This window comes from Formivibrio sp. oc-25 (genome assembly GCF_055810895.1).
Window position 1 is genome coordinate 1 of the sequence record NZ_JBVVOL010000005.1, and the last position, 57,671, is coordinate 57,671.

55 protein-coding genes and 1 pseudogene (1 of these 56 running past the window's edge) are annotated in these 57,671 nt (G+C 56.9%); 16 read left to right on the forward strand and 40 right to left on the reverse strand.

Annotation, left to right across the window (positions count from 1 at the left end):
- Positions 1–383: TRAP transporter small permease (locus tag AC0KVQ_RS04530; protein WP_473419941.1), on the reverse strand; the 383-nt coding region annotated here is incomplete at its 3' end.
- A 180-nt stretch (positions 384–563) separates the two neighbouring features.
- A complete protein-coding gene (locus AC0KVQ_RS04535) occupies positions 564–1,538 on the reverse strand; it encodes a TRAP transporter substrate-binding protein (protein WP_473419942.1) in 975 nt (324 codons plus the stop codon).
- Positions 1,539–1,892: 354 nt separating this feature from the next.
- Between AC0KVQ_RS04535 and AC0KVQ_RS04540 the strand changes: the two genes are divergently transcribed.
- The 4 genes from AC0KVQ_RS04540 (at position 1,893) to gspN (ending at position 4,978) form a co-directional block, all read left to right on the forward strand.
- A complete protein-coding gene (locus tag AC0KVQ_RS04540; protein ID WP_473419943.1) occupies positions 1,893–2,318 on the forward strand; it encodes a hypothetical protein in 426 nt (141 codons plus the stop codon).
- Positions 2,319–2,696: 378 nt separating this feature from the next.
- On the forward strand, positions 2,697–3,767 hold the full coding sequence (gene gspL / locus AC0KVQ_RS04545) for a type II secretion system protein GspL (protein ID WP_473419944.1): 1,071 nt from the start codon (positions 2,697–2,699) through the stop codon (positions 3,765–3,767).
- Between the two features lie 12 nt (positions 3,768–3,779).
- The gene (gene gspM / locus AC0KVQ_RS04550) at positions 3,780–4,256 is read left to right on the forward strand and encodes a type II secretion system protein GspM (protein ID WP_473419945.1); all 477 of its coding nucleotides are present in this window, start codon (positions 3,780–3,782) and stop codon (positions 4,254–4,256) included.
- The gene (gene gspN, locus AC0KVQ_RS04555; protein WP_473419946.1) at positions 4,253–4,978 is read left to right on the forward strand and encodes a type II secretion system protein N; all 726 of its coding nucleotides are present in this window, start codon (positions 4,253–4,255) and stop codon (positions 4,976–4,978) included. The genes gspM and gspN overlap by 4 nt, the downstream gene beginning before the upstream one ends.
- Positions 4,979–5,788: 810 nt before the next feature.
- On the opposite strand, the gene gspE is transcribed toward gspN, so the two are convergent.
- From gspE to AC0KVQ_RS04605, 10 genes are all read right to left on the reverse strand, one after another.
- Positions 5,789–7,258 (reverse strand): type II secretion system ATPase GspE, encoded by a 1,470-nt coding sequence (gene gspE / locus AC0KVQ_RS04560; RefSeq protein ID WP_473419947.1) that lies wholly within the window; start codon positions 7,256–7,258, stop codon positions 5,789–5,791.
- Entirely contained in the window at positions 7,255–9,384 is a 2,130-nt protein-coding gene (gene gspD, locus AC0KVQ_RS04565; protein WP_473419948.1) for a type II secretion system secretin GspD, read from the reverse strand. Before gspD ends, gspE begins: the two co-directional genes overlap by 4 nt.
- A complete protein-coding gene (locus tag AC0KVQ_RS04570; RefSeq protein WP_473419949.1) occupies positions 9,381–10,187 on the reverse strand; it encodes a PDZ domain-containing protein in 807 nt (268 codons plus the stop codon). The genes gspD and AC0KVQ_RS04570 overlap by 4 nt, the downstream gene beginning before the upstream one ends.
- A gap of 352 nt (positions 10,188–10,539) precedes the next feature.
- Positions 10,540–11,451 carry a type II secretion system minor pseudopilin GspK gene (gene gspK, locus AC0KVQ_RS04575; RefSeq protein WP_473419950.1) on the reverse strand — a complete coding sequence of 304 codons (912 nt, stop codon included), beginning with the start codon at positions 11,449–11,451 and terminating at the stop codon, positions 10,540–10,542.
- Positions 11,448–12,002 carry a type II secretion system minor pseudopilin GspJ gene (gspJ, locus tag AC0KVQ_RS04580; protein WP_473419951.1) on the reverse strand — a complete coding sequence of 185 codons (555 nt, stop codon included), beginning with the start codon at positions 12,000–12,002 and terminating at the stop codon, positions 11,448–11,450. The genes gspK and gspJ overlap by 4 nt, the downstream gene beginning before the upstream one ends.
- Positions 11,986–12,357: a type II secretion system minor pseudopilin GspI gene (gene gspI / locus AC0KVQ_RS04585; RefSeq protein WP_473419952.1), complete on the reverse strand. Its 372-nt coding sequence runs from the start codon at positions 12,355–12,357 to the stop codon at positions 11,986–11,988. The genes gspJ and gspI overlap by 17 nt, the downstream gene beginning before the upstream one ends.
- Positions 12,341–12,844, reverse strand: a complete 504-nt coding sequence (gspH, locus tag AC0KVQ_RS04590; protein ID WP_473419953.1) for a type II secretion system minor pseudopilin GspH — start codon at positions 12,842–12,844, stop codon at positions 12,341–12,343. Before gspH ends, gspI begins: the two co-directional genes overlap by 17 nt.
- 16 nt (positions 12,845–12,860) lie before the next feature.
- Positions 12,861–13,283 (reverse strand): type II secretion system major pseudopilin GspG, encoded by a 423-nt coding sequence (gene gspG, locus AC0KVQ_RS04595; RefSeq protein WP_473419954.1) that lies wholly within the window; start codon positions 13,281–13,283, stop codon positions 12,861–12,863.
- Between the two features lie 25 nt (positions 13,284–13,308).
- The gene (gene gspF / locus AC0KVQ_RS04600; protein ID WP_473419955.1) at positions 13,309–14,517 is read right to left on the reverse strand and encodes a type II secretion system inner membrane protein GspF; all 1,209 of its coding nucleotides are present in this window, start codon (positions 14,515–14,517) and stop codon (positions 13,309–13,311) included.
- Positions 14,518–14,559: 42 nt separating this feature from the next.
- Positions 14,560–15,549: a LysR family transcriptional regulator gene (locus AC0KVQ_RS04605; RefSeq protein ID WP_473419956.1), complete on the reverse strand. Its 990-nt coding sequence runs from the start codon at positions 15,547–15,549 to the stop codon at positions 14,560–14,562.
- 530 nt (positions 15,550–16,079) lie between these two features.
- Between AC0KVQ_RS04605 and AC0KVQ_RS04610 the strand changes: the two genes are divergently transcribed.
- Positions 16,080–16,973: a LysR family transcriptional regulator gene (locus AC0KVQ_RS04610; RefSeq protein WP_473419957.1), complete on the forward strand. Its 894-nt coding sequence runs from the start codon at positions 16,080–16,082 to the stop codon at positions 16,971–16,973.
- 14 nt (positions 16,974–16,987) lie between these two features.
- Here AC0KVQ_RS04610 and AC0KVQ_RS04615 read toward each other — a convergent pair whose 3' ends face one another.
- The 17 genes from AC0KVQ_RS04615 to rpoE form a co-directional block, all read right to left on the reverse strand.
- Positions 16,988–17,731: a tetratricopeptide repeat protein gene (locus AC0KVQ_RS04615; RefSeq protein WP_473419958.1), complete on the reverse strand. Its 744-nt coding sequence runs from the start codon at positions 17,729–17,731 to the stop codon at positions 16,988–16,990.
- Positions 17,732–17,864: 133 nt separating this feature from the next.
- The gene (locus AC0KVQ_RS04620; RefSeq protein WP_473419959.1) at positions 17,865–20,237 is read right to left on the reverse strand and encodes a glycoside hydrolase family 3 protein; all 2,373 of its coding nucleotides are present in this window, start codon (positions 20,235–20,237) and stop codon (positions 17,865–17,867) included.
- A gap of 389 nt (positions 20,238–20,626) precedes the next feature.
- A complete protein-coding gene (locus AC0KVQ_RS04625; RefSeq protein ID WP_473419960.1) occupies positions 20,627–22,342 on the reverse strand; it encodes a hypothetical protein in 1,716 nt (571 codons plus the stop codon).
- Positions 22,343–22,435: 93 nt separating this feature from the next.
- Positions 22,436–22,801 carry a SpoIIAA family protein gene (locus tag AC0KVQ_RS04630; protein WP_473419961.1) on the reverse strand — a complete coding sequence of 122 codons (366 nt, stop codon included), beginning with the start codon at positions 22,799–22,801 and terminating at the stop codon, positions 22,436–22,438.
- Positions 22,802–22,907: 106 nt separating this feature from the next.
- Positions 22,908–23,630 (reverse strand): pyridoxine 5'-phosphate synthase, encoded by a 723-nt coding sequence (gene pdxJ / locus AC0KVQ_RS04635; RefSeq protein ID WP_473419962.1) that lies wholly within the window; start codon positions 23,628–23,630, stop codon positions 22,908–22,910.
- Positions 23,631–23,676: 46 nt separating this feature from the next.
- On the reverse strand, positions 23,677–24,405 hold the full coding sequence (recO, locus tag AC0KVQ_RS04640) for a DNA repair protein RecO (RefSeq protein ID WP_473419963.1): 729 nt from the start codon (positions 24,403–24,405) through the stop codon (positions 23,677–23,679).
- 18 nt (positions 24,406–24,423) lie between these two features.
- Positions 24,424–25,347: a GTPase Era gene (gene era / locus AC0KVQ_RS04645; protein WP_473419964.1), complete on the reverse strand. Its 924-nt coding sequence runs from the start codon at positions 25,345–25,347 to the stop codon at positions 24,424–24,426.
- Positions 25,344–26,051: a ribonuclease III gene (gene rnc, locus AC0KVQ_RS04650; RefSeq protein WP_473419965.1), complete on the reverse strand. Its 708-nt coding sequence runs from the start codon at positions 26,049–26,051 to the stop codon at positions 25,344–25,346. The genes era and rnc overlap by 4 nt, the downstream gene beginning before the upstream one ends.
- A 1-nt stretch (position 26,052) precedes the next feature.
- Positions 26,053–26,421, reverse strand: a complete 369-nt coding sequence (locus tag AC0KVQ_RS04655) for a DUF4845 domain-containing protein (protein WP_473419966.1) — start codon at positions 26,419–26,421, stop codon at positions 26,053–26,055.
- Positions 26,422–26,431: 10 nt separating this feature from the next.
- Positions 26,432–27,394 carry a signal peptidase I gene (gene lepB, locus AC0KVQ_RS04660; RefSeq protein WP_473419967.1) on the reverse strand — a complete coding sequence of 321 codons (963 nt, stop codon included), beginning with the start codon at positions 27,392–27,394 and terminating at the stop codon, positions 26,432–26,434.
- Between the two features lie 9 nt (positions 27,395–27,403).
- Positions 27,404–29,197: a translation elongation factor 4 gene (gene lepA, locus AC0KVQ_RS04665; RefSeq protein ID WP_473419968.1), complete on the reverse strand. Its 1,794-nt coding sequence runs from the start codon at positions 29,195–29,197 to the stop codon at positions 27,404–27,406.
- A 129-nt stretch (positions 29,198–29,326) separates the two neighbouring features.
- On the reverse strand, positions 29,327–29,554 hold the full coding sequence (locus AC0KVQ_RS04670; RefSeq protein WP_473419969.1) for a glutaredoxin family protein: 228 nt from the start codon (positions 29,552–29,554) through the stop codon (positions 29,327–29,329).
- A 7-nt stretch (positions 29,555–29,561) separates the two neighbouring features.
- Complete coding sequence (locus tag AC0KVQ_RS04675) at positions 29,562–30,965, reverse strand: DegQ family serine endoprotease (RefSeq protein ID WP_473419970.1); 1,404 nt, start codon at positions 30,963–30,965, stop codon at positions 29,562–29,564.
- Between the two features lie 11 nt (positions 30,966–30,976).
- Positions 30,977–31,453 (reverse strand): SoxR reducing system RseC family protein, encoded by a 477-nt coding sequence (locus tag AC0KVQ_RS04680; protein WP_473419971.1) that lies wholly within the window; start codon positions 31,451–31,453, stop codon positions 30,977–30,979.
- Entirely contained in the window at positions 31,450–32,430 is a 981-nt protein-coding gene (locus AC0KVQ_RS04685; protein WP_473419972.1) for a MucB/RseB C-terminal domain-containing protein, read from the reverse strand. Before AC0KVQ_RS04685 ends, AC0KVQ_RS04680 begins: the two co-directional genes overlap by 4 nt.
- Positions 32,431–32,901, reverse strand: coding sequence for a sigma-E factor negative regulatory protein (locus tag AC0KVQ_RS04690; RefSeq protein WP_473419973.1), 471 nt, complete (start codon positions 32,899–32,901; stop codon positions 32,431–32,433).
- A gap of 17 nt (positions 32,902–32,918) precedes the next feature.
- Positions 32,919–33,542, reverse strand: a complete 624-nt coding sequence (gene rpoE / locus AC0KVQ_RS04695) for an RNA polymerase sigma factor RpoE (protein ID WP_473419974.1) — start codon at positions 33,540–33,542, stop codon at positions 32,919–32,921.
- Between the two features lie 167 nt (positions 33,543–33,709).
- On the opposite strand from rpoE, the gene nadB reads away from it, so the two are divergent.
- Entirely contained in the window at positions 33,710–35,299 is a 1,590-nt protein-coding gene (nadB, locus tag AC0KVQ_RS04700) for an L-aspartate oxidase (RefSeq protein ID WP_473419975.1), read from the forward strand.
- A 41-nt stretch (positions 35,300–35,340) separates the two neighbouring features.
- Here nadB and AC0KVQ_RS04705 read toward each other — a convergent pair whose 3' ends face one another.
- Complete coding sequence (locus AC0KVQ_RS04705) at positions 35,341–39,180, reverse strand: translocation/assembly module TamB domain-containing protein (protein WP_473419976.1); 3,840 nt, start codon at positions 39,178–39,180, stop codon at positions 35,341–35,343.
- A 5-nt stretch (positions 39,181–39,185) separates the two neighbouring features.
- On the reverse strand, positions 39,186–40,934 hold the full coding sequence (locus AC0KVQ_RS04710) for an autotransporter assembly complex protein TamA (RefSeq protein ID WP_473419977.1): 1,749 nt from the start codon (positions 40,932–40,934) through the stop codon (positions 39,186–39,188).
- A 180-nt stretch (positions 40,935–41,114) separates the two neighbouring features.
- Here AC0KVQ_RS04710 and AC0KVQ_RS04715 point away from each other — a divergent pair, with 180 nt between their 5' ends.
- From AC0KVQ_RS04715 to modC, 5 genes are all read left to right on the forward strand, one after another.
- Positions 41,115–41,480, forward strand: coding sequence for a hypothetical protein (locus tag AC0KVQ_RS04715; RefSeq protein ID WP_473419978.1), 366 nt, complete (start codon positions 41,115–41,117; stop codon positions 41,478–41,480).
- Between the two features lie 227 nt (positions 41,481–41,707).
- Positions 41,708–42,535, forward strand: coding sequence for a TOBE domain-containing protein (locus tag AC0KVQ_RS04720; protein ID WP_473419979.1), 828 nt, complete (start codon positions 41,708–41,710; stop codon positions 42,533–42,535).
- A gap of 36 nt (positions 42,536–42,571) precedes the next feature.
- Positions 42,572–43,318, forward strand: coding sequence for a molybdate ABC transporter substrate-binding protein (gene modA, locus AC0KVQ_RS04725; protein WP_473419980.1), 747 nt, complete (start codon positions 42,572–42,574; stop codon positions 43,316–43,318).
- Positions 43,319–43,379: 61 nt separating this feature from the next.
- The gene (gene modB / locus AC0KVQ_RS04730; RefSeq protein WP_473419981.1) at positions 43,380–44,057 is read left to right on the forward strand and encodes a molybdate ABC transporter permease subunit; all 678 of its coding nucleotides are present in this window, start codon (positions 43,380–43,382) and stop codon (positions 44,055–44,057) included.
- A gap of 3 nt (positions 44,058–44,060) precedes the next feature.
- Positions 44,061–45,131 carry a molybdenum ABC transporter ATP-binding protein gene (gene modC / locus AC0KVQ_RS04735; RefSeq protein ID WP_473419982.1) on the forward strand — a complete coding sequence of 357 codons (1,071 nt, stop codon included), beginning with the start codon at positions 44,061–44,063 and terminating at the stop codon, positions 45,129–45,131.
- 69 nt (positions 45,132–45,200) lie between these two features.
- Here modC and AC0KVQ_RS04740 read toward each other — a convergent pair whose 3' ends face one another.
- Positions 45,201–46,547, reverse strand: a complete 1,347-nt coding sequence (locus tag AC0KVQ_RS04740) for a DNA polymerase Y family protein (RefSeq protein ID WP_473419983.1) — start codon at positions 46,545–46,547, stop codon at positions 45,201–45,203.
- 121 nt (positions 46,548–46,668) lie between these two features.
- Between AC0KVQ_RS04740 and AC0KVQ_RS04745 the strand changes: the two genes are divergently transcribed.
- Both AC0KVQ_RS04745 and AC0KVQ_RS04750 read left to right on the forward strand, forming a co-directional pair.
- Entirely contained in the window at positions 46,669–47,553 is an 885-nt protein-coding gene (locus AC0KVQ_RS04745; protein ID WP_473419984.1) for a ZIP family metal transporter, read from the forward strand.
- Positions 47,554–47,590: 37 nt separating this feature from the next.
- Positions 47,591–48,097 (forward strand): Dps family protein, encoded by a 507-nt coding sequence (locus AC0KVQ_RS04750; protein ID WP_473420116.1) that lies wholly within the window; start codon positions 47,591–47,593, stop codon positions 48,095–48,097.
- Between the two features lie 104 nt (positions 48,098–48,201).
- Here the strand turns inward: AC0KVQ_RS04750 and AC0KVQ_RS04755 are convergent, their stop codons facing one another.
- From AC0KVQ_RS04755 to AC0KVQ_RS04765, 3 genes and pseudogenes are all read right to left on the reverse strand, one after another.
- A complete protein-coding gene (locus tag AC0KVQ_RS04755; RefSeq protein ID WP_473419985.1) occupies positions 48,202–49,125 on the reverse strand; it encodes a LysR family transcriptional regulator in 924 nt (307 codons plus the stop codon).
- A 115-nt stretch (positions 49,126–49,240) separates the two neighbouring features.
- On the reverse strand, positions 49,241–50,026 hold the full coding sequence (locus AC0KVQ_RS04760; RefSeq protein WP_473420117.1) for a LacI family DNA-binding transcriptional regulator: 786 nt from the start codon (positions 50,024–50,026) through the stop codon (positions 49,241–49,243).
- Positions 50,027–50,161: 135 nt separating this feature from the next.
- Positions 50,162–50,287 (reverse strand): annotated as a pseudogene (locus AC0KVQ_RS04765) (LacI family DNA-binding transcriptional regulator); the annotation flags it as partial.
- 357 nt (positions 50,288–50,644) lie between these two features.
- Here AC0KVQ_RS04765 and AC0KVQ_RS04770 point away from each other — a divergent pair.
- From AC0KVQ_RS04770 to AC0KVQ_RS04780, 3 genes are all read left to right on the forward strand, one after another.
- Positions 50,645–52,003: an alpha/beta hydrolase family protein gene (locus AC0KVQ_RS04770; protein ID WP_473419986.1), complete on the forward strand. Its 1,359-nt coding sequence runs from the start codon at positions 50,645–50,647 to the stop codon at positions 52,001–52,003.
- Positions 52,004–52,129: 126 nt separating this feature from the next.
- Positions 52,130–52,528 carry a LysR family transcriptional regulator gene (locus tag AC0KVQ_RS04775; protein WP_473419987.1) on the forward strand — a complete coding sequence of 133 codons (399 nt, stop codon included), beginning with the start codon at positions 52,130–52,132 and terminating at the stop codon, positions 52,526–52,528.
- A 580-nt stretch (positions 52,529–53,108) separates the two neighbouring features.
- Complete coding sequence (locus AC0KVQ_RS04780; RefSeq protein ID WP_473419988.1) at positions 53,109–54,806, forward strand: NAD-dependent malic enzyme; 1,698 nt, start codon at positions 53,109–53,111, stop codon at positions 54,804–54,806.
- Positions 54,807–55,000: 194 nt separating this feature from the next.
- Here AC0KVQ_RS04780 and AC0KVQ_RS04785 read toward each other — a convergent pair whose 3' ends face one another.
- From AC0KVQ_RS04785 to AC0KVQ_RS04805, 5 genes are all read right to left on the reverse strand, one after another.
- Positions 55,001–55,480, reverse strand: coding sequence for an FKBP-type peptidyl-prolyl cis-trans isomerase (locus tag AC0KVQ_RS04785; protein WP_473419989.1), 480 nt, complete (start codon positions 55,478–55,480; stop codon positions 55,001–55,003).
- Between the two features lie 79 nt (positions 55,481–55,559).
- The gene (locus AC0KVQ_RS04790; protein ID WP_473419990.1) at positions 55,560–56,069 is read right to left on the reverse strand and encodes a dihydrofolate reductase; all 510 of its coding nucleotides are present in this window, start codon (positions 56,067–56,069) and stop codon (positions 55,560–55,562) included.
- An 8-nt stretch (positions 56,070–56,077) separates the two neighbouring features.
- Entirely contained in the window at positions 56,078–56,476 is a 399-nt protein-coding gene (locus AC0KVQ_RS04795) for a VOC family protein (protein ID WP_473419991.1), read from the reverse strand.
- A 2-nt stretch (positions 56,477–56,478) separates the two neighbouring features.
- The gene (scpB, locus tag AC0KVQ_RS04800) at positions 56,479–57,036 is read right to left on the reverse strand and encodes an SMC-Scp complex subunit ScpB (RefSeq protein WP_473419992.1); all 558 of its coding nucleotides are present in this window, start codon (positions 57,034–57,036) and stop codon (positions 56,479–56,481) included.
- A protein-coding gene (locus AC0KVQ_RS04805; RefSeq protein ID WP_473419993.1) for a segregation and condensation protein A crosses the window boundary here: on the reverse strand, positions 57,033–57,671 show its 3' portion. The gene runs 177 nt beyond the window's last position; only the last 639 of its 816 coding nucleotides appear in the window; its start codon lies beyond the right edge, outside the window; its stop codon occupies positions 57,033–57,035. Before AC0KVQ_RS04805 ends, scpB begins: the two co-directional genes overlap by 4 nt.

Genomic DNA, 57,671 nt, shown 5'->3' on the forward strand with positions numbered 1-57,671 from the left:
CTCAGTGCCGGCAGCGAATCCACCGACTGGTTCCACGTCACCGCGCACAGACCAAAGCCGTAATAGATCATGAACAGACTGATCAGAATCATCAGCGCATTCACGGCATGCGCCAGTACCCGTTGTGTCCCCCCGGACAAACGCTCTACCAGCATCATCACCGCAATATGGCCGCCGGCACGATAGCTCGCCGCCGCACCAAAGAAGGTAAAGATCACCATGCACAGAATCGCTACCGGTTCCGGCCAGGCCGAACCCGTCCCCAGCACCTTGCGTGCATACACCCCCCACGGAATCACTGTCGACATGATGATGATCGACAACCCGGAGATCCAGATACAGAGCCGATAGACCACGTCCATCGCCTTCAGATAACTTTGCATTACTTGTTTTCCTCTCCACCAAACGAACCAGCCCGCCTGCATTGCTTCTGTAATGACTGGCAATGCCTACATCCAGACCAGATGGATAGCCCCCGCTCCCATCTGATTGGCCGGTTCGGCTGGATCAATTCCAAAAGACAGGGGCGAGCTGTGCCCGCCCCTGCAGGTGCTACAGCCGACTTACTTGACGGCTTCGATACGCTTCATCAGATCGGCGTACTGGGCACCATGCTTGGCACGTACCGGTGCGGTCAGGTCATAGAAGGCCTTCTTGTCAGTTTCAATAACCGTGACACCATCCTTCTTCATCTGGGCGCGCATTTCAGCAACCTTGGCATCCCACAGCTTGCGTTGCTCCAGCTGGGTTTCCTTCGACAGCTTCTTGATCAGTTCCTGATCTTCCTTGGACAGCTTGCTCCAGGAGGTCTTGGAGAAAGCAAAGATTTCCGGAATACTCAGGTGTCCAGTCAGCGTGTAGTACTTGGCGACAGTGTGATGGTTCGAAGTGATATAGCTCGGTTCGTTGTTTTCAGCGCCATCTACCACGCCAGTCTGCAGTGCGCTGTACAGTTCACCGTATGGGATCGAGATGCCATTGCCACCCATGGCGTTCATGGTATCCACGAACAACGGGTTGCCCATCATGCGGATCTTCTGACCCTTCAGATCAGCCGGGGTCTTCACCGGCTTCTTGGTGTACAGGTTACGCGTACCGCCATCCATCCAGCCCAGACCCACCAGACCAGCCGAGCTGTTGGTGACCTTTTGCAGGATCTCGTCGCCGATCGGGCCGTCGATCACCTTGCGCATGTGTGCTTCATCACGGAATACGAACGGCATGTTGAACACGTTCACATCCGGTACCACCGGGCCTACGGCACCCAGCGAAATACGCACAATCTGCAAAGCGCCAACCTGGGCTTGCTCGATCATTTCCTTTTCGCCGCCCAGAGCACCGGCCGGGAATACCTTGATCGACAAGCGGCCCTTGGTGGCAGCTTCGAGCTTTTTGCCCATGTTCTGCATGGCCACCACGTTCGGATAGCCTTCCGGATGCACGTCGGCAGCCTTGAAGGTTTCTGCCATGACAGTCACGCTGGCACCTGCGAACAGGGCTGCGCTGCATACGCTCAGAATGGTTTTGCGAAATGACATGCGACTTTCTCCTCTTAAAATTAAATTGCAGCTTTCGCCACAACAAAATATCCGGACTAGCCAGATAAAACCGCATCAGTTGATTCGATACAAACCAGAATCAACCTACTATAAAAAGTCAGTGCCTCTTTGAGCCAGTTGAGGGACGTAACTTTTTACATCGTGCAAAGAATCTCTCTCGGCCCCAAAACCGTCCAATACATTTTGGAATGCCTCGCCATACCTTTTTAGCATGCCCAAGCAAAAACAAAACAATATTGTGAGGTCAAGTTTGAATGAAGTGATACGCATACCCTCGCTACCAAACAAGAAAACCACCTCGCGGTAGTCTTCTTCGGGAAATTTGACCGAGAAATGGGCGCCTCGAAAAGTCACCAGAAGCTGCTGAAACGGACTGGAAAGGCTCACGAAAAATCCGTTGCATATCAACAACACCAGCAGAAATCAAGCAAGAAACTGGCTCTGCACTTTAACGACATAGTTGGCGTTTCGAAGCAGTCAAATGCCTCATCGCCATCAATGCAAATTGGTCAGCAACTTTTCGATCTGCTCGACATCACCGGTTCGTTCAAGGTAGGCATGCGGCGACTCCCCACCCAACTCCTCGCAATCCTTATCCATCCAGCTGTCGATGGCACTTTGATCGTTGCAAAACGCGTTTTGAACCAACTGGATGAAATGTCCAAAACGATGAACCTGCGCGGTAGAAATCGGTTCGGTTACGCGCAGCCACGGGCCAAGCACTTCCTGCAGGCAACGCTCGCACAGATCCAGCCTTAACAACTTGCCGTCCCCGAATATCGAGCTACTCCCACACAACTTGTCAATCGAAATGGACTCCCGGAACTGTGCAGACCCAGCAGGCATGGCACATCCGCAGCGATCACAGGTTGCGCCTGAAACGGCCAGGATATATTCACCCGAGGAATACAAACTTTTCATGATTTACACACAGTAGACGTAGCAGATCAGGCTGTCGCGTTCCAAAGCCTGGACCGAAATTTTCGCAAGTATCCTTGGGTGCCCAATCACGATCCAATACCTTTTTCAGGCAAGGCCAATACTTTTTTGGCATGCCGAATTCTCCTCAAAACACAGCAAATTACATGCTGTCGCATTAGAATTGGCGAAGTTTAAAATCGGTTAATAGACCAGAACATGGACACATTCCAGGCCATCCCCATGCTGCGCGTTGTCTTGCCCCAAGATCTCGCGGCTGAAGAAGTAAAGTGGTATGCGTTCGACGATAAGCAGCAACTGCATGATCAAGGGTGTTGTGCAATTCAGAACCTGCCGGCACACAAGATGGCGCAGTTGATACTGCCAGCCAGCGTGGTAAGCGGGTACATCATTCCGGCACCGAATCAGCGCGGGCGACATCAATCTGCCTTGATTGACCAGATGCTGGAAGACATTCTGCTCGATTCGAGGGAAGACACGCATGTTCTGCCTGCCAAGCCGGAACAAGGCCGGCAATGCGTGTGGCTATGCAACAAGCATTGGCTTGCAGCCTGGCTATCACGCTGGGATAAGTTTTCAAAAGCGCTGATCAAGGCCTATGCGATCCATGATCTTCTCCCGGTTACGGCGCAGCCTGTTTCTGCCCGGACAGTAGAAGGCCACATCTTCCGACTTCCGGATGGGCAAACCGGTCTTCTGGAAGATTTTGCGCTGGTGGAAGCTTTGGCTGGTGCGCCTGTTTTGCAAATCGAGAAACTGTTTGAAAGAGCTGTCGCCAATGACGCCGTAAATTTTCTGGCGGGTCTTGGCACAGCGAACGCCCTCGAATCCCTCACGCCCGCCCGATTGCGGCGTTCCGCCTGGCTCGCAGGCGCAGTGTGCGCCACGCTCATGCTCGCCACGGTCTTGCAGTGGCAGCGCCTGGCCCAGCGCGAACAGCAACTCCGCGACGGCATCCGCCAGACCTTCGCCGCCGCCTTCCCCGGCATCCCCATCGTCGACCCTTACCTGCAATGGCAAAGCCTGACCCAGGCCGGCAAGCCGCAAGCCCAGGCCGATGCCCTGGATCAGTTAGTGCAACTGGCCAGCCAGCTACCCGCAGTGCGCCCACGCAGCGCCGACGTGCGTGATGGCCAGGCACGCCTGCTCCTGACCGAATCCGATCTCGTCACCGCCCGCGCGCAATTGCAACAGCAAGGTCTGCCCTTCACCGTTGCCCCGGCCGAAGCGGGGTTTGTCCGCCTCGACATCCCGCTTGCCCGCCGCTGACAGGAGCTCCTCATGCAACAGCATTTCATCCGATTCTGGCAGCAGCGCTCTTCCAGCGAACGCAAGTTGCTGCTGGGCTGGGCGGTAATCATGGCCGCCACCCTGTTTTATTTTGCCGTGGCCGCCCCCCTCTCCAGCCGCCTGCAGCGGCTGGAGCGCAGCATTCCGCAACTGGAAGCGCAACACCTCGCCATGCGCGCCCTGCCCCCCCGTACGGGTGCCCGCCCGGCAACCGGCATTGCGCCCAGCACTGATCTGCGTTCGGCAGTTTTTGAATTTTTGAGCCAGCAGCAGCTCAGCGCCGATGTGCGATCACTTTCGGCGACTCGCGTCGAGCTGCGCTTGCCCGCCTTGCCCAGCGAACGCGCCCTGACTCTGCTGCAACAGGTGCGCGAGCAGACCAGCGCCCGCGTTGTCGTCATCAGCCTCAAGCCCGGCACAAGCGCTGGCACTGTCCAGGTCGTCGCTGAAATGGAACGCCAGCCATGAGCCGTAAAACCGTTCTGCTCGCCATCGGCGGCGGCCTGCTCTTCGCCGGTTTTGCCTTGATCCGCCTGCCTGCAGCCCTGCTGGCCAAGGGGTTGCCCGCAGACATCCGGCTGGAAGCGTGCGAGGGCACGCTCTGGCAGGGGCGCGCCGCGGCATTGGGTATCCGTGGTCAGGTCGTCCAGCAGGCGCTGCGCTGGCAGTTTTCACCACGCCAGCTCTGGCAAGGCCAGTTGCGCTGGGACGTGCACGGCAGCTTCGGCCAAATCCCCAGCCAACTTACCCTCGTCGCCGGCCCGACCCGCGTCAGCCTGCAGGCGGTCGCACTGACCTTGCCCGCTGGCCCCCTGCTGGGCCTGCACCCCAAGCTCCAGCCGCTCAAACTGGGGGGGATACTGCAGCTCAACAGCCCACGCCTGGCGCTGGATAGCCCGTCCTCGCTTGATGGTCAGTTACGGGACCTGTTCTCGCCGCTGGCACCCACTTCCGGCACACTCGGCAGTTATCGCTTCACCCTTTCCCACCAGCCCGGTCAGGCTGGGACCTGGCAAGTTTCACCGCAGCAAGGCAGCCTTGCCATTCGCGGCAATGGCCAGCTTGATCTAACCCGGGCATCGGTGCGAGGCACCCTTTCCCTCGTACCGCAAGGGAAAGCGCTCGATAGTCTCAAGCCACTGCTGGCCACCCTACCCAGCCAGAACGGGGCCTATACCCTGAGTTTCTAAGTATCTTCCTCGTTCCCCACGGCCGGCCGGCTCATCAGGCTGGCCACTTTGTTTTTCGCCACCCCAACCGCATCCAATCCCGACTATTGAAGTATGGTTTTATCAATCGGCGCGATTGATAAAATATTAAACCCTGTATTTTCAATGCATTACGATTTTTTAGTAGTTAACTACGCCAAAGATACGTGAATGATTACATCAAGAATTGGTAGTTTTACGTATCAATTCATCCCGTAAATTGGTAACTTTGTTTCACGGCAAACGAGCCGGAACCTACCAGGAGAAACATCATGATCGACGCAGCCTTCATCATCAGCATCGCCCCCGTTGCCATCCCCGCCGCCGCAGGCCTCGTCAGCGCCGGTGTCATCGGTATCGCCGAAAAGCTGCTGCCCAGCGACGAGAAGTAAGCCACTCCCGTCACCACACGCACAACATCAACACTGGAATACGGAGAAACACCATGGAAAGCCTCATCATCAGCATCGCCTCTTTCGCTGCCCCGGTTGCCCTGAGCATCGCCAGCATCGGCGCCGCCGCCATCGCTGAAAAAGTCGCCGGTAAAGACGAAGCCTGATTTTTATTGATTGATAGTTAGGAGAACCATCATGTTTGACGATTTTTTTGCTTTTCTGGAATTGAACAACCTGCTATCCAATGAAGTGATCGAAGACATCATCACGACCGAAGAGTAATTCTGACTACCGACCGCCATCCTGCGGATCGGATACAGGTGACCCATGCACCAGACAACGCCACCCTATCCCCCGGGCGCGCACTGATCTCTCAGGCGCGCCTTTTTGTTTCTGGCTAATCCTCGCGCGTAACGCGCAGGATCTCGTCGATCGTCGTCTCCCCCGCCACCACCCGCGCAAAGCCATCCTGGCGCAGGCTCACCATGCCCTGCCCGCTGGCATGATTGCGCAGGTCCTGCTCGTTGCCGCCCTGATGGATCAGCCCGCGCAGCGTTTCATCCACGCTCAATAATTCATAGATGCCGGTCCGGCCACGATAGCCGGTGTGGTTGCACACCGGGCAACCCACCGCCCGATACAGCGTGAGCGGGGCCGGATGATTCAAAAGGGTTTGCTCCTCGGCATCGGCGATATAGGCTTCGCGGCAATCCGGGCACAGTCTGCGGGCCAGGCGTTGCGCCAGCACGCCGATGGTGGACGAGGCCAGCAGAAACGGTTCGATGCCCATGTCGACCAGCCGGGTGATGGCGCTCGGCGCGTCGTTGGTGTGCAGCGTGGCCAATACCAGATGGCCGGTGAGCGAGGCCTGCACGGCAATCTGCGCCGTTTCCAGGTCGCGGATTTCGCCGATCATGATCACGTCCGGGTCCTGGCGCAGGATGGCGCGCAAGGCGCGGGCGAAGCTCATGTCGATGCGCGGGTTGACCTGGGTCTGGCCGACGCCGTCGAGTTCATATTCGATCGGGTCTTCCACCGTCATGATGTTGCAGGCGTGCGCATCCATCTGCGCAAGCGCCGCATACAGCGTGGTGGTCTTGCCCGAGCCCGTCGGGCCGGTCACGAGCAGGATGCCGTGCGGCTGCGCCAGCAGGTGTTGCAGGCGTTGTAATGTCGGGGTGGGCATGCCGAGTTTGGCCAGGTCGAGCCGGCCGGCGGACTTATCCAAGAGGCGCAGCACCACGCGTTCGCCGTGGCCAGTCGGTAGCGTGGAGACACGCACGTCGACCGGGCGCCCGGCGATGCGCAGCGTCATGCGGCCATCTTGCGGCAGGCGTTTCTCGGCAATGTCGAGTCCGGCCATGACTTTTACGCGCGAGACGATCGCGGCATGCAGGCCGCGCTTGGGTTCGACGATATCGCGCAGTTGGCCATCGACGCGGAAGCGCACAGTGGCGCGCGTTTCGAACAGTTCGAAGTGGATGTCGGAGGCATTCTCGCGCAGCGCTTCGGTCAGCAGGGTGTTGATCAGGCGGATGACCGGGGCATCTTCTTCGGCTTCGAGCAGGTCTTCGATATCGGGCATTTCTTCCAGCAGACGCGCCAGATCGGCCGATTCCTCAAGATCGTCGACCATGCTGGCGGCACGCCGTGCCGGGTCGTTGAAGGCTTCGGTCAAGCGGGCCTGGAATACGTCCGCCTCAAGCACTTCCAGCTGCAGCGGGCCTGGCGCCACCCGGCGCAGTTCGGCCAGCGCAGCCAGGTTGCCGCCCCGGCGCAAACACACCTGCAGCACGTCGCCCGAGCGCCCCAGATCGAACACGCCATGATCGCGTGCCCAGGCATAGCTCACCAGACGCTCGCTCACGGCTGGCCTCCGGTGGTGGGGGTGGGCGATGCAGCGGCCGGCGGGGTCGATGGGGTCTGGGCCGGCGGGATCGTGGCCTCGGCCGGGGCTGGCAGCGTCACGGCGGGCAGGTCCGGCAGCAGCAGGCGCTTCTCCGGCCGGAAGCCGGCCTGCTCGGCGCGCAGGTACTGGTAACGCTCATTGCTCAAGGCGGCGGTGGCCTGGCTGTCGCGCAGGATGCGCGGGCGCAGGAACACCATCAGGTTGGTCTTCTCGCTGCTGCGCGATTCATAGCGGAACAGCTGGCCCAGCCACGGGATATCGCCCAGCAGCGGCACCTTGTTCTGGCTCAGGCTGACATTCTCCTGGATCAGGCCGCCCAGCACGATGGTCTGGTTGTCGTCCACCAGCACCTTGGTATCGATGGTGCGTACCTTGGTGGCAATGCCGGCGCCGCCGGTGCTGACCGTACTGTCGATACCCGACACTTCCTGCGAGACGTTCAGCGTGATGGTGCCGCCATCGGATACCTGCGGTTTGACCTTGAGCTTGATGCCGACATCCTTGCGTTCGACCGTGGTAAACGGGTTGGTCGAGCCGCTGCTGGAGGTGGTATACGAGCCGGTGACGATCGGGATGTTCTGCCCGACGGTGATGCTGGCTTCTTCGTTGTCGAGCATCAGCAGGTTCGGCGTGGACAGCACGTTGCCATCGCCCGAGGATTCAATCGCGGCAGCGAGCAGGCCGAGCGAGGCGGTGCCATCGGTGGGGTCGCCGTTGAAGATGCCCAGGTAGCTGCCGGTCGGGATCGACAGGCTGCCGGACTGGAAGCCGGAATACAGCGTGGCCAGATTGGTGCTGGTCGAGGAGATCGCCGACAGGATGCCGCCGCCGAGCTTGTCGTTACCACCGGCCGCGACCCATTGCACACCCAGCTCGCCAGCCTTGGACAGGTTGACTTCGGCAATCACGGCTTCGACGTAGACCTGGGCGCGGCGCACGTCGAGCCGGTCGATCACGCCACGCAGGTTCTGGTAGAGGTGATCGGGGGCGGTAATGATCAGCGAGTTGGTCATGCTGTCGGCCTGGATCAGCACGCTGGCGCCACCGATGGTGACACTGGCGGCGCTGCTGCCGGCGTTGTTGCTGTTACTGCTGCTGGTGTTGCTACCCGTACTTGAGCTGGTGGTACTTGAGCTGGTCGAACTGGTGGCGCTGCTGCTGACCGGGGTCATGCTGCTGCTTGCGGTGTTGCTGCCCTGTCCGGTCAGGATGCCCTTGAGCGTGCCGGCCAGGCGGGTGGCTTCGGCATTGCGCAGGTAGATCACGTGGATATTGCTGTCCGAGGCGCCGGGGCGATCAAGGCTCTCGACCAGGGCGCGGATCTGTTTGCTGTGGGCCTCGGCTTCGCTGCGCACCAGCAGCTGGTTGCTGCGCACATCGGCCATGACGATGGTGCGTTTCACGCCTTCGGGCGGGTTGGACGCCGACTGCACCCCTTGCACATACACTTCCGGCAGCAGGCTGCCCAGGGTCTGGGCAATGGCCTGGGCCGAGCCGTGCTTGAGCGGCAGGGCGAAGAATTCGCTGTCGGCCGGTTGGTCGATGCTGTCGATCACGCGGTTGATGCGGGCGATGTTCTCGGCATAGTCGATTACCACCAGCGTGTTGCCGGCGGCATAGGCATTCAGGATATTGTTGGGCGAGACCAGCGGTTTGAGCACCCCCACCAGCTGGCTGGCCGATTGGAACTTGAGCGGGTAGACCTGGGTCAGGATGCGCTCGCCGCTGGCACGCTCGCCCTTGGCCAGCACCGGTCCGCCCTGGCTCTTGGCTTCGGCCTCGGGCATGACTTTGACCACGCCGTTGCCTTCCACCACGGCGATCCCCTGCTGACGCAGCGCCGAGAGCAGGATCGGGTAGACCAGCTCACGCGCAACCGGCTGGTGCGACACGATATTGACCGTGCCCTTCACCTTCGGGTCGATCACGAAGTTCTTGCCGGTCAGTGCACCGGCGGCCTTGATCGCCGATTCGATATCCGAGTTCACAAAGTTGAGGGTGACCTTCTCCTCGGCTGCCCACACGGCAGAAACGGACAGGGCCAGGCAGGCTGCGGCCAAACGGGTACGTTTAAAAAATGTCATGGCTGGATCTTGTAGGGCAGGGTTTGCAGGGAACCATCGCGCAAGACCGACAGTTCAACGGAGGGTTGCTGGCTCAGCAGGTGGTACAGCAGCGAGATATCCGACAACTGCTGAATGGCTTTGCCGTTGGCGGCGCGGATCACGTCGCCCCGGCGCAGCTTGAGGGCACGCATCAGGGGTTGCTGGCCCAGGTCTTCGATCAGGATGCCGCCCTCGCGGTAGGAGGCCAGTCCGCGGCCCCAGTCCGCCAGATTGCCGCCTTGCATCAGGCCGGACAGCTGGCCGCGCGTGAGCCGGGCAACCGGGGTGGATTTGCTCGGGGCTATCGACGGTTTGGCAGCAGGCGTCACCACCACCGAGGCGGTCGAACTGGCGTTCTGCCCTTCCAGCAGCACGCGTTGGCGCTGGCCATTGCGTTCGATTTCCACTGCACTGGCGGTAATGCTGACCACGCGATTGCCTGGGCGGACTTCTTCGCCCACCCGCACCGCAACCGTGCTGGCCGGCCCGAGATTGAGCAGCGCCACCCCGCGCGCGCCCGACACCACGGCCAGCAGTTTCAGGTCGGTCACCGTTTCGGTGACGGCTTCGGGCGCGGCAAACCAGCCTTGCAGCGCATCGATCGAGGCACCCTGGGCGGTCGGCGCGGCGGCCGGCAAGGTCAGATTGCCCGGCTGCGCCCGCGGCAGCACCGGCCACCAGATCAGCCCGGCCACTTGCCACAGCAGCAGCAACAGCAGCATGCCCTCCAGGCCGCCCGGCAAATAACGCAAGGCCTTCACAACAGCAGTGGGGAGTTTCACGTTCTCATCAAACCTTCAAAGTTGTTCAACCCGGAACCTTCATCACATCCGGCGCCATAAACAGGCATGGCGCCGGGTATCCGTTTTATATTGCTCATGCACACGCAAGTACACCCCATCCCCCTGCAAGGCCGCCGAGTGCGCGGAGGGAGACCCAGGCTCCCGACCAAACGAGGGTAGCGCGGAGCGTCGGCCACCCGGGGTCGCCTTCTTTTGGTTTCTTTTCTTGGCGAAACAAGAAAAGAAACTCACCCGCCGGGGTGAACTCCCGGCCAATCCCGGCAGGCCACATCAACAGCGCCCTCTCCCCACCCCTCTCCCGCAAGCGGGCGAGGGAGTCCATCCACCTCGTTCATCCTGCCATCTGCCCGCGTCGTATCCATACCACCTCGGGCGATTGACTGCCCTCGCGCTTGAGCAGCGCCTGGTAGCGCAGCCGTACCCGGCCATACGCCACATCGACTTCCGCCATAAAAAAACTGCTGCGCACCGTGCCGGCACTGCTGCTGATCTGGCTGCGCGCCCCTTGCGGCACCGCCTGCACAAACGCGTCGGTCGAAGCAAAATGGCTCCCGCTGCGCTGGTTCACCACCTGCGCCGCATCACTGTTGCTCAGGCCCGGAAACACGGCCGACAGCACATCTGCACTGGCGAAGTTGACATTCAACCGCGTCGCCTGCGGCAGAATCACCGCCACGTCCTGCAGCCGCTGCCGGGTCGGGGCATCGAATCCGGGCAAGGCCGCCAGGTCCGCCAGATCGCCGTACGGGAAGGCCACCGTGATGCCGGCGTCCTTGCGTGCGTCAATCTCTGCCCGTAAAGCCTTGTCCAGCACCGTGGCCAGACCGGGGTTCAGGCCGATATTGGCCAGCAGCCGCGCAAACCCTTTGATGCCGGCAGCATCGACCTGCTCGCCCGTTTGCAGATTGGCCAGATTGAACAGGCCCTGCATTTCGATGATGCGTCCGCTCACTTCACCCGCTTCGGCATTGACCGCCGGAATCGGGATCGTCCACGCTTCCTGCAAGTGGTCGACCTGATTCTTGCGGCCGTCATCGCGCAAGGTCAGGCGTGCCAGGTCGATGGCACCCAGGGCCAGCAACTGCGCACTGGCCAGGTCCTGCCGGTTCTGCGCCCGGTTCAGCCACAGGTTGGTGCGCGAGACCAGCGTGATCGCCAGGGCGGCCACCAGCGCCGAGACCAGCAAGGCGCTGATCAGAGCCACGCCGCGCTGCGCCAGTCGAAGGGATCGGTGCGGGCTCATGGCAGTGCAAAGATCCGTTCAAACTCGCCCTGCCCGCGCAGACGCAGGCGCAGACGTACCGCTTGCGGGCGCTGCGGCTGGCCGGACACCGGCCATTGCGCGCGCCAGGCCTGTTGCGCATCCAGCAGGGCGAATTCGCACTGCTCGACCTGATCGAGCAGGCGGTACACCTTGTATTGCTCGCCTTGCCACAGCAGCAACTCCAGGCGCTGGCCGTTCAGCCGGTAGGCCAGGCGCAGCAGCGGGCGCTGGCCGTCGAAGCGGATCAGCTCCAGCAAGGGCATGCCGTCGCGCCGGCCGTAAAACAGCGGCGGGTGCAGCGTGCCGCTGCCATCGCGCTTCGATTGCGGCGCCATCTGCACGATGTCCGTTTCCATGCGATCGAGCACCAGTTCCAGTTCGCGCCAGTCGCGGATCTCCTGATCCAGCCGCACCTTGTGCTGGCTCATGGCATCCAGCCCGCGATAGGCCAGCGCGCCGACGACGGCAAACACCGCCAGCGCCACCAGGATCTCGAGCAGGGTAAACCCGCGCTCAGTGCCGGGCGACATACGCCACCTGTTTCGCCACCGCATGCTGCTTGTCGGCCGGCAGGAACACTTTGACTTCCACCCGCCGAAAGCTGTAATTCGGGGTGATGCCCACTTCCTGGCGCCAGATAAAAGCCTGATGGCCCTGCGTGGCCTCGCCTTCCTTCGCCCCCAGATCCGGAAACTGCCGGTAGGCGATCATCTGCTGCAGCACATTGCTGGCCACCCAGTTGGCGGCGGTACGGGCTTTAAGGTCGATCACCGCATCGGTCGTCAGTGCGGCGGCGCGCAATCCGGCCGTGAGGGCAATCGCCAGCACCGCCAGTGCCACCAGCGTTTCGATCAGGGTAAAGCCCTGCTCACGGACGTGCGGCATCGCTGACCTCGATCCGGCCCATGACATCGGCCTGCAGCCAGCGTCGCGCGTCGCCTGCGGCCAGCTCCACGCCGAACGGGTCGACCACGCCATCCGGTGGCAGCACGATGCGCTCGCCCAGCGCTTGCGCCTGATCGTTGACGCGCTGCGATTGCCAGCGCACGCCATCGGCCAGTTTGCCGGCGCGCAGGCCCGCCTCGGCCGGCAGGCCCACCCACTGCCCCTGGGAGCCGTGGTTATGCCACAACTGGTAGCCCTGGCCATCGCTGGAGATCGCCACATGCTGCCCGCTGAAGACGGCTTCATCGCGTGCGGCTTCCAGCACCGCCGCCAGGTCTTCGGCGGCACGCTCGACCTTGTGCTGATCGGACGTCCCCAGCCTGACCACGACCAGGCTGCTGATCACGCCGATGATCGCCAGCACCACCAGGATTTCGATCAGGGTGAAACCCAGGCTCGCTGGCGATGCCTTGCAGAACCTGTTCATGGCCTGTTGCGAGACATTACAGGCCGGCCGAGCTGATATCGGCGTCATACCCTTCCCCGCCGGCCTGGCCATCGGCCCCGTAGCTCAGCACTTCCATCTCGCCCTTCAGCCCCGGGATCAGGTAAACATAGCCGTTACCCCACGGGTCTTGCGGTGCCTTCTCCAGGTAGCCGCCGGTCTTCCAGTTCTGCGGCACCGGTTCGCTCGCCGGTTTCTCCATCAAGGCCTTCAGCCCTTGCTCCGCGCTCGGGTAGCGCCCGTTATCCAGCTTGTACAGCTTCAGCGCCGCGATAATCGCGCCAATATCCTGCTTGGCCGCCACCACCCGCGCATCATTGGGCCGGTCCGTGATCTTGGGCACCACCAGCGCGCCCAGAATCGCCAGGATCGAGACCACGACAAGAATCTCGATCAGCGTAAATCCAGTTTGTTGTTTCATTGATTTCTCCTCAAACCACGTCTTGTCACTTCACTAATTGGTTCATTTCGAACACCGGCAACAGTATCGCCAGCACAATCCCCAGCACCACCGCGCCCATCAGCAACACCACCGCCGGGCCCAGCAAGGCGGTAAACGTCTGCACGCGCCGGCTCAATTCCCTCGCCTGTTCGTCTGCGGCCCGCTCCAGCATCTGCGCCAGCCGCCCGGTGGCTTCGCCACTGGCCACCAGATACACCAGCACCGGCGGAAAACCGCCCACAGCCTTCAGCGCACGGGACAGCGGTACGCCTTCGCGCACCTGCCGTGCCACCTCATCCAAGCCACGCTGCATCGGCAGGCTGCTCATCACCCCGACTGCGGCGCTCATGGCATTGAGCAAGGGCACGCCGGCACCGACCAGAATCGACAGGGTGCTGGCAAAGCGCGCGGTGTTGGCGGCATGATCAAACCGCCCGAGCAAGGGCAGACGCAGGCGCCAGGCGTGTACCTGGAAGCGCACGACGGGCAGGCGCAGCGCCTGGCTGAAACCGATGCCGGCCAGCAGCAGGCTCAACAGGCCCCAGCCGCCCCATTGGGCAAAGAAGCCGCTGACGCCCAGCAACAGGCGTGTCAGCAGCGGTAGCGTCTGCTTGGCCGAGGCGAAGACCTGCACCATCTGCGGCACTACCCAGGTCATCATGCCGGCCACCACCAGCAAGGAGACGCCCAGCACCACTGCCGGGTAGATGAAGGCCAGCCCGACCTGCGTGGCCAGTTCGCCGCGGGCTTCGAGGTAACTCGCCAGGCGTTGCATCACCGTACCCAGTCGGCCAGACTCTTCGCCGGCCCGGATCAGGATGCGATAAAACGGTGGGAAAATTTTAGGGAAACGTGCCATGGCGGCCGAAAGCGGCACGCCTTCGGCAATCTGGCTGCGCAAGGACTGCAGCAGGCGGCGCTCGACATCCTGCGCGCTTTGCTCAGCAAGGATCGCCAGCACTTCATCAATGGTCAGCCCGGCATCAAGCAGTGCCGAAAACTGGCGCGTGAGCACCGTCAGCGCCGCACGCCCCAGTCGCAAGCGTGGCTGCCGGGCAGTGGCCGCCGCATCGTCGAGCGCGGTGAGCGAGGTCGCCAGCAAGCCGCGTTCGCGCAACAGCGCCCGTGCCTGTCGCGCCGTCTCCGCCGTCAACTGGCCCGACTGGGGTGCCCCGCCCGATGCAGGTACTGCCTTGTAACGGAAATTTGCCATCGCCCTGATTCCGGATGCGCGCGTTCGGCTTGCCGCAAACGCTCAGGAAGCGGAAGGCTCGGTGAGACGGTAGTCCGCCTGCATCAACGTCCGCCGATTTTGCTCCCGGTACTCGCGCACCGTTTTAAGCAGTTCGATCAGCAACGGGGAAGTTTCATCGCGCCGATAGGCACAATGCAGATCGATCAACGGGCTACCCAGATCAGATACCAATGGCCGATATACCACATTGGGCAATTGCAGGTTTTGTACCGATTCCGGCACCAGCGAACTGCCAAACCCCCCGGCCACCATGACTGCGGCAGAGATCATGTCGGTTGCCTTCTGCACGAACACTGGTTCGTAACCCAAAGTCTTGAACATTGACTGCGTGGCCATCGCCACACTCGGGTCCTGTTCGCCGATCATGGATTCTTCGCGCAAATCAGCGGGAGTCAGGCTGGCTCGCTGCGCTAGCGGATTACGGGTATTCAAGGCCACCAGAATCGGCTCGCGGCAAACCAGTTCGGTCATCAATTCCGGCGATTCGGGCAAGTAGCGATCAAAAGCAATCAGGATACGACCTTGATGCAGCGCTTCGATCTGGCGCCCTTTCGGTCCGCTATGCAAGACGATTTTGACATCTGGATGCGATTCAACGAACTGGTTCAGGATGCGCGGGATGATATTGAGCATGGCTGAACCGAAAATACCGATATCAATCCGGCCAACCAAGCCCTTGCCAGCACGACGTGCCTGCTCAGTTGCAAGATCGACATGGGATTTGATATTTCTGGCATGGCTCAACAGCGCTTCGCCCGCTTGGGTCAACTCCACGCCCCAGTTGGTACGCGTAAACAGCCTGACATCCAGCTCCTCTTCCAGCGACTGGATGTGGCGGGTCAACGGTGGCTGGGAAATGTGCAATCTGGCCGCAGCGCGGCTAATGTTGCGCTCTTCGGCAACCACGATGAAATACTTGAGCTGACGGATGTCCATTTCCTGCGCCTCTCTCCTGAACAACTTGCCTGACCTGTTTTTATTGGCTTGCATGCGCATGCTCTGTAGTCAGTATTCGATGGCTATCATTATTTTTATGCCATGCAAAATCCAATACCATTTGGTATCGTACCTCATACCATCTAGGTATACCTGACACAAAAGCACCATACCTTTGTCAGCTCGAAAAAAAGCCCGCCTTGAACCAAGACGGGCGAGTAGCCAGATATTTCGCAGGGTCGCCGGAAACATCACGGCAGGCGGTGGTTGAGGAGGAACCGCTTATTTGTTGGACATGCATTGCACAGCAGCACGCATGTCGTTGCACACCAGCAATAATCGGTCAAACATCTTCTCGACATCCAATACCATTTTGCTTGATGGCCATACCCCAAAAGCATGGCATCACCCCGCGCATACCATGGAATATAGATAACAGCCATTCCAAAAATTGCATCGTTCAAACAAGCGAGAACATATCAACCGGCCACCTCGCCCAAGATGCCATTATCGATATATCATGGCAGCCACAACGAAAACACCAATTACAACAAAATACAAATTAAAGAGAAAGGTTCAAGACAATGAACTTGCGTCAAATTAAGTATTTCATCGCCGTAGCCGAAGAAAAAAACATCAGTCGCGCCGCTGAACGATTGCACATATCACAACCACCACTGAGTCGTCTGGTTCAAATACTGGAGGACGAATTAGGCACTCCCTTATTCAACCGAACCACTTGGGGAGTGGAACTGACACCTGCCGGCGAAGCATTTCTTTCGCATGCCAGGAAAATTCACTCGCTGATTGAACACACACGTGAAGACATCAGCAATATCGGCAAGCCGGATTGCAACAGTACAATTAATATTGGCCTGTATGGCACGGCAATGCTGACCGTTGTACCTAACATCATCAGCCTACTGGGAAAAACACACCCGGAAATCAATGTCGTACTGCACCACCAGTTGCGGGAACATCAGATAGAGTCATTGAAAAATGGCAAGATATTGGTGGCATTTGATCGCTATCTTGCCAAACATACCGATATCGCAACCATGGTTGCTTACAAGGAAAACATGCTTCTTGCTGTAAACAGGCTAAATCCCCTATCAAACAGGGAGTCAGTCAACTACAAAGAACTGGAAAATCTCCCCATGATCGGTCCGATAGATAATGAAGCCACCACCTTTATCGAAGAAAAGCATCGCAAGCTAGGCGTAAACATTAATTATGTACACCGTTCGACAGACATGATTTCCGGCACACAGATGGTCTCAAATAATTTTGGCTGCTCGGTTGTTCCAGAATCAATGCGTGTACTGAAACTGCCTGACGTAGTCTACATCCCGATCATATCTGAACCACCACAGACGATGGAATTGCATTGTGCCTACCTTGCAAATAACGACTCACCGCTACTAAAAATAATGATAGAAACCATCAATCAATACAGAAAAGAAAACAACAATATTTAGAACAGGATATTCAGCTATCGAACCGGCAAGGCAGCACCAATCTTCCAGCTTTCTGCCAATTTGTTCGATTTCCTAATTTGGGATGATGACATTTTTGCTGAAATTTCTTTCTGGATTTTGAGTGCATCAATATTTCCAGCCTTGCCGGAAAGACCGTACATCATATGAGCCACAGTCAGATCCTTAGCCACGCCCTTGCCTTCCCGATACATCAAGGCCAGATTGCTTAATGCAAATTTATGTCCCTGCTCGGCGGCCTTGCGCATCCAGTATGCCGCCTTGGGTGGATCTTCCTTGACGCCGTTACCACCATACATCACACCAAGATTGTACTGAGCGCCCACATCACCGCCATTTGCAGCCTTGGTCATCCACTCCTGCGCCAAGCCCATATCCAGCAGTGCACCTGCCTCACCAACGAGATGCATGTAACCCAGCATACCCTGCGCTTCCGGCACACCATTCTCGGCGGCCTTGCGGAACCACTGTGCACCCTTGGCCTGATCCTTCGCAACACCCTGGCCCAGGTAATACATTTTCCCGATCAGGTTTTGTGCCTTGCCATCCCCTTTTTCAGCCAAGGGCTGCAAGGTCTTCAATGCCACCGAATAATCGGCTTTGGCATAGGCAGTCAAGCCCTCGTTCAATCCAGCCTGGCTGTACGCTGAAACAAGCGATACAAACAATATTGGAACAACGATGCGAGTGGAGAAAGCCATGGTGTAAATCTCCAAAATATATCTTTGAAACTGATCCATACCCGGATACTCAAGCAACCTTACCCGGTGGCACAGACAGAAAAAGCGGATTCATGCAACCCCGCTTTTTGTCAAAGCAGGTATGAAACCTGTCCGGCCCATTCAAGCCGGACAGGTAGTGAAGCAGTTTTGCTTAGAAGCTGTTCATGCCGTACCCGAACTTGTACAACGCACCGTCGGATGTTTCGTCATAGCCAGGCACATCAGACATGTTCTCGTATACAGAACGATAGGTCTTCGGCAATGCGAACGGCAACTTGCCTTGAGGTGTGAACTTGCCGGACACAACTTCCATCATTGCCTTATCGGTTACACCGAAGGTTGCCATGATGGCCCCGGCATTCTTCAGGCCACTTTCATCGTCCATGACATACGGAGCACGGAAGTAGACACTCAGCACCACCTTGTCCCAACCACCAACTTCTGCAGCAATCGCCTTGATGTCGGCCAGTGTCGGATACATCGTGCGTGACGATTGTGCAGCCATGCCAGTAAAGGTGATATCGCCAATGTGCCACGGCAACGCGCCGCCGAAGAACAATGATGAGCTTTCCGCACAGGTTGTATTAATGGTCGGGTACATTACACAAGGGTCTTCACTTCCCCAAGTCTTGCCTGTAAGTGGGTTCAGATAAAGCGGATTAGCACCGGTATTCGTATCTTTACTGGCGTAGGCAGCACTTGCATCCTTGACCAGCACGCGGATCACTGCCACATCGTTACCAGCAGCACTCGGACGAGTTGTTGAGCCTGCAGTATAGTTGCCGTCGGTAACCGTATAGCCGTAGCCTTCAACCGTTGCCTTGTCCATCCCCATGGTGTAAACCTTGGCGCCCGATTGCAGCGGTAGAACCTTGGCCTTGTTATCAAGAAGGACGATCGACTTCTTCTGAATATCCAAGCCCTTGGCAACGCTCTCTGCCTTACCAATGACCGAGCTTGCTTGGCTGGCATCAACGTACGGATTCTCGAACAGACCAAGACGGAACTGCTCACGCAGCATGCGCTTCACCGCTTCGTCGACGCGGGCCTCACTGATCAATCCCTGATTCACCAGATTCGTGATCACGGAATTTTTGTTGAAGCCAGACAGGGTTTCTGTACCACCATTGATTGCAGCAGCAACGCGCTGGTCAACGGTTTTACCTTCCAAACCCCATGCTCGAGTTTCAATAACGCCCGTGTCGGAGTTCACATAACCGTTGAAGCCCAGCTTGCCGCGCAGAAGATCCGTCACGATCTGCTGCGAGAAAGCAAAGCCGACCTGGTCGTACTTGACCCCTTCATAGGTCACATTAATTGGAACACCGTAGTACGGCATGATCGATGACACACCGGCGTTGATCGCAGCGATGAACGGCTTGAGGTGATAACCAAAGTTGTTGCCCGGATAGACCTGATTCTTGCCAAACGAATAGTGCGGATCCATCCCCAGCTCTTGTGGGCCACCACCCGGGAAATGCTTCATGGTCATTGCAACAGCAGTCATGGGATTAATCGGACCGCCCTGCAGACCTTCGACCAGTGCCCGCATGATGTTGGCATTCAGATCAGCATCTTCAGTAAAGGTTTCATGAACACGATACCAGCGTGGTTCGGTCGCAAGGTCGGCCATATAGCCATACATTGCACGCAGACCGACTGCGTTGTATTCCGGCCCCATCACTTCGGAGAAAGTCTTGATTACCGACATGTCGCCAGTGGTAGCCTTGCCTTCCTTCAGGAACTGTTCGCCCAGCGCGGCAGCAGCGATACCTGCCTCTTTCGGGAACTGGGTAAATGCACCGGCACCAGCACCAATACCGAAGCGCGGATCAGCCTCAACATGGTTACGCGCGTTATCCTTGAAAACAGCCGGAATACCAAGGCGAGTACCTTCAGCCATGGCCTGGATCGCGTTGGAGAACTTGGCTAACTCCTGCGGAGTCACAACGAAGCCAGAACGGGCCAATGCACCTGTTGGGGAGTCACCAGAGTTACAGGTGGAGGCAGTAGCATTCGCCACCGAACGCAGGATAAAGCGATTCATCTTCTGTGTGCCGATAAACCCTACTGCAGTCGGAGTCACTTCACCGTGACATCCAGCATTCAGGGTATCGATCAGCATCATGCCGGCCTTTTCCTCGATCGTCATCTGGCTGATCAGGTTATCGACACGGGCATCGACTGGCTGGCGCCAGTCTTCATATACATCCAGACTACCGTTATTGTTCAGATCCTTGAACGACAAGCCATCCTTGGTAATCAACGGCTTGGCTGCGGTTCCATCTGGCAGTGTGGAATATTGTGAAGCATCTGCACGCAGCGCCACACCTTCTGCAAGACTCGCCGGCTGGCTGGTATACAGTGCCTGTGCGTTGGGATCTGCAGGTGTTGCTGCAGCGACATCACCATCGCCGCCACCACATGCGACCAGCATCGACCCGCTGGCCAATGCAAGAGCCATCGCAATCACGATCTTTTTGGGGGGATATTGCATCCTCATTCTCAAAACTCCTCCTGTCATTCCTCGGATAGCCAACCTGGTTAAAAGCTGGCCACATTTCCGTCAGAGTTGTAGTTACTAACTGACAGCAACATAATCATCAGGAGAAGTTCTGAACACATCCAATGCCATTTATATTTATCGGCATACCCAAATGGGAATGAGTAAAAATTATTCCTTTACATTCATAATGTTGAACAACATGAGCCAGCCACTACCACTCACATGGAATGCATTGGGCATGTAGACAACAGATCATGCGACAAGAAATTGAACGGCTTGCGGAGAAGTCGCTTCAGAAAAAAACCATGAACAATGCGTAGACTTGTGCGAGGGGATATCGCGGCTTTATTCCAGACAGCCAGGGCGATGGAGAGAACATCAAACTGATGGGGCTGCGACAGGCAGGCTCAACCCTTTTCCTGCCGCAAGACATTGACCACCACCCAGATCCAGTCACTGCCTTTTTCCAGTACGTTACCAATACTCACGTAAAAGGATTTGCCATGGGCACGTACCTGGTAAATGCGCGATTGACCATAATCTGCAGGTCGCATGATCAGGGTGTTAACCAGCGAATTGTCGATTTTATGCGGCAAGTACACTGCCATTCTGGCATCGGGCAGCTCGAACTGGCCACCGTAGCCAATCTCGGTAACGGTGATTTTATCCATCCGTTCTTCACCTTCTGCCAGCAGGGTAACACTGACGGGTGTGGAGGCGAGCACCTGAATACCCGCATACAGACGCTCTTCACTCAGCCGATTGATACGGCGCAACACAGCCACTTTCCAGCCATCTTCACGACTGGTACGCAACGCAACCAGAGCGCCCGGTCTGGCCCACTCATTCTTCTGGAAATCGAGCGTTGCACCCAATCCGCCAATGCTTTCGTTATCAACTTCCCAAGTCACCGCAGATTCGTTGTCGCGGGCCTGCAGTACATAAGGGGCATTTGCCTGCTTGGTACGGGTTCGACTCGAAACAAAACCATACAAGCGCATATCGACGATTTCGTCATAAGCAGCATGCAGTGAGCCATCCGTTGAGCTGTTCTGCTTGTTATGACGATCGTTGTCTTCCTTTACTGCGGCAAAGATGTTGTCCAGACCACGAAGCACATTGATCGATCGATTGACTTTGACGCGAGGATTGCGCGGAATCAGGGCATTGCGCATACCCATGCTCCAGAACGTATCCAGATGCCGGAGCAATTCGGCGACAGCGATCGAGGACAGCGTGGTTCCCAATCCAAGTGTTTTGGGCGATTCACCCGCATCCATGCATGCCAGCATTTTACGAACTTCACAAACCAGGCTTTCAATACCCCAGAAGCGATAGCCTTCCTCAGCGGATTGATGCGTGATTTTTTGCGGTCCGGAAGGATCATTGAGCGCAACGCGGTAATGATGGATATCCGGATTGAAGGTACGCTCCAGCTGCAACAGCTTTGACCAATTTTCCAGCCATTGATCAACCGCATAAATCTGGGCGACCGTCAGGTTATTGCTGGATAAGGTGGCAAGCATCAACATCTGCAGATATTCATCTGCACAGCTGCTGACCTGATCGGAAATTTCCCGGTAGAGATAGAGAGGATTACAGTCGAAACCGCCGATCTCCGCCAGCCGATAATACTGGCTGGCCTGCTTCCATAAGCGGGAAGGAACCTTTTCGAATCGAAAATAATGCCATTTTGTCTGGATTGCCACATAGCGCAGTGCGCGAGCAAGCATCAGTGACAGATCTTTTGCGCAGTTACTGGCAGGATCATCCTCTGCGCGGATAAAACACTCATACGCCTGAACCAGACAGGCACAAAAATCGCTCACTTCACGCCAGATTTTGCGCTCTGTCTCCTTGGGCATGCGCGGATTGGATACGTATTGGTAACACACCGCATCCAGCGCCGGTTGGACTACTGCATCGAGCCAGAGCAGGGATTCGAGCTCCTCCCGGGAGAATTGTCTTTCCGGCACGAAGTGGGCAGAGATTGCCTGCTGTACCTGCTGCAGTTGAGTTGCCGCATCCCTCTCACCCAGTGCATGCCACCAAGCCTGGCTAGCTTTGAGCCCTGCGAAAGGTGTTTTCTTGCGATTGAGCAAAGAGGAAATTCTGTCAAGCATCAGACATTACTCATATATGGTACTTGGAACCTGTTCATAATCCTGCGTCGATACCCTGCTCAAGGTCTCTCGCAACAGACTATGAGCAGGCGCTTACGGTGCTCCGGCAGTCGCTGTCTCCAATAACCAGGACTGGGCATCGTCAACATCTTCAAACACCTGTATTTCTGCCTCGGTGATCAGACGGGTCAGCCAGGCAGACCAAGTGACCCATTGGTCACTCGTTACAATAGCAATTTTCTCAATATCCTGACGATGTTCTTTTGAAAATCTTACCTCTTCCATAGCCATATCGATCGTATAGCCTGCCATTTCCCGTAGATCGAGCAGGATACGGACTGGCCCTTCGAAACGCGATGCATAAACAACGTGCTGCTCGAATTCACGAAAATCCTGCAGCGTGAATTCATCCAGGACAACAGCATGGTAATAGTTTTTTTCCTGAGCAAGGGTAATCATGGTGCACTCCTCTCCGTTGAAAAACTTGCCATCTGCATGATTCAGCATAGAAGCCGTCTGGCCGGTTTGACAGCATTTTGCGCCAGAGTATCCCGGGAAACCCGCGTTAACGTGCTTGCAGCATCAGGCGACGCATTTCCTTGACGGCCTGCTCCAGCCCAACGAAAACAGCACGACCAATGATGGCATGGCCAATATTGAGTTCGCTCAACTGCGGGATCGCAGCGACAGGCTGCACATTATGGTAATTCAGTCCATGACCGGCATTCACGATCAAACCCAGCGATGCGCCAAATTCGGCAGCCAAGCGCACGCGTCTGAATTCCGCATCCTGTTCAGCTGGGCTGGTGGCATCGGCATAGCGGCCGGTATGTATTTCGATTACCGGCGCACCGGCCCGCTGTGCCAGCGTGATCTGCTCCGGATCAGGATCGATGAAAATGGAAACACGGATTCCGGCAGCCATGAGTTTCTGCGTATATTCTGCGACCTGATCGTAGTAGCGTTTGACATCCAGACCGCCCTCCGTCGTCACCTCCTCGCGCCGCTCCGGCACGATACAGACATCGTGCGGCATGACATCCAGCGCATGGGCCAGCATTTCCGGGGTTAGCGCCATTTCCAGGTTCATGCGGGTCTGGATGACCGAGCGGATCAGCTTCACATCTTCATCGCGAATATGTCGCCGGTCTTCCCGCAGGTGCAGCGTGATGAGGTCTGCGCCTGCCTGTTCAGCCAATTGCGCAGCCAGAATCGGGCTGGGATACGCAGTCCCGCGCGCATTGCGCAGCGTTGCCACATGGTCGATATTGACACCAAGTTTGATCATGGTTTTCTTGTCCTAATTGGCCGTAAACGGCAAGCGTCAAAAGAACCTACAACTTCTGCAAATCCAGCAAAAGCTGCCGGGTATGCAGCAACTCATCGCCGAAGATGGCGGCAAACACCTGGCGCATCAGCGATTTTGCCTGCACCAAGGCTTTTTCATCTTCCAGTTCGCCCTGCGCGAACGCCAGCAGGAAATGTCCATCAAAAACTGGCAAATCGCTGCGTGGCGCTACAATCCCCTGCCCTGGCATGAATCCATAGGAGCACTCGGCCAGAACCATTTCGCCGCTGCTGGTTCGTGCCCAGTCCGGACCATAACCGGTTTCCTGCAGAAGTTGCCGCTCGAAATTGCGCAGCACACGTTCGATGGATGGGCCACTTCGACTGGCAAAAGCCAGATCACGCATCGCCTCATAATAAGCGGCAAACAGTTTGGCATGCGCCTCTTCCCGTGGCAGCAGGCGCAGCAGCAATTCATTCAGATAAAACCCGCACAACAGCGGCAATCCTGTTAATTGGGGAATTCCGCCCTGCCATTCTGCACTGTGCAGAGTCTTGACCTCGCCGGCACCAAACCAGGAAAGCACAACCGGCTGGAAACCCAGCAACACCGCCCGCAGCTGCGAGCCCGGTCGCTGCACGCCACGTGCCACCAGGGCAATCCGGCCATGATCACGGCTGAACACCTCGAGCAGCCGGCTGGTTTCCCGATACGGGTATTGATGCAGGATAAATGCCGGCTGGGCATCAATACGAGCAGTTTTGGGCTTGGCCACGAAAGATATGCAATGCGCTTATTCGTAACCAAATTGCCGGATCAGCCGGGTATCATCCGCCCAGCCGCTCTTCACCTTGACCCAGATTTCGAGGTGCACCTTGGCATCAAACAGTTTTTCCATATCCAGTCGTGCATCGGTGCCGATACGCTTGAGTTTTTCTCCATTCTTGCCGATCAGGATCGCTTTCTGGCTGTCGCGATCAACCAGTACGGCAGCATGGATACGGCGCAATTCCCGGCCATCCTTGAGCATTTCTTCTTCGAACTGCTCGATTTCAACCGTCATGGCATAGGGCAATTCATCGCCCAACAAGCGGAAAATCTTTTCCCGGATGATTTCGGCGGCCAGGAAACGCTCGTTGCGATCGGTAATCTGGTCTTCGTCAAATAAAGGCACCGATTCCGGCAGCAATGGTTCAACTGCCTGCATCAGCACGTCCAGTTTGAGTTTACGCTGGGCTGAAACCGGGACAATCGCGTGGAAGTCAAAGCGCTTGGACATCTGTTCGACAAAAGGCAACATGGCCGACTTATCCGCCAGTTCATCCATCTTGTTGATCACCAGCAAAACTGGTCGCGACTTGGGCAAGAGCTTGAGCACTTCCTCGTCCGCAGCGGTAAAGCGGCCCGCTTCCACCACAAACAGCACGACATCGACATCGGCCAACGTAGTGGTCACGCTGCGATTCATCGCCTGATTCAAGGCATTGCGATACTTGGTCTGAAAGCCCGGGGTATCGACAAAAACAAACTGTGCGGCATCGGTCGTCAATACACCGGTGATACGATGGCGCGTAGTCTGCGCCTTGCGCGAGGTGATGCTAAGCTTCTGGCCAATCAGATGATTCAACAAAGTTGATTTGCCGACATTGGGGCGGCCAACAATCGCTACAAAGCCACAGCGAAATTCTTCCGCGCCTACTTCTTCCAGTTCATTCATTTTTTCTTTCCTTTGCCGGGGTGGCGCGAAATCAGTAAACGCAGGGCTTCCGCCGCTGCCAGTTGTTCGGCGGCCCGACGACTCGGCCCTTCGGCTCGTGTCATGATCGATTCATCGGTCACGCAACAACTGACCTCGAAGATTTGATCCGGCGATTCGCCTTCCTGGCGCAAGATGGCATAAAGAGGCAGCGGATATTTGCGTGCCTGCAGCCATTCCTGCAATGCCGTTTTGGGATCTTTGGTCCCTACCTTTGGATCAATCGCCGCAATGCGTTCGGCAAACAAGCGGTTGACCACCTGTTCGACCGCTGCGAATCCGCCATCCAGCCAGATCGCACCCAGTACGGCTTCCAGCGCATCCGCCAGAATGGATGGGCGCTTGTGCCCACCGCTTTTTAATTCCCCTTCGCCCAGCGACAGGTATTCGCCAAGATTGAGCGATGTCGCTACTTGAGCCAAGGCATCCTGGCAGACCAATGACGCACGGGTACGCGAGAGCTCTCCTTCCGGCATCTGCGGAAAAGTCAGAAAAAGCGCGCGCGCCACCAGGGCATTGAGAATGCCGTCACCGACAAACTCGATGCGCTCGTTATGCAGGGAGGAAAAGCTTCTGTGGGTAAGCGCCTGCTTGAGTCGTTGGCGCTCCACAAATGAATAACCGAGCGCCTTTTCCAGGCGCTCGGCAGGCAATACAACAGACAATTTATTCCCCTACGGATTTGCCGGAAGACTCGTCGATATTGAAATCGAACAACAGGCTGACATTGGCAACGACCGGAACCACCTTTTCATACTGCACCGAAATCCGGGTTGTGCCACCAATCTGGGTAATCTGGAGATCTCTGGCATCCACATCGGTGATGTACCCAATTTCCGCACTTTTCGTAAATGATTCACGAATGGCAGCAGGCGGCACACCGGCACTTTCCTTGGCCAGCCGGGTAATGGTCGACTTGACGCTGAAATACTGCGTATAGGCCGGTACGACCTTGAAGCCGACGATTGCCGCGGCCGCAACGAATACGGCCACGATGATAAAGCCGAAAAACGACAAGCCTCGTTGTTGTTTCATGCGCTATCCCTTACTCGATGCTGGTTCCGATACGACCAGGCTGTCTGATATTAAGCCATACCAGAAATGCCTTGCCGACTACATACTTGTCAGGCACGAAGCCCCAGTAACGGCTATCGGCACTATGGTCACGATTGTCGCCCATCATGAAATAATGGCCCTGCGGTACCTTGCAGGTAAACCCGTCTTCATCATAGCGGCAATTTTCGCGATTCGGAAAATCAGAAATGCCCGACAGAATGAAAGGCGGCTGCTGCGGCACCTCCAGCACCTGATAACGATGCTTGCCGAATGTTTCCGTATATTGGCGATTGATAACCGGCTCGACACTTTGCTCGAAGTAAATATGCTCGCCGGCAGATTCGGTCTTGACCGGCTTGCCATTCACGGTCAGCCGCTTGCGATGATAGCTGACGGTATCGCCCGGCAATCCGACCACGCGCTTGATATAGCTGATCGAGGGATTTTCCGGATAGCTGAACACCATCACATCACCATGCTCCGGCTGGCCTAGCGGAATCATGACCTTGTTGCCGATCGGCGTGCGGACGCCGTAGGAAAACTTGTTGACCAGGATAAAGTCACCCACCACCAGCCCAGGACGCATCGAGGAAGATGGAATCTGGAACGGCTCTGCCACGAAGGATCGCAGCACGAAGACGACCAGAATAACCGGAAAGAAACTGCGGCCATATTCGACCCAATCCGGCGCCAGCGCTTCCTCACGTTTCTTGGCCCAGACAAAACGATCCAGCCCCCAGATCGCCCCCGATACCAGCACGAATACCAGCATGGCCGCCGCGATTGAAAAAAACTGCACCAACAGCACAAAGGCACCGATGACCACGGCCAGATAGCCATATTGCACCAACTGGGGCGGCTCATCGCCCTTGCGTGCCTGCTTGCTACCCATGCCGATCAATACCGGCCCGACGATCAATGCAGCAATGCCAATCAGCAACCAGTTATTCATGCAATTCCTTTATTTGTCAGAAACCTGCAGGATGGCAAGGAAGGCTTCCTGCGGAATCTCCACATTGCCAACCTGCTTCATCCGCTTCTTGCCTGCCTTCTGCTTTTCCAGCAACTTGCGCTTGCGGCTAATGTCGCCGCCATAGCACTTGGCCAGCACGTCCTTGCGCATCGCCTTGACGTTTTCCCGGGCAATGATGGTACTGCCAATTGCAGCCTGGATAGCCACGTCATACATCTGGCGCGGAATCAGTTCACGCATCTTGGCGACCAATTCACGACCACGATAGCGTGCCGACAGGGTATGGATGATCAATGACAAGGCATCGACCCGATCGCCGTTCACCAGCACATCGAGCTTGACCAGATCGGCCGCACGGAATTCCTTGAATTCGTAATCAAGCGAGGCATAGCCGCGGGATACGGATTTCAGCTTGTCGAAGAAATCCATCACCACTTCTGCCATTGGCAGATCGTAGGTCAGCATGACTTGACGGCCCATGTATTGCATATTGATCTGATTGCCACGCTTCTGATTACACAGGGTAATCACCGAACCGACGTAATCCTGCGGCACCAGAATCGTGGCAGTAATGATCGGCTCGCGGATCTCTTCGATTTTCTGGGATTCCGGCAGCTTGGATGGATTTTCCACTTCAAGGATGGTGCCATCGCGCATCACGACTTCATACACCACGGTCGGCGCCGTGGTGATGAGATCCATGTCGAACTCACGCTCCAGGCGTTCCTGCACGATTTCAAGATGCAAAAGGCCAAGAAAGCCACAACGGAAACCAAAACCCAGTGCCTGGGAGACTTCCGGTTCGTAATGCAGGCTGGCATCGTTGAGCTTGAGCTTTTCCAGGCTATCGCGCAGGTTTTCATAATCGTGGCTCTCCACCGGGTAGAGGCCAGCGAACACCTGGGATTTCACCTCCTTGAAGCCTGGCAGTGATTCGGATGCCGGCTTTTGCACCAGCGTGATCGTATCCCCGACCTTGGCACTGGCGATTTCCTTGATACCGGCAATCACAAAGCCCACTTCGCCCGCGCGCAGCACTTCACGCTGTACGGATTTCGGCGTGAACACACCGACCTGCTCACACAGATGCTGCGCCTTGGTGGACATGAACAGGATCTTGTCCTTCGGACGAAGCTCACCATCCACCACCCGCACCAGCATGACCACGCCAACATAGTTGTCGAACCAGGAATCGATGATCAATGCCTTGAGCGGGCCATCCGGATTCCCCCGAGGTGCAGGAATCTGGTTGACCACGGCCTCAAGAATATCCTCGACACCCAGACCGGTCTTGGCGGAAGCACGCACGGCTTCCATTGCATCGATACCAATGATGTCCTCGATCTCTTCGATCACACGCTCGGGATCAGCCGCTGGCAGGTCAATCTTGTTGAGTACGGGCACCACTTCGACACCTTGCTCGATGGCCGTATAGCAGTTCGCCACGGTCTGGGCTTCAACGCCCTGCGAGGCGTCGACTACCAGCAGAGCGCCTTCACAGGCGGCCAGCGAACGACTGACTTCATAGCTGAAATCGACGTGTCCGGGAGTATCGATCAGGTTCAGGTTGTAAACCTTGCCATCGCGCGCCTTGTACTGCAGGGCGGCTGTCTGCGCCTTGATCGTGATACCGCGCTCTTTTTCGATATCCATCGAATCGAGCACCTGCTCACTCATCTCGCGCATATCCAGGCCACCGCAATACTGGATAAAGCGGTCAGCCAGCGTGCTCTTGCCGTGGTCGATGTGGGCGATGATGGAGAAATTGCGAATGTGATCCATTGAAACTCTTCAGAAACAATAAAAGGGGCACGTCATGCGTGCCCCGCAAACTGCAGGCAGGAGCAGCAGATTCAAGTTCAACACAAGCTGCTGCTCATTCAAGCCTTGCGCGTTCAATCGGCGCGAATTCTAGCTTAAATCAGCCAGATACGCATCCAGCGCAGCCTGATCGAGGTGGTAGTGGCAAATCTCGCGGCCGGCCGCTGTGGCCAACACCGGCACCAGATCGCCAAAACGCTCTTCCAGTGCCGGATCATCATCGATATCGATCCACATCACGGCCAGATTCTGGCTGGTCAGTTGCGCACGCATCGTGGTACACAAACTGCAGTACTCCCTGCCATACAGTTTCAGCACGGCTGCATCACTCCGGCGCCTTGAGAATCAGAAACAGCGACTGACCGTTACGCAAAACACGCAAAGGGATGGTTTCATTGGGCTTGAGTGCGGCCAAGCGCTGTTTGAGCTGGTTCATGCTGGTCAGCGCCTGGCTGCCGATGCCAACGATCACATCACCTTGCATGATGCCGGATTTGGCTGCTGCGCCAGAAGAGGAAACAACCTGCAGACCGAAACGAACCCCCAAGTCCTTGAGTTGACGCGCATTCAACTCCTGCAAGGACATGCCAAAGCGGCCGCCATCATCGGATTGCTGCCCGCCACGATATTCTCGACCGGCACTGCTTCGATCCGGCTGATCCAGTTCACCCAGCGTCACGGCAAGATCGACGGTTCTCTTGTCGCGCCATACCTGGATTGCAGCCTTGCTGCCAGGCTTGGCACTTGAAACCAGGCGAGGCAAATCGGAAGAGGAAGCCACGTTGCGGCCATTGAATTTCAGAATGATATCGCCAGCCTTGATTCCACCCTTGTCTGCCGGCCCCTCATCTTCAACCGAATTGACCAGTGCGCCGGCCGGCTTGGTCATGCCGAATGCCTTGGCCAATTCTTCGCTGACATCCTGAATGGTAACGCCGATGCGTGCGCGCTGGACTTTGCCATGGACCTTGATTTCATCCACCACTTTCATCGCCACATCGATGGGAATGGCAAACGAAAGCCCCATATACCCGCCGGAGCGGCTATAGATCTGCGAATTGATGCCGATGACCTCGCCATTGAGGTTGAACAGCGGGCCACCGGAGTTGCCGGGATTCACGGCCGCATCGGTTTGAATGAACGGCACGAAGTTTTCATCCGGCAAATTGCGCCCCTTGGCTGAAACGATACCGGCCGTTACCGTGTTTTCCAGGCCAAAGGGTGCGCCGATGGCAACCACCCATTCACCCACCCTGAGCCGATCCACATCACCGATCGTGACCTTGGGCAAGCCGGAGGCTTCAATTTTCAGCAATGCCACATCGGTACGTGCGTCCGAACCGATCACCTTGGCCTTGAACGTACGCTTGTCGGTCAGCTTGACCGTGATTTCGCTGGCCTCGGCCACCACATGCGCATTGGTCAGGATGTAACCATTACTCTCGACGATAAAACCTGATCCGAGCGATTGGGACTGGCGTTCACGTTGCTGACCGCGCCCCATTCCCGGCGGAATCGGAAAACCGAATCGGCGAAAAAACTCCAGGGTATCTTCGTCGACATCAGCCCCACCGCCCGAATCGCGCACAACGGAGGTCGTGGAGATATTGACCACCGCCCGCCCTTCTTTTTCCACCAGCTGCGTGAAATCAGGCAGTACTTGCGGTGCCGCTTGTGCAGCACCCATGAATCCACATGCCAGAAGACCGGCAATGAGCCATTTTTTCATGGTTTTCACCCTCACCGAATAGTTGACTTGTTTTTACAGGAAGAAAGCATGGGCAAACCCGGCTCTTGCCGGAAAACGATCACCGGCTCGGCCATCAGGTTTTTGCGCCCAGTCTTGAGAAACAGCATTGCCGCAGCACAGCCCAACACCGCACCCAGCAATGCCGAAAAATCGCCCAGAACCTGGGCATAAGCCAGTTGCCCGATCGCAGCACCGACCAAGAGGCCAACCAGGGGCAGGCCATAGCCCAGCATGGCGCTCTTCAGCAATACGCCATCGGCCACTGCCACGCGCACCAGATCGCCCGGCTGCGCATCCAGCGGATTACTCACACAGAATTCCTGTTTGTCACCCCGGAACAGCCGTGTCATTGCCACGGTCTTGCAGCCCGTTTCCGGGTCGCAACTGCCACATGGTGTATGCGGACGGATCTTTACCCACGCATGCTGCTGTTCTACGCGAATAACAACGGCTTCGTTTTCAATCATTTTTCTGCCGGTTTCTCAATCAAACGATAAGCCTTGGCAAACAATTCAACGGTCTCCGGTGGCACCTCGCCCAATGCTGTGATACGGAAATTTCCATCACGCCAGCCATAAACCGAAAGTGCGCCTTGCCGCATGGCGCCGCCCTTGGCTTCAGTGGCCGTTACCTGCTCGACAAACACGGAAACCGTGGTGATGCCATCGGAATACAGATGGTGCAATACCGGCTGCGTCCGGCCCGACAAGGTCCGCTGGGATTGCTGGATCATGCGAAAACCGGAAGGAACGGTTTTGGCATCCCATTGCGCGGCCAGGGCCGCAGATGCCGTTACAGGCTTTTCAGCGCTCAAGGGCTGTACCGGATAGACGGGTTTGAGTTTGCTGCGATCGACATGATTGCCGATCTGCAACTGGGAAAAAGCGTACAGATCATAGACTTCCTGCTTGAAGCCCAGGGTGGCGGCCTTCAACAGCAAACCACTATCGACATGCGCCCACAATCGATGCGGGTAACGCATGCGATCACGCGGCTCCAGATCGATGATCTCGGCCTCGACGCCCGCCACACGTTCACGCCCCACACGCCGCAAGTTGTAATTGAGCAGGATTTCCGCCGGATTATCAGGCAGCAGGCGCGGGAAAAGCCGGCCATTGTTGCGCGGATCGAAACTCTTCAGGCGCGAGCCTTCGGCAAAATAGGCACTGACCTGGTCGCCATGTCGGATCATTTCACGCGGCGGACCATCCAGCATTTCCCGACGCTCGCTCACTACGCCGCCTTCGACTACATGGCAGATACCGACGCTTTCGATATGTTCGCCATGCTGCTGGACATAGACCCCCTGAAACGAGGTTATCGTCGGCGCGCGCGCCACGCGTTCCAAAAACTTCAATGCTTCGGTATCGGACAACCGGGGCGCGGCCGCGGCAGTACCGGCCAGCAACATCAAGCCCATCAAGAAATTGCGATGCAACATCATTCAGCGCGCTTCAACAGATTGAAAATTGGCCCGGACAATCTCGCGTTCGGCAAACAGATTGCCATCGCTGGCACGGTGCGCCTCCAGATAGGCGCGCAGCGTCGATTCGGTTTCCTGCGCCACCTGTACCGCGGCAGGCTGGGCGGGTTCGTTGACGCGCCAGACGGCTACGCCGACAAATGCCACCGATGCAGCCATGGTCAGCGGCACCAGAATCTTGCGCCCGCGCGACAGCTTGCGGCGCATGGCGCGCGGCGCCACAACAACCGGCTCGGAAGACAGTCGTGCAGAAAATCGCAGCATGAACCGGGAAGAACAGGATGGGCAACCTTCGATCGCATCAAATGGTGCGCGCCAGGCATTCCAGGCATCAAGCAAGGCGTCATCTTCCCGTACGGCCTTGAGAAGTGCATCAAGCTCGGATGGGTCCAGCTCGCCATCCATCAGTGCCGAAAGTTTTTCTTTGCTCATTTTCACATCCATCTCGTTTACCAGCGCTTGTCCTTGCCCACGGATTCCAGCAGCGGGCGCAATTTAGCAGCGATTGCTTCCCGTGCGCGGAAAATCCGCGAACGCACCGTCCCGATCGGGCAATTCATCAGGCTGGCGATGTCTTCGTAACTCAAACCATCCATTTCGCGCAAGGTGATGGCGACTCGCAGCTCTTCGGGCAAGCCGTCAACCACCTCGTTCACCGTAGAGACAATCTGCCGGTTCGAGAGTTCAGATTCCGGTGTATTGAAATCCGGAATTTGTTCCGTCACATCAAGAGACTCATCCTCATCCTCGCCGTAACCGGTGGCGATTTGAGGTCGACGACCATTGGCGGCCAGATAATTCTTCGCGGTATTGATGGCGATCCGGTACAGCCAGGTATAGAAAGCACTTTCGCCCCGAAAGGATGGCAAGGCACGGTAGGCCTTGATAAAGGCTTCTTGCGTGACATCTTCGATTTCAATCGGATCACGGATCAGGCGCGAAAGCAGGCGCGCGATCCGGCGCTGGTATTTCACCACCAGCAGCTCGAAAGCCTTTTTATCGCCATTCTGTGCACGCGTGACCAGCTCCTGGTCAATATCGCGTTCGGTGTGCGTCTCCAACAGACACTCCATGCGTTAAGTGTAACGAAACGGATATTTGCAACTGCATTCACAACTGCATCCATCTTATCTCACGTCAAATTGGGGCTAGTGTTGTGCATTACAACCACCGCAATGCACAAGAGCGCTCTGTTAAACTAGCATACTTGGCAATCCCTCCTGGAAACGTGTTGATCACCATGCAAGCATTCGACGTTCTTATCATCGGCAGCGGGCTTGGCGGCATGACCATGGCCTTGCATCTGGCCGCCACCAAGAAAGTAGGTCTCATCACCAAACGCGCGCTGCGCGATGGCGGCAGTGGCTGGGCGCAAGGCGGCATTGCTGCGGTGCTCAACGATTCCGACAGCATCGAGATGCATATCCGCGATACGCTGGTCGCAGGTGCCGGTTTGTGCGATACCGAAGCCACCCATTTCATCGTCGAAAACTCCAAGCAAGCCATTGACTGGCTGATTGACATGGGTGTGCCGTTCACCCGCGACGAAGACAGCGAGGCTGGCTACCATGGCTTTCACCTGACCCGCGAAGGCGGTCACAGCCAGCGCCGCATCATCCACGCTGCAGACGCCACGGGCGCCGCCGTGATCGACACCTTGGCCATCAAGGTCGCGGCGCATCCGAATATCACGGTGCTGGAAGAGCACGTGGCCATTAACCTGATCACTGAAAAAGAACCCGGGCAGGATAATAAACGCTGCTGGGGGGCCTACGTTTACGACAAGAAAAACGATACGGTAAAAACCATCCTCTCCCCCTTCACGGTGCTTGCCACCGGCGGGACCGGCAAGGTCTACCTGTACACCACCAATCCGGATGTCTCCACCGGCGATGGCATCGCGATGGGCTGGCGCGCAGGTTGCCGGGTGCAGAACATGGAATTCATCCAGTTTCACCCGACTTGTCTCTACCACCCTCATGCCAAATCCTTCCTGATTTCGGAAGCCGTACGCGGGGAAGGCGGTCTGCTGCGCCTGCCGGATGGCACACGCTTCATGCCCAAGCATGATGAGCGTGCCGAACTGGCCCCGCGCGATGTCGTGGCACGTGCCATCGACTTCGAAATGAAAAAAGGTGGTTTCGACTGCGTTTATCTGGATATCTCGTACAAGCCGGATGGCTTCGTCAAGGAGCATTTTCCGACGATTTACCAGCGCTGCCTGGAGTTGGGCATCGATATCACACGCGAACCGATCCCGGTCGTGCCGGCCGTGCACTTCATGTGCGGCGGTCTGGCTACGGATCTTTCAGGACAGACCGATGTTGGTCAGTTGTTTGCCGTGGGGGAAGTGGCCTGCACCGGCCTGCATGGTGCCAACCGTCTGGCATCGAACTCCCTGCTCGAATGCCTGGTACTGGGCAAGGCTGCGGCGGAAAAGATCCTTGAAAGCGAGCCGTCTGCCTTGCCTGTCATCCCGGAATGGGATGAGAGCCGGGTTGGTGATGCCGATGAAGAAGTGGTGATTTCGCACAACTGGGATGAATTGCGCCGTTTCATGTGGGATTACGTCGGCATCGTACGTACCAACAAGCGGCTGGAACGCGCACTGAACCGCATCCGCCTGTTGCAGAACGAAATCCAGGATTACTACCGCAACTTCCGTGTTTCCAATGACCTGATCGAATTGCGCAATCTGGTGCAGACTGCCGAGCTGATCGTGCGCTCCGCCATGGAACGCAAGGAAAGTCGCGGTTTGCACTTCAGCCGCGATTATCCCGACCTGAACCCCGATCCGAAGCCCACGATCCTGACCCCGCCCAAGAGCTGATCTCGCCGCACCCGTGCTGCCAGCACGGGTGCGCCTCAAGTTCAATCAAACTGTACCGTGTAAGTTGCGCCCACCGTGCTTTCATCATTGCCCAGGCGCGTCACCAAAGCCCAGCGCTTGCTGAGCTGCAGCGACAGTTTCACGCCGTCGCGCAGGCCGGTCAGACTCTTTTCCAGCGAAATGCGCAACTTGCGCCCAAGCTGCTTGCTGACGGTCACGATCTGCGTCGATTTACCGTCCGTTTCCGTTATGCTGCGCATGCCAATGTCATCGATACCGATATTCTGCAGTATTTCATCGGTAATACCCTGGCCCTGATTATTGCCTGCCAGCAAGGAATTGGCCGCCTGCAGCAGCAAGGCAGCATCCGATTTTTCCATTCCCTCGCTACCATGACCGAACAACAGCCAGGACAGCTTTTCGGTATCGGTGACAGCGGGCTCGGAATACAGCTGAACACGCGGATTCATGGCAGTGCCCAGCACGCTGACACCGGCCTCAACCTCCTGATTGCGGCGCATGGCCAAGATATCGAGGCCCGGATTTTCGACCGCCCCCTGGAAAGACAACTGGCCTCGTTCGATTTCGAGGCGCTGCCCCCAGGCCCGATAGGTGCCTTCCTTGACGCTAACCACGCCATTGGCGGCCAGCGGCCTGGTGGGTTGTGCACGCAGGCGCAGCAAGCCTTCCAGCTTGGCGTCCAGCCCATAGCCACGGAAGCGGAAATCCTCGCCCAGATCCACATCCAGCGAAAGCATGAACGCCGGCAAGACCCGAGGCTGGGCACGCTCACGCCCCAGCACCACCACGTCTTCCGACAATTTGGGAATATCGGCACTGCGATACTCGATATCGCCCTGATCGGCACGCAATCTGCCGCTGATATTGATCTGGCCTTTCTGGCTGGCGAGTTCACCCTCCCCCGAGATCACCAGCAACATATCGGAACGGCTGATCAAGGTAAGGCGGTTGGCGCTAATGCGGGCGCGACCTGCCGGCATCTCCTCGCGCAGATCCAGAACGCCCTCGGCCTGCACGCTGCCCTGCCCGCCCTTGAAACTGGCCTGCTGCAGATCGATGCGCTGGTCCGCCAGCCCCATGCGTATCGTGCCTTCATTGAGATTCACGCCCGTGGCAAGATCACGAACCGACAAGTCATCGCCATGGATATTGCCGGACAGCCGCGCGGTTTTGAGTAGCCCCTCCCGCCGAACATCAAACGCCACCCGCCCGCCCAATTGCAAATCCGGCCCCAGCAAGGCATTGAAGGCAGACAATTGTGGCAGCTCGCCACGCGCAGAAAGTGATACCGGCGTACTTTCGTCCAGCTGCAGGCGATCAACATCGACGCGGGCATTCCCCTGCAGATTGACCCGACCATAGCGGGTGGATTCCAGCAAGCCCTGCAATTCGATCCGGTTATGCACGGCGCTCAATTGCAACCAGCTTTCGCGCAAGGCGAACGGGATACGGTTACCGGGCGGGCCGCGCCAGACACTGTCGCCACTTTCGCGCACCACCCGCACCTGGCCATTGAGATCTTGCCGGTGCTGGTCAAGCTGCAAATCCCAGTTGCCACCCGCCACCAGATCTGAAGCGTAATCCGTGGCACCGGCGAGTTTGAGCCAATCGGCCACGGCCAGTTGGGTAAACGTGCCTCGCGTCTGGACGCGATCAGGATTCCAGCGTGTTTGCTGCAAGTGCAATAGCGCTTTTCCCAGCTGCCAGCGAGAATCGCCCAGTTCCACCCGGCCAGCCTCAATGGCCAGTGATGCGGGTTCGTTCAACCGCAGTACGGCCGGCCCTTGTGCGAGGAACTGCTGAACACTGCCTCGCCAGTTCCAGGCCGCATCCAATGCGCCAGCAAGTTCTGCCTGCAGTTGCACGCGCGGCATGGCGCCAGTGGCCACGCTCAGGGAAAGATTGCCGCGATGCTGATTGCGGCTGCCATCGATTTGCGCCTGAATCCGCTCCAGCCGCCAGGATTGATAGCTGGCCTGGGCAGCCTCCAGGTTCAGCCGCAGCGGGGCTTGCAGGCCTTGCTGCAGATGCGCGTCAAGCCGTGCGCTTTTGATGGCAATCCCTTGCGGCAAGCCCAGGTCGCTCAGATTGAGCTGACCATCCAGCACCGGATCGGCATAGGTGCCGGCGATACGCACACTGCCCCGCGCACTGCCTGAGAATTCCTTGCCCAGGCTACGCAGTGAAGGCCAATCGAGCATGATGTTCAAAACATCACTTTTCGCCCCCAGCGCTCCGCGTGCTTCGAGCCGGTTGCGCGCGAGCATCAGCCAGAAATCGGCATCCGCCAGGCGTTGCTCATCCAGCCGCAAACGCCCCTGCCCGGTCAGCGTTTCGCCATTGAAAACACTGTCACCCAATCGATAATTCAGCGCCACCACCGGCTTGGGACGCAGCGCGCCTTCGGCACTGAATTCACCGGACAACCGGCCTGCGGGGATATCGACAAATTCGGCTGGATTAAGGCGGTTGAAATCGCCGGCCAGTTTGAAATCGAGCTTGCCATCGAGTGCCAGCTGGCCTTTGCCGGCCATCCGGCTGGCACCGCGTTGCAGCATGGCCTGCCGGATTTGCAGGCGCCGCTCGCGCTGGGGATTGATCCAGCCCAGATCTGCCTGCAGGCTGACCTGTCGGGATGCGTCCTTGAGATCGGCCAGGATATCCGGTGCTAGCCAGGGTCCACGCAAGGAAAGCTTGCCCGACAACGTCGTCGCCGGCTGGCGATCCCAAAGCCTGGCCAGATCCAGCCCGGCCACCGTCAAATCCAGCGCCAGCTTGCCAGCACCAACCGTCCCAGCGCCTTGCAGCTTGCCGCCACGCAGACGTGCATCCAGACCGGAAAATTGCAGCATTTCACCGGCGTAGGATAAATCGGCCCGCAAGGCGTCAAGCGGGATCAAGCCCGTGTTCGCAGCACCAGGGCGATGGTTGGTCACTGCCAGCTGGCCTTGCGCCGAATCTTCTCCGGTCGGCTTGAGATCAAGCAGGATATCCAGTTCAGCCTGTGGCAAGCCTGCCAGCAGCCGGGAGGGATCGATGCGATTGAGTTCAATCCGGCCATCACGCAACATCTGGTAGGTATACGGTGCAAACAGATCAAGACGCGCGGCCAGATTGCCACGCGCCTGGGGATTCTCGACCTTGGCCTGCAATTGCAGCGCGCGCAACTCACCTTCAATGCTACCAGCGGTATGAAGTGCATGCCCCTCCACCTCGCCGCTGAAATCAAAATGCGCCTGCGTTGCGAACGGCATTTTGCCATCAAGCAACAGGTCGGCCTGCAACTGGCCAATTTGCGTGATCAGCCGGGTCAACTCAAGCCGGTGATGGCGGCCGGTCGAAGACAGGCTGAAATGAATGGAAGAAAATTGCAGTGCCGGTTTTTGCAAACGGATGGATTCGATTTCCGCCTGATCCAGCACAATGGCCACGGGCAGGCGCAGATCCGTCGGGGCGACGGTTGCGGCTTTTTCCGGCGGCCCCGGCTTGAAGACCAGATCAACCTGCCCGGCCTTGAATGCAGTCAGATGGATACGCTTGAGCAAGAGCGCATAAGGCGACCAGGCCAGCGCCAGATGATTGGTCGCCAATTGCAAATCCGGCGTATCGACTCGCACATCACTGAACGTCATCTCGCGCCAGAGCGATCCCTCCAGCTTGCCGACCTGGACAAAACCGGTACGGTTGACCTGCTGCACCAGCCAATCCCGCCCCGGCTGGGTATCAAGACCCAGCAACAGCATGGTCAGCAACAAGGGCGGCAGCACGATCAGCGCCAATCCCCCCCACAGCAGGCGACGCAACCATTTGCGCCAACATGAAGAGGATTGGGCTGGAGCCGGGATACTTGATTGTGTCATGGCGGTCAGAATGCCAGGCCCAGTGCGATATGCAATCGCCACTGCTGTTTATCGATGCCACGCGCAACATCAAGCCCGAGTACCCCGGCCGAACTGACCCAGCGCGCGCCGAGGCCTGCGCCCGTCACGGTGGAAACATCCTGCCAGCGATCCGCCGCCCCACCGTGATCCACAAAGGCGGCGGCACGCCAGTCGCGCCATACCGGCAGCTGATATTCGAGCGATGCGGTTGCCATCACGCGTCCTGGTGTGACGGAACCAGATGCCTCAACGCCAAGGCTCTGGTAGTCATACCCTCGTACGCTGCCCGCACCTCCGGCCCGGAACAGGTAATCGGTGGGCACACTGGTCTCCTCATGGGAAAAGGTCTGCCCCAGCTCACCCCGCAAAATCAGCACACCCTGACGCCCCATCGGCCAATAGCGCACCCCCCGGCCATACAAGCGCAAGAAAGTGGCATCCGACAACAGTTTGTCGTAGGCACCACCCACTTCAAACTGCACGAGCTGGCCCCGGCGCGGATCCCGCACATTGTCGACATCCCGCCGCAACCAGTGGAAATTCAGTGCCAGCGTTTTGGGTGTTTCCTCCGTACCATCGGCATACTCGCGTCGTTCGGTCAGATATTCGGCCGACCAGATGCGGGTGAATTTGAATTCTTCGCGCTGGCGTGCAATCCCGGTGCGCCAGGTATGGCTGAGCAAGCCCTCGACATCGCTGCGCAGATAACCCAGATGCACGCGGTGCTGATAATCCGAGGATTGCGGCGGAAAGGTTACCGAGGTTTCTGCCGCCTGCTCATACTGCTCCAGGCGCAGCTTGCTTTCCGAAATCCAGCCGCGGTCAGCCAGGTTCAGGTAACGGTAACCCAGGGAAGTCTCATAACCGGTATCGGTGCTGTAGCCCAGGCCGGCGGTCACTTTGTGGCGCGGAGCTTCACGCACATCGATGCGTACCGGCACCTCATAAGGAGGATCTTCCGTAACCGGCGTATCGACCACCACCAGGGAAAAATGTGGCAGATCGTGCAGGCTGCTTTGCAGGTCGATGAGTTGATCGCGCTGGAAATCAGAGCCGAGCATAAAGCGGGCCTGATTACGTATCAGGGAATCTGGATAACGCTCCAGCCCCTTGATCTCTACTGCACCGAAACGATAGGCCGCACCACTATCAAGCACCAGCGTGAGTTCGGCAGTCTGGGCAGCCGGGTCGATGCGGGCTTCGCTTTCCGTGATCTTCGCGGCGGCATACTTCTTGTCCTGCAGCAGATTCTGGCTACGCCGCTTGGCGGCATCCCAGGCCTCCTGCCGGAATACTGCGCCTTCCGGCAAGGGCCAGCTCTCCAGTATGCGCGCCCGTAAACTTGCCAGCTCCTGCGGCATAGCGCTGATCGCACCGCCTATTTTCAGATCGACCTTGGTGATGCGAACCGGGCTACCCGGTTCCACCTGCAGGCGCACCTGCGAAACATCGGACCTTTTCTGGTAATCCACCTTTACCTGCGGTGAAAAATAACCTTCCGTTTCCAGCAGACTGGAAACCTCGGTCGGCGTTGCCTCGATCAGGCGTACCAGTTGCTCTTCGGTCATGCGTTGCGAGGTCTGCGAGCGAACGATGTCCAGATGCTGGTTCAGCAAGGCACGCATATCGGAAGGCGCTTCGATATCCACACCATAGCGGAACGATTCTGCCGCCCAGGATGGCAGAACCAGCCCCATCGCCCACATTACGACTGCCAATTGCCGCAACTTCATCGAGAGTCGCCACACGTTTGAAGATCTTCTTACTGTACACCAGCACGCATCGGCACAAGAAATGTTCTCGAAAACTGTTCTCAGGGCCTGTAGAGCATGCGCCAGGGGAAACCCTACTTATCGCTATATAGGCATGAATATTGCGTAGAAATGTTCACAAATAAAATCGAGGATACAACAATGCATGACACTCCCGCCGTTGCGGTAGACCTTATCCCGGAACCTTATTGCCATCAGGTCCTTCCGGCGCTACGACTTGAGCGCCATGACGAACCCTCTGCGTGTGCCATCAGGATCAAGGGGTATGCACATGACGATCAGCCCTGCTTCTATTTTCATAGCTGGACATTGATGGAAGAGCGCTTTGATTGCGAGGACAGCGCCTATCTGCTGGCCACCTACTCGGAATGGATGATTGCCTGGCGTCTGAAATCCGGTCAATTGGTCAGGAAAAAATGTCAGATTGATCGATTGAAACAACCGTACCGACAACAGGACTCGCTGCATGAACTTGAAATTCTGGACAAAACGGATATGCGACTGTGAATTGTTGTTGAACCCACAAATTGTTTCCGCTTTGTTGGCTGATCAACAGGCAATCACCGTAATATTCATATTTTTATAACGAATTGAGCTGGCATATTTCCTGAAGGTCAATGAAGTAAAGCTGCAACGACTTCGGTTTGTACACAGACATTGCCGATACCGGTCAAGGCTTCAGCGCAAACAATGATTTTTCCCATCTGCGAAACGGATAGTAAAAGGTGAATCTCATGAGCATGGCATCCCATCCCGCGTCCAAATTGGTCGGCAACCTGTCGGTCGAAACTCAATTCGGGGCATACCTGGGTGCCACGCGTATCCGACTGCTGGAATGCATCGATCAATACGGATCGATATCCAAAGCGGCCAAAGCGGTACCTATTTCCTACAAGGCCGCTTGGGATGCCATTGATGCGATGAACAATCTGGCCGAACAACCACTCGTGCATCGTGCAACCGGTGGAAAAAATGGTGGGGGCACCACGCTCACCGATTACGGCCGCAAGATCGTGGCGCTGTACCGGGCCATGGAGCAGGAATACCAGAATACGCTGGACAGATTGGCCGGGCGACTGAATCAGCTGGAGGGTGGCGATATCCATGATTTTCAGATGCTGCTGCGGCGCATGTCGATCAAGGCGAGCGCGCGCAACCAGTTCGCTGGCCCGATCGTGGCCATGCGCGAAGGTGCGGTCAATTTCGAGGTGTGCCTGAAACTGGATGATGCCAATGAAATTGTTGCCGTGATCACGCGGGAAAGCGCGGAAAACATGGCACTGGCCATCGGCCAGGAAGTTCAGGCTTTGATCAAGGCACCATCGGTGATCCTGCTTACCGACAATAGCGTCCGGACAAGTGCCCGAAACCAGTTATGGGGCGAGATCAGCCATATCCATCCGGGCGCGGTGAATTCGGAAGTTACGCTGACCTTGCCGGGCGGCAAGACACTGACTTCGATTGTGACCTGCGAAAGCGTGGAAAACCTGAAATTGGCTGAAGGTCAAAAGGTCTGCGCCATTTTCGAGGCATCCAGCGTCATCCTGGTTTCCTATCTCTGATTTTCACTGCAACAACATCAACAAGGGAGCTTTATCATGATTCGTACACTTATTCTCGCTGGCATCTTTTCCGGTACATCCGTCCTGGCCGTAGCCGATGAAGTCCATGTCGCCGTTGCGGCCAATTTCACCGCTCCAATCAAGCAGATTGCGGTGGATTTTGAAAAAGACACCGGACACAAGGCTGTGGTTTCCACCGGTGCCACTGGCGCGTTCTATGCCCAGATCAAGAATGGTGCGCCCTTCGAAGTCTTTCTTTCCGCCGATGACGAAACCCCGGCCAAGCTTGAAACTGAAGGCATGGCCGTTGCAGGCAGCCGTTTCACCTATGCGATTGGCAAGCTGGTGCTCTGGAGCGCCAAGCCGAGCTTCGTCGATGAAAAGGGCGAGATCCTGAAAAAGGGTAACTTTGCCAAGATTTCCCTGGCCAACCCCAAGACAGCGCCGTACGGTGCAGCGGGTGTCGATACCATGAAAAAACTGGGCGTATTCGATGGCCTGCAGGGCAAAATCGTGCAAGGCGAAAACATTTCGCAAGCGTATCAATTCACGGCGACGGGTAATGCCGAACTAGGCTTCGTAGCCCTCTCGCAAGTCTGGAAAGATGGCAAGCTGACTTCCGGTTCGGGCTGGCTGGTGCCCGCCGATTTCTACAGCCCAATCAGGCAGGATGCCGTAATCCTTGCCAACGGCAAAGGCAAGGCTGCGGCAGAAGCACTGGTCAAGTACTTGAAGAGCGACAAGGCCAAAGCTGTGATCAAATCCTACGGTTACGAAATCTGACCCTGATCGGCCATCTGAACTGGCCTTTACCAAGTGACGAACCAGATTCTGGAGACAAATCATGCTTCTGTCCGATAACGATCTGCAGGCCATCTGGCTCACCGTGCGGCTGGCCGGCATCGTTACCCTGATCTTGCTGGTAATCGGCACACCGATTGCCTGGTGGCTGGCGCGCACTCGCTCATGGTGGAAAGGCCCGATCGGTGCCGTGGTGGCCTTGCCGCTGGTCTTGCCGCCCTCGGTGCTGGGTTTCTACCTTTTGCTGGCCATGGGCCCGCACGGGCCGGTGGGCCAATTCACCCAATGGCTCGGTTTGGGCACCCTGCCATTTACCTTCTGGGGGCTGGTCGTCGCTTCCGTGTTTTATTCGCTGCCCTTCATGGTGCAACCGGTGCAGAACGCGTTTGAGGCGATTGGCGATCGCCCGCTAGAGGCGGCGGCCACGCTGCGCGCTTCGCCGCTCGATGCCTTTTTCAGCGTGGCGCTACCCCTGGCCCTGCCAGGCTTTATCACGGCCAGCATCCTGACCTTTGCCCATACCGTGGGAGAGTTCGGCGTGGTGCTGATGATAGGCGGCAATATCCCGGGCATCACACGCGTGGCCTCGGTGCAGATCTACGATCACGTGGAAGCGCTGGAATATCTCGAGGCGCACCGCCTTTCCGCCGTGATGCTGGTGTTCTCTTTCCTTGTTTTGCTTGCGCTGTACGTATGGCGCCCGAATGCCAAGAAGGCTTGAATCATGGAACACATCAAAGCCCGTTTTCAACTGGATTGGCCCGGCTTCGCGCTGGACGTCGATCTTGATTTGCCCGCACGCGGCGTGACTGCGATCTTCGGACATTCCGGCTCGGGCAAGACCACGCTGCTGCGCTGCATTGCCGGGCTGGAGCGCGCACGCCAAGGTCACCTCACCTTCCGCGGCCAGATCTGGCAGGACGGCAAGACCTGGATTCCCACCTACAAGCGCTCGCTCGGTTATGTTTTTCAGGAAGCCAGCCTGTTTCCACACCTGAGTGTGCTGAAAAACCTCAAGTTCGGCATGGATCGCACCAAGTCGGAAAAGACCGTCAGTCTGGATCAGGCTATCGAATTGCTCGGTATCGGCCATCTGCTGGCGCGCAAGCCCGATCGACTGTCCGGCGGTGAACGCCAGCGCGTCGGCATCGCCCGGGCACTGGCAGTCAGTCCACAAATCCTGCTGATGGACGAACCACTGGCGGCGCTGGATCTGAAACGCAAACAGGAAATCCTGCCCTATCTGGAACGCCTGCACGATGAGCTCGATATTCCCGTGCTCTATGTGAGCCATTCACCCGATGAGGTGGCGCGGCTGGCCGACCATCTGGTGGCCATGGAAAACGGCAAGGTGGTCGCCAACGGCCCGCTGGGCGAAACGCTGGCCAGGCTTGATCTCCCGATCCATCTGGGCGAAGACGCGGGCGTGGTGCTCGATGCCGTGGTAGGCGAGCGCGATGCGCAATGGCATCTGGCACGTACCGATTTCGCCGGTGGCAGCCTGTGGGCTCGCGATCCCGGCCTGCCGGTGGGCCGCCCTGTACGGGTGCGTGTGCTGGCACGCGATGTCAGTCTTTCCAATCAGCACCAGTCGGATACCAGCATTCTTAACCTGTTGCCCGGCAAGGTAGATGCCATCGCCGATGACGAGCATCCCGGGCTGGCGCTGGTACGCGTGAAAGTCGGGGAATCCATGCTGGTATCGCGGCTAACCAAACGCTCGGCGGCCAATCTGGAAATCGCAATCGGCAAGCCTATCTGGGTCCAGGTGAAATCGGTTGCCCTGCTTGATTAGACTGAGTTGATCCGTACCAGGCAAAGCAGTGGACGTGCGGGTAAATTTTGTTGCCGGATATCCTTTGATTCAGGCTTTGCGGCCGTAACGTTTCTCCGATTCCGGCTCGCATGCATACTCATCATCCGGAATATGATTGAAGGCGATGCGTGCCGGCGCGGCCTGGCGCGCCAGATAGCTTGATCCCCAGTAAATGGTGTGCTTACCGTAATGGCCGTTGATCTGATCAATCGTAGCATCCAGCGCCGTGTGAGGATCGGTGGATTCGACTGCGAACAAGTCCGGCGTGATCAGCCTGCGCTCGGTCAGTTCGGACAAGCAGACTGCAGCGGCAAAAGGGGTGGCACGGCATGCCCAATCCGGCCGGTTGAACCACCATTGCGACAGCAAGCGCGTGAATACCAAGGTTTGGTCTGCAGGTTCAAACCCTTGCGCCATCCCCCAGCCACGCATTCCCTCGCGCGTTACAAACCTGACCTTGACCGACAGGCGTCCCGCCATGAAGCCATGATGACGCAACCGCACGGCCGCCTTTTGCATCAGCCGGTGCAACACGCCTTCCACCCCTTGGGCATGACGTAATTCCGGCGGCAACACATGCGAGTGGCTGATACTGCGCTTCTCCCCTGCCGCGGAATCCGGAATTTCATGCCCACGCAACAAGGCATGCAGACGCTCTCCTGGCAAACCATTCCAGATCAGGCGCATTTTTTCCTGCCTTGCCCGGCAGAGCTGTTCGACCGTAGCAATGCCATTGGCTTTGAGCCGGATTTCCATATTGCGGCCAATTCCGCACAGATCGCGCAATTTCAGGCGAAACAGGGCATCGGGCAGATCCTGGGATTCAAGCACCACCAGGCCATCGGGCTTTTGCATGTCGCTGGCAGTCTTGGCCAGCCAGACATTGGGCGCGATGCCGATGGAACAGCGCAGGCTATCACCCACGCGGCGAATTTCCTGCTTGACCTGCTCTGCCACGGCGGTTGCGGCCTGGCGCTGGCGATCACGCCCCTGCAAACGGCAGGACATCTCGTCAATCGAACGCACACGCTCAATCGGCAGGCATTTGCTGACGGCCTCAAGCAATCTGTGATGATAATCGACATACAGCGGTGGCCTGGCTTCGACCAATATGATGTCTGGACACAATTCGCGTGCCTGCCAGACCGGCGTACCCGTTTTCACGCCAAAACGCTTGGCTTCATAGCTGGCGGCAATGCAACAGGTGGTATCTGCATGCATGGGCACCACACCGACCGGACGACCGCGCAGACGTTTTTCAACCTGCTGTTCGACCGAGGCGAAATAGGAATTGAAATCCACATACAAGGCACGTAGAGGGTGGTCGCATGGATACACTTCCGGGTTGCCGCAGCTCTGCATGATATCAAAATAGAACGTTCGTTCTATTATCATGACTTGAAAAACCATATCCAGCAACCACCGTTAAGAAAATTGAAGCACTTCATGTGAATAATTGATATAAAACGGCATGGCTGACATTTCACCCACCTCTTCTACCGCCCCTGGCACACTCATGGCTTACATCCGCACCCATCCCTATGCGGCACTGGGACTTATGGCTGCAGCACTGGCCGTGGCATGGCTGATCATCACCAGCGGCCATACCACTCTCAGCCTCAATCATCCCGATTCTGTGCAGTGGGGATTTCTGGGGGGCTTGGCAGGTTTTCTGGCCACTTTGTCCGGGGCATTTCCGGCACTGTTCCTGACGCGCCTGACACAGCGTACCGAGGACACCATGCTGGGCATTGCCGCTGGCATGATGCTTGCGGCCAGTGCATTTTCATTGCTGCTGCCCGGACTGGAAGCCGGCAAGGAACTGACCGGACATGCCGTGGCCGGCGCCATGCTGGTGGCATTCGGCATCATCATTGGCACATTGCTGATGTTGGGATTGGATAGCTTTACGCCGCACAAGCATGCGCATGGCGAACCCTGCGGGCCGTGTAACGACCGTTTCGGCAAAGTCTGGCTGTTTGTTTTCGCCATTACCCTGCATAACCTGCCCGAAGGAATGGCCATCGGCATTTCATTTGCGCGTGGTGATCTGCAAGTAGGCCTGCCGCTGGCTACTGCGATTGCCATACAGGATCTGCCAGAAGGACTGGCGGTTGCCATGGCTTTGCGTACTGCCGGACTTGCGCCGCTGCGCGCGGTGTTGCTGGCAGGCGCCAGCGGCCTGATGGAACCGCTTGGCGCGCTGATCGGAATCGGGCTTTCCAATGGCCTGGCGCTGGCTTATCCGGTCGGGCTCGGGCTCGCTGCTGGCGCAATGATTTTCGTGGTGTCGCATGAAGTCATTCCGGAAACGCACCGCAATGGGCATCAAACCCCATCCACGCTTGGCCTGATGGCCGGCTTCATTATCATGATGTTGCTGGATACGACTCTCGGTTAGTTTTTACTCACAACGCAAAGGAAACAACATGGCTCAAATCAATATCGGTATCGAAGAAAAAGATCGTCAGGAAATTGCCAATGGCCTTTCCCTGCTGCTGGCTGACAGCTTCACGCTCTATATGAAAACCCACAGCTTCCATTGGAATGTAACTGGCCCGATGTTCCAGACCCTGCATGTGCTGTTCATGGGTCAGTACACGGAATTGTGGAACGCGCTTGACCTGATCGCAGAACGCATTCGTTCGCTTGGCCACTATACGCCCGGATCCTTCCAGCGTTTTGGCGAACTGACCTCCATCGATGAGGAACATGGCGTGCCTTCTGCGCGCGAAATGTTGCAGCAGCTGGTTGAAGGCCAGGAAGCCGTTGCGCGTACCGCACGAGAAGTGTTCAAGATCGCCGATGCCGCCAACGATCAACCCACGGCAGACCTGCTGACCCAGCGCATGGAAATCCATGAAAAGAATGCCTGGATGCTGCGCTCGCTGATGGAAGATGGCAGCAGCGCTCCGGTACCGTCAGGCAAGAAGAAAAAGAAGTAAACCAAGTCTGATCGCAGGGGTTCCTGTCGCATGGGCAGGGCCCCCTGCATGCCCGCATCAGCTGTTCGCAACCATCCCACTTTTCGCACAAAAACGCGCGCTGATTACATCCTCGATACAGGATCACGGACAGACGCGGATAGATCTTGCCAGATCCGCTCGATAGTCGGCTTGGCGTTGTCAATCCGGCGATAAATACGGATCTTGATCGGCAAAGTCCAGCCATCATCGCCCGCCTGCATCAAAGTCCCATCCTGCACCTCTCTGGCCGCACAGGTTTGCGGCAACCAGCCGATGCCATGCCCCGCCACGATCATCGCCTTGAGCGACTCTGCCATCTGGGTTTCGAATGAGCGCCGCAAATAGCACGGCCGCCCGGAAGAAAGCAGGATCAATTCCACGATATACGAAAGATAGGCACCGGCCTCGTAGGCCAGGAACGGGAAACGCTGGTGCGGATCACCCGGCAGACTGAACAGAGGCAAACCATCGCTACCTACGCCGGAATACGGCACCATGCGATCCTCGCCCAGCTCCAGGCAGGGAGTGCCTTGGGTATCGCGCATGGCGGGCATCTGGGGATGATGGTAAGCAATCAGAAAATCACAATCGCCCCGCTCCAGCACCGATACGCCATCCGGTACATTAACCGCCTGCACGTGCGCCACGATCGATGGAAAGCGCACCTTCAGCTGCTTGAGCCAGCTCGGGAAATAGGTCAGCGACAAGGTATGCGCTACCGCAAAATGTACCACCTCACCATCGCTGGGCGCATGTTCGCGCAGGATGGCACGCACATCATGGGCGCGCCGCGCGGTTTCCACCGCAAAGGAATGAAAGGTACGGCCAGCCGGGGTCAGGCGTACGCCCTGACCACTGCGGTCAATCAACTCGGTGCCAACCCACTCCTCCAGGGACTGGATGCGCCGGCTCAACGTTGACTGGGAAATACCCAGCTGCTGGGCCGCCAGAGAAAAGCTGTGGCAATCCACAAGGCAGACAAAATCTTCAAACCAATCGATATGCATGTTTCAAACCGGAAAGTCAGTCAGGCACTCATTTAGAACAGGCTCAACGCCTGTCACGAGAAGCCAAGGTCTGCAACTGAGTGAGGAGCATAACTGCCGCTCTCCCTCTGGGGACTTAGTGATCGGGGAAATGCTGATTTCGGAGTGTAATCTGATGTGGAAGATAGATCGGCGCAGGCAATCGTTGTCCACTCCATAAGACTTGCAATGCCCTCATAATCGCCGGCCCATATTCCTTTGCCGGAACTCCTGCGGAATTGAGCCAGTCAGCCAGCCAGGGATTGATTGGATTATTGTCGAACCCGAACAGCACGAAATCTTCTGGAACCCTCCTGCCTGTCTCGCGCAGATATCGATATGCACCGTAGGCAAGCAGATCACTCATGCAGACAAGCATGCGCGGAGGATCCTGGCGGGCCAGGATATCCTGTACGGCACGATAGCCAACCTCGGTATGCTTGAGTCCTTCTGCCGTGGCATGCCATACCTCGGATTCGCTTATTCCTGCTTTGGCCAAAGTATCCAGAAACCCTTTTCTGCGCCAATAGGCTGAGGTGCGATCCAGCGAGGCGTGCAGCAAGGCAAAGCGCCTGACACCTTTTTCCAGTAACAGATTTGCTACATCCACACCAGCCTGGTAGTTGTCGATACCAACATAGGGAGATCCTTCCCAGCCGGGATCAGGGCGATTCACAAAGAGCAGGGTCTGGCCAGCCTCGCGCAGTTTGTCCAGCTCATTGCTGTCTACAGCGCTGACCATGATGATGGCACGGGTTTGCATGGATAGCATTTCCCTAAGATTCTCATCCTGAATCGCTGGTGTTTCATGGGTATCGCAAAGTGCCATGACCAGATTTTTTTCGCGCAGGGAAAACTCTATGGAAGCAACAATCGCTGCCATCAAGGGGTTTGCCAGTGCCGCTGCCAGCACGCCAACGATACGGCTTTCCTTACGACGCAACGCCTGGCCAGCACTGGAGGGCCGATATCCCAACTCAGCAATGGCGTCGCGCACCCGCTTGACGGTTGCCTCAGAGGCTTTGTTTGGGATGCCATTGACAATGCGCGAGACCGTCGCGATCGATACGCCCGCTCGCTCTGCCACCATGGATAGCGAGGGTGCACCGGTTTCTTTGCTTGAATGCCTGGAATCTGTCGTCATCAATAGCTATCCAAATATTGCCTGTGTTGTGTGCATGTAACATGCAAAGTCATGCCTACAGATAAAAACTTGTGATCGAACTTTACCGCATGTAAATTAGGTTAAACGTTTACCTTATTAATCTGCGAAAGCGTGATTCACAGAATCCATTGTAATCGAACGGATTTTTGATCATGTGAAGAATCCGGGTTGGAAAGTTGCCAGCAAGGCATCTCCAAGCCGCACCGATTCAAATGGCCGTATGCACATTACGAGCCATTTTTTTTGACGCACAAAGGTAAACGTTTACCTTCGGCGCAAAATGATTACGCTGAACTTCATGAACCACAAAAGCATTACATGACTCAGGAGGTCAGGATGAACGAGTTTGTCCTTAGCAAGAAAAGAATTATCGCCGCAGCGGTTTTGGCGTTGGGTGCACTTACAACCACAACACTACTTACCGGTTGCGGTGGCGATGATGCCGTTGCAGCCACACAGCCGGATACCTCAAGTGGCATTACCGCCAACCGGGTTGACTTGATCCGTGGCGATGCGCCGGAACTCGCGGCTTATGGCGACCAGAAAGTCGGCGTCAGAACGCTGGAATTCACCAATCCAGGCCAGGTGGATGTTGCCACCATAGGCACTACGTCGCCGTTGCCAAATCCATTGACAACATATGACAGGCCACTGAAGGTTGAAGTGTGGTACCCGGCCGCATCGACGGCTACTGGTACCAATCAGATCACGGCCATGATGCGCAATGGCGAGCTGATAACCCTGCAAGGCAAGGCCATGCAGAACGCAGCACCGAATACATCCGGCGGTGCCTATCCCTTGGTCATCATTTCGCATGGTCACCCGGGCAACCGTCACCTTATGACGCCTATCGCAGAAAACATCGCCTCGAAAGGTTATGTGGTTGTCGCTATCGACCATACCGATTCCACCTACAATACGCTCGGTGCCAATGGTCTTTACTCTGCGATCGTGAATCGCCCGCTGGACCAAAAATTTGTACTGAACAAAATTGCCTCGCTCGCGCAGGATTCATCATCATTCCTGTACGGCTTGGCCAATACAAATAACACAGCGATCATTGGTTACTCCATGGGTGGTTATGGCACGCTGGTCACATTGGGGGCAGGTATCAATGCTGCTACGGCGACAGCCTACCCTCTGGCTGCGCAACACTTAAGCGGCAGTGATACTCACACCGCCATGGCAGATTCCCGTATCAAAACTGCTGTAACCTTTGCACCAGCCGGTACCAAGCATGGCTGGATCAGCAACAGCGCACTGGCCGATATCCAGGTCCCCGTGTTGTTTATTGCAGGCTCCGTTGATGGAACGGTGGGTTATGAGGATGGCGTACGGCAGACATGGACTAACACCACCAGTGTAGATCGCAGCCTGCTGACCTTTGTCGGTGCGGGTCACAATGTGGGTGCGCCAATGTCGCCGCCGCTGGAAGCCTACAAGTTCGATTCAACAATCAATATGCATGTTACCAACCACTATATCGATCCGGTCTGGGATAACCTGCGTATGAACAATATCTCGCAGCACTTCATCACAGCCTGGTTGGGCAAGCATCTCAAGGCGGATACCAGCATGGATGCCTACCTGAATCTGACTACAGAATCCGGCACCACCACAGACACCACATGGAAAGGCTTTACTACAGGCAAGACGCAATCCCTGAAGTTTGAAAAGCTGTCTGCCGGCTCATAACACTGTGAGACTTTGATCTGTATTGCCAGATGTACTGGCTGACCTTGCCAATCCCTCATCATGCCGAGGGATTGGCTTTTCAGTTATTCGTAGATCCGCCTCATCAAAGTACGAAAGCGATACCAAATGAATTTACGAACGCTGGAACAGTTTGTCGTTGTTGCCGAAGAAAAAACCATTCTGCATGCATCGAAAAAACTCCATATCACCCAATCCGCACTCAGCCGGAAAATGAAGCTGCTGGAAAAAGAGATCGGCGTACTGCTTCTGACAAGACATCACGATGGCGTGACCTTGACGGTTGCCGGGAAAAGCTTTCTCGAAGATGCAAAATTGATCATTGCAGCCATTCACGCTGCCAAAGCGGACATGCTCAACCGGAACAAGAAGAATTCGTCCGATCTCGTACGCACATCTGCAGTGATGCCAGTCATTCCATCCGGGATCGCTGGCCAAGAATTTATGATAAGCGCGCAGCGGCATAGCACCCAGACTTCGTGCCGTTATTCACCCATTCATCCCTGATCAATTTACTTTCCAGACTCACCCTGATGCGCGGCAACAACGCCTGACGGTGCCAACACGCCACCTCACTGATATCACCATGGCGCGCTCGACAATGCGATCGCCCTCTTCATACATACGCGCATGCAGGGCATCGACCTGTTCGGTCCGGTGTTGTCGCATGCTGCGCCGATATTGCAGGCAGGGTCAAAAATCGGATCAATTAAGGGCAAGCTGTCGAACTGAGGAATCAGGATCCTCGCAGCAAGACTTTGAATACGTTTCTACACATCATGACTTTATGCATTTTTTGCATAAATATCGATAAGGCTTATCCACACTCCTATCATTGTGATCCTGAAAAGCCTTGAAGTTATTTGATGAATAAACGCATCAAACACAATCCATCCGGCGAACATGATGTTCCCGCAGTTTGCGTACCAGCGAAAAATCTCCTCTTGGCATGCGGCTTGCTGGTTGAAATGCGAGTTGCAATCTTGACCCGGTAACACCCCCCTGATTACAAGGTGTCAGATCCATGTACGGTCTGGCACGAAAAAGGTTTTCACTTCCACCTTTGTCTATCCCGTACGGAAATTTCATGAACTGTCCAATCGATCATCCGCTCAATGCCATGACTGTTTCATTGCGTGGCCACCAGCTGCTCAATGAACCCCTGCTGAATAAGAGCACCGCATTCACGCCCGAGGAAAGGGATGCGTTTGGCCTGCACGGCCTGTTGCCGGAGCAGGTGGAAAATCTGGAGGAACAGGTTGCGCGCCGCCTGGCCTGTGTGCGTGCCCTGGCCAGCGATCTGGATCGCTATGTTTTCCTGCGCCAGCTGCAAGACACCAGCGAAACGCTCTACTTTGCGCTGATTACCCGCCATCTGGAAGAACTGCTGCCCGTTATCTACACGCCTACCGTTGGCGCTGCCTGCCAGCGTTACAGCCGCATCTTCCGCCGCCCGCGCGGGCTTTACCTGAGCTGGCCCAACCGCGATCGCCTTGATGCCATTCTGGCCGATCCGTATTTCGATCAGGTGGAATGCATCGTCGTTACTGACGGAGAACGTATCCTCGGCCTGGGTGACCAGGGTGCGGGCGGCATGGGTATTCCGATCGGCAAGCTGGCCATATATTCGGCGTGCGGCGGTATTGATCCCGCCACCACCCTGGCCATTACGCTGGATCTGGGTACCAATAACGAGGAATTGCTCAATGATCCGATGTATATCGGCTGGCGCCACGAACGCATCCGTGGCGAGGAATATGATCAATTCATCGAAAATTTCGTGACAGCGGTCAACAAACGCTGGCCCAATGTTCTGCTGCAGTGGGAAGACTTCCACAAGAACAATGCCAATCGACTGCTGGATCGTTACCGTGATCGCCTGTGCACCTTCAACGATGACATCCAGGGCACTGCTGCGGTGACCACCGGCACCTTGCTCGCAGCCATCCACAAGACAGGCGTACCGCTGACCGAGCAACGCGTCGTGATTCTCGGTGGTGGCTCAGCCGGTATCGGTATTGCCGACCTGATCAAACTCGCCATGGTGGAACAGGGCTTGAGCGAGGAGGAGGCACGCAGCCGCTTCTTTATCGTGGGCCGCCACGGTTTGGTAACGGATGCCACACCGAATCTTGAACCCTTCCAGAAGGCCTATGTTCAGGATCGTGCCAATGTTGCCGGCTGGACCTTGTCCGGCGATCGCATCGGCCTGTGCGATGTCATCCACAATGTTCATCCGACCGTACTGGTAGGTGTTTCCGGCCAATCCGGCGCCTTTACCGAGGAGGCGATCCGCGAAATGGCCTGCCATGTGGCCCGCCCGATCATTTTCCCGCTGTCCAATCCGACCTCCTGCGTAGAAGCCTTGCCTGCCGACATCGTTCGCTGGAGCGAGGGCAGAGCCATTGTCGGCACCGGCAGTCCGTTCGCATCGATTGAATACGCGGGAGAGATGCACCACTTCGCCCAGACCAATAATTCCTATATTTTCCCGGGAGTGGGTCTGGCTGCACTGGCGGTGAAATCGCGCCGCATCAGCAACCGCATGTTCCTGTCCGCCGCTGAAGCGCTGGCCGCGCTCTCCCCGGCCCGCGATCAGGCTGAAGGAAAATTGTTGCCGCCATTGGCACAGATGCGTGATGTTTCCTACAAGATCGCGCTCGCTGTCGCAAAGCAGGCACGCGATGAAGGGCTTGCCGCAGCGCTGAGCGATGCGGAAATTGAATCTCGTATCCGCGCCAAGATGTGGGAACCTGTCTATCGCCCGTACTGCCATCACCGCTGAGCCTCGCACCTGTTCTGCTACTGGCATGAACCATGGGGGCCGCGTGCCTCCATGGCCATGGCGATGCATCACGCATTACCTGCAAACAACAAGGGCACTCCGTATGGAGTGCCCTTGTTCATTTCCCGGAAGCCTTCAGTGCTCCGCTTAGCAATATCTCAAGCTACGCAGTGACCGATTTATCGGGGGATATTTCAATGATGATGACCATGTTCGCCATGGACATGGCCATGGCTGATTTCTTCATCATTGGCAGCGCGTACGCCTTCGACGTTGGCGACAAACTTGATCGCCATGCCGGCAAACGGATGGTTGCCATCGACGACCACCTTGTTGCCATCGATTTCGGTAACGCGGAAGAACATGATGTCGCCCGTTGCCGGATCATCGGCTTCGAACACCATGCCAACCTCGACTTCCTGCGGGAAAACACTCTTTTCTTCAACGCGCACCAGTTCGGATTCGTACTCGCCGAACGCATCTTCAGGCTGCATCAGCACTTCCACACTGTCGCCTACGCCACGGCCATGCAAGGCCTCTTCCACCAGCGGCAGAATGTTATCGTAGCCACCATGCAGATAAACGATGGGTTCTTCGGTTTGATCGAGCAGCTTCCCTTCGGAATCGAACATCCGATAGTGAATGGTTACTACGGTATTTTTGGCGATTTGCATGGATATCATCCTGTATCAAGTGAGGCGGCGCCTCGTCATTCAAGTGAACGGGCGCGGAACGCTATTCTAGCATGGCGCTTCACCGCTGCTGATCACTGCACTTGCGCCGGTATTCGACGAAATGGTAATCAAGCCGACTGGCAGCATCGTTGTGGGTTTCCCGGCTGCATTCCTGCCATTGTTCGCAATCAAAATCTGGAAAAAATGCATCGGCCAGCGGAGCATCATCCACTTCGGTCAGATCCAGCACATCGGCAATCGGCAGCGCCTGGGCGTAGACTTCGCCGCCCCCTATCACGAAAACCTTGCTTTCTGCGGCACACGCGACCAGCGCCGCTTCAAGCGAAGCAAATACTTCAGCACCATCGAATCGACAAGCCTCATTGCGGCTGATCACCAGGTTGCGCCGCCCCGGCAATGGTCGGCCAAGCGATTCAAAGGTCTTGCGCCCCATCAGGATGGGATAACCCATGGTCAGTGCCTTGAAGCGCTTGAGGTCTTCCGGCAAGCGCCAAAGCAGCTTGTTATCCAGACCAATGGCCCGGTTACGGGCCACGGCGGCAATGATGATGATCTGCGGTGGGTTCATGGTCTCTTTCATTCAATCCAGAAGTGCGGGTTCCAGGCCACTTCCCAGAGAAAGCCTTCCGGGTCGGAAAAATAACCGGAATGCCCGCCCCAGAATACGTCCTGCGCGGGTTTGACGATCTTGCCACCGGCCTCTTCGGCGGCCTCCAGCAGCAGGGCAACTTCTTCGCGTGTGCGTACATTGTGTGCAAGGGTAAATCCGCGAAAGCCGCTGCCTGCTGCATCGACCTTGGCATCGTCGGCCAGTGCTTCGCGCGGGTAGAGCCCCAGCCAGATCGATTTCAACCCGAAAAAGGCCACACTATCGTTGCTCTGCGGCATGAGCGGAAAACCAAGCCGGGTATAAAAAGCACGCATGCGTGCCAGATCAGTGACACCGAGCGTAATCAGGCTGAGTCGGGGTTCCATGGTTATTCTCCTGTTGCTTGCAACGATTCGGCGACCACCAGATTACCCAATTCGGCCAGCGGTGGCAGATCACGCAGACTGCTCAGGCCAAGATCATCCAGAAACTGTTTGGTGGTTGCCAGCAACTCCGGCCGGCCCGGTACTTCCTTGTGGCCGACCACTTCGACCCAACCACGCTCGCGCAATGCCTGAACGATGGGGCTGGCGACTGTCACACCGCGTATCTCTTCAATTTCGCCTCGCGTCACCGGTTGCCGGTAAGCGATGATCGCCAGCGTTTCCATCACCGCGCGCGAATAGCGCGGTGGTCTTTCCGGATTGAGCCTATCCAGAAACGGCTGCATTTCCGGTCGGGCTCGAAAACGCCAGCCACTGGCCAGCCGCACCAGTTCCACCCCCCGGCCGGCCCAATCCTGTTGCAACTCTTCCAGCAAAACCATGAGCGCATTACTGGCCATTTCCTCGGCGAACAGCTTTTTCAGATCTGCCAGCGACAGGGGAACATCGGCCACCAGCAAGGCCGTTTCAAGCACCTTCTTGATATAAGGATCGCTGCTCATTGGGCCTCTTTCATTCCGGCAAGCCGCGCATAGATAGGTAGCCCGGCAGCTTCCTGAGTGACCGCAACCAGCTTTTCCTTCACCAGTTCCAGCAATGCCGAAAAGGTCACCACCAGCATGGGTACACCGCGCGCGCGATCGAACAGATCGACAAACTCCACGTAACGACCATCGGCCAGGACTTTCAGAATGTGGCTCATCTGTTCGCGCACGGAAAGCTCGCTCGCCGGTACGGTATGGTGGCGCTTGTTGCGTGCTCGCGAAAGGATTGTCATCCAGGCCGATTTCAGATCGGCCGCATCGACTTCGGGTAAACGCAGCATGCTCTCCCGCTCGAACAGTACCGTTACCCAGGCGAAATCACGCCCGGCTTGCGGCAACTGGTCCAACTCGAAAGCGGCGAGTTTCATCTGCTCGTATTCCAACAGGCGCCGCACCAGCTCCGCACGGGGATCGTGCTCGTCGCCTTCGACAGATTGCACCGGTTTTGGCAGCAACAGTCGCGACTTGATCTCGATCAGCATGGCAGCCATCAGCAGATACTCTGCAGCAAGCTCGAGCCGGCTGGTTTTCATCACTTCGACATACTGCATGTACTGCGCGGTCACGGCGGCCATCGGGATATCGAGGATATC

Excerpts from the sequence above, each read along its gene's own strand:
- AC0KVQ_RS04685 (WP_473419972.1), bottom strand. The coding sequence starts at position 32,430 with ATGATGTTGCATCGCAATTTCTTGATGGGCTTGATGTTGCTGGCCGGT.
- AC0KVQ_RS04745 (WP_473419984.1), top strand. The coding sequence starts at position 46,669 with ATGGCTTACATCCGCACCCATCCCTATGCGGCACTGGGACTTATGGCT.
- gspL (WP_473419944.1), top strand. The coding sequence starts at position 2,697 with ATGGACACATTCCAGGCCATCCCCATGCTGCGCGTTGTCTTGCCCCAA.
- modA (WP_473419980.1), top strand. The coding sequence starts at position 42,572 with ATGATTCGTACACTTATTCTCGCTGGCATCTTTTCCGGTACATCCGTC.
- AC0KVQ_RS04675 (WP_473419970.1), bottom strand. The coding sequence starts at position 30,965 with ATGAAAAAATGGCTCATTGCCGGTCTTCTGGCATGTGGATTCATGGGT.
- AC0KVQ_RS04610 (WP_473419957.1), top strand. The coding sequence starts at position 16,080 with ATGAACTTGCGTCAAATTAAGTATTTCATCGCCGTAGCCGAAGAAAAA.
- AC0KVQ_RS04620 (WP_473419959.1), bottom strand. The coding sequence starts at position 20,237 with ATGACAGGAGGAGTTTTGAGAATGAGGATGCAATATCCCCCCAAAAAG.
- AC0KVQ_RS04615 (WP_473419958.1), bottom strand. The coding sequence starts at position 17,731 with ATGGATCAGTTTCAAAGATATATTTTGGAGATTTACACCATGGCTTTC.
- AC0KVQ_RS04705 (WP_473419976.1), bottom strand. The coding sequence starts at position 39,180 with ATGACACAATCAAGTATCCCGGCTCCAGCCCAATCCTCTTCATGTTGG.
- modC (WP_473419982.1), top strand. The coding sequence starts at position 44,061 with ATGGAACACATCAAAGCCCGTTTTCAACTGGATTGGCCCGGCTTCGCG.
- AC0KVQ_RS04715 (WP_473419978.1), top strand. The coding sequence starts at position 41,115 with ATGCATGACACTCCCGCCGTTGCGGTAGACCTTATCCCGGAACCTTAT.
- AC0KVQ_RS04780 (WP_473419988.1), top strand. The coding sequence starts at position 53,109 with ATGAACTGTCCAATCGATCATCCGCTCAATGCCATGACTGTTTCATTG.
- modB (WP_473419981.1), top strand. The coding sequence starts at position 43,380 with ATGCTTCTGTCCGATAACGATCTGCAGGCCATCTGGCTCACCGTGCGG.
- AC0KVQ_RS04790 (WP_473419990.1), bottom strand. The coding sequence starts at position 56,069 with ATGAACCCACCGCAGATCATCATCATTGCCGCCGTGGCCCGTAACCGG.
- gspM (WP_473419945.1), top strand. The coding sequence starts at position 3,780 with ATGCAACAGCATTTCATCCGATTCTGGCAGCAGCGCTCTTCCAGCGAA.
- gspH (WP_473419953.1), bottom strand. The coding sequence starts at position 12,844 with ATGAACAGGTTCTGCAAGGCATCGCCAGCGAGCCTGGGTTTCACCCTG.
- AC0KVQ_RS04775 (WP_473419987.1), top strand. The coding sequence starts at position 52,130 with ATGAATTTACGAACGCTGGAACAGTTTGTCGTTGTTGCCGAAGAAAAA.
- gspJ (WP_473419951.1), bottom strand. The coding sequence starts at position 12,002 with ATGTCGCCCGGCACTGAGCGCGGGTTTACCCTGCTCGAGATCCTGGTG.
- nadB (WP_473419975.1), top strand. The coding sequence starts at position 33,710 with ATGCAAGCATTCGACGTTCTTATCATCGGCAGCGGGCTTGGCGGCATG.
- scpB (WP_473419992.1), bottom strand. The coding sequence starts at position 57,036 with ATGAGCAGCGATCCTTATATCAAGAAGGTGCTTGAAACGGCCTTGCTG.
- AC0KVQ_RS04795 (WP_473419991.1), bottom strand. The coding sequence starts at position 56,476 with ATGGAACCCCGACTCAGCCTGATTACGCTCGGTGTCACTGATCTGGCA.
- AC0KVQ_RS04690 (WP_473419973.1), bottom strand. The coding sequence starts at position 32,901 with ATGAGCAAAGAAAAACTTTCGGCACTGATGGATGGCGAGCTGGACCCA.
- gspN (WP_473419946.1), top strand. The coding sequence starts at position 4,253 with ATGAGCCGTAAAACCGTTCTGCTCGCCATCGGCGGCGGCCTGCTCTTC.
- rpoE (WP_473419974.1), bottom strand. The coding sequence starts at position 33,542 with ATGGAGTGTCTGTTGGAGACGCACACCGAACGCGATATTGACCAGGAG.
- AC0KVQ_RS04755 (WP_473419985.1), bottom strand. The coding sequence starts at position 49,125 with ATGCATATCGATTGGTTTGAAGATTTTGTCTGCCTTGTGGATTGCCAC.
- AC0KVQ_RS04720 (WP_473419979.1), top strand. The coding sequence starts at position 41,708 with ATGAGCATGGCATCCCATCCCGCGTCCAAATTGGTCGGCAACCTGTCG.
- AC0KVQ_RS04760 (WP_473420117.1), bottom strand. The coding sequence starts at position 50,026 with ATGGCAGCGATTGTTGCTTCCATAGAGTTTTCCCTGCGCGAAAAAAAT.
- AC0KVQ_RS04625 (WP_473419960.1), bottom strand. The coding sequence starts at position 22,342 with ATGCTTGACAGAATTTCCTCTTTGCTCAATCGCAAGAAAACACCTTTC.
- gspF (WP_473419955.1), bottom strand. The coding sequence starts at position 14,517 with ATGGCAAATTTCCGTTACAAGGCAGTACCTGCATCGGGCGGGGCACCC.
- gspI (WP_473419952.1), bottom strand. The coding sequence starts at position 12,357 with ATGCCGCACGTCCGTGAGCAGGGCTTTACCCTGATCGAAACGCTGGTG.
- AC0KVQ_RS04740 (WP_473419983.1), bottom strand. The coding sequence starts at position 46,547 with ATGATAATAGAACGAACGTTCTATTTTGATATCATGCAGAGCTGCGGC.
- AC0KVQ_RS04655 (WP_473419966.1), bottom strand. The coding sequence starts at position 26,421 with ATGAAACAACAACGAGGCTTGTCGTTTTTCGGCTTTATCATCGTGGCC.
- AC0KVQ_RS04710 (WP_473419977.1), bottom strand. The coding sequence starts at position 40,934 with ATGAAGTTGCGGCAATTGGCAGTCGTAATGTGGGCGATGGGGCTGGTT.
- gspK (WP_473419950.1), bottom strand. The coding sequence starts at position 11,451 with ATGAGCCCGCACCGATCCCTTCGACTGGCGCAGCGCGGCGTGGCTCTG.
- gspG (WP_473419954.1), bottom strand. The coding sequence starts at position 13,283 with ATGAAACAACAAACTGGATTTACGCTGATCGAGATTCTTGTCGTGGTC.
- gspD (WP_473419948.1), bottom strand. The coding sequence starts at position 9,384 with ATGACATTTTTTAAACGTACCCGTTTGGCCGCAGCCTGCCTGGCCCTG.
- AC0KVQ_RS04785 (WP_473419989.1), bottom strand. The coding sequence starts at position 55,480 with ATGCAAATCGCCAAAAATACCGTAGTAACCATTCACTATCGGATGTTC.
- lepA (WP_473419968.1), bottom strand. The coding sequence starts at position 29,197 with ATGGATCACATTCGCAATTTCTCCATCATCGCCCACATCGACCACGGC.
- AC0KVQ_RS04535 (WP_473419942.1), bottom strand. The coding sequence starts at position 1,538 with ATGTCATTTCGCAAAACCATTCTGAGCGTATGCAGCGCAGCCCTGTTC.
- AC0KVQ_RS04540 (WP_473419943.1), top strand. The coding sequence starts at position 1,893 with ATGGGCGCCTCGAAAAGTCACCAGAAGCTGCTGAAACGGACTGGAAAG.
- AC0KVQ_RS04770 (WP_473419986.1), top strand. The coding sequence starts at position 50,645 with ATGAACGAGTTTGTCCTTAGCAAGAAAAGAATTATCGCCGCAGCGGTT.
- era (WP_473419964.1), bottom strand. The coding sequence starts at position 25,347 with ATGAATGAACTGGAAGAAGTAGGCGCGGAAGAATTTCGCTGTGGCTTT.
- lepB (WP_473419967.1), bottom strand. The coding sequence starts at position 27,394 with ATGAATAACTGGTTGCTGATTGGCATTGCTGCATTGATCGTCGGGCCG.
- AC0KVQ_RS04630 (WP_473419961.1), bottom strand. The coding sequence starts at position 22,801 with ATGATTACCCTTGCTCAGGAAAAAAACTATTACCATGCTGTTGTCCTG.
- AC0KVQ_RS04605 (WP_473419956.1), bottom strand. The coding sequence starts at position 15,549 with ATGCAAGCCAATAAAAACAGGTCAGGCAAGTTGTTCAGGAGAGAGGCG.
- pdxJ (WP_473419962.1), bottom strand. The coding sequence starts at position 23,630 with ATGATCAAACTTGGTGTCAATATCGACCATGTGGCAACGCTGCGCAAT.
- AC0KVQ_RS04680 (WP_473419971.1), bottom strand. The coding sequence starts at position 31,453 with ATGATTGAAAACGAAGCCGTTGTTATTCGCGTAGAACAGCAGCATGCG.